Source organism: Streptomyces sp. JW3, assembly GCF_052216785.1.
Taxonomy (GTDB): Bacteria; Actinomycetota; Actinomycetes; order Streptomycetales; family Streptomycetaceae; genus Streptomyces.
On the sequence record NZ_JBQOUX010000039.1, the window covers coordinates 1 to 54015 of the forward strand.

Below are 54015 nucleotides of genomic sequence, written 5' to 3' on the forward strand. Positions count from 1 at the left end.
CACCGTTGGCCGCCGAGACGGCGCGGCGTGCTGGCGAGGCGCGAGCGCGTCCCGTGATGCCGGGTGCCGGATGGCCGACCTCGGAGGCGTTGGGCCTGGGCCCCCGGCTTTCTGGGCCGCTCGCTCGCTTCTTCCCCGTGCTGGAGCGCCCTTGAGGCGGGTCGTGGAAGCACGACACTGACAAAGAAGCGAGTGGCCCCGACGGCCACTGTGAACCGGGTCACGGACCGGAGGCGGCAGGAATGCCGTGAGCGGAGGGACCGGTTGTGCGGAAGGCGCGTGTTGTATGCGCGTGCACTTATCGCCACCGCCCGGTGCCACCCCCCAAGGAGCCCCCGTGACCGACGTCGCCGCCCGAGCCGCCGAGATCCTCGCCCGCCCCACCGTCATCAACGGCCTGACCGTGCCCAACCGCATCGCGATGGCCCCGATGACCCGGATGTTCTCGCCGGGCGGCATCCCCGGGCAGGACGTGCGGTCGTACTACGCGCGCCGCGCCGCCGCCGGCGTCGGACTGATCGTCACGGAGGGGACCTACGTCGGGCACCCCTCCGCCGGGCTGAGCGACAGCGTGCCCCGGTTCCACGGCGAGGAGCAGCTCGCCGGCTGGGCGAAGGTCGCCGACGCGGTGCACGCGGGCGGCGGTACCATCGTGCCGCAGCTCTGGCACATCGGCACGGTCCGCGAGGAGGGACAGGCGCCCTACCCCGACGCCCCCTCCCACGGCCCCTCCGGCCTGCGCATCGGCGAGGACGAGCCGACCGCCACGGCGATGACCCAGCAGGACATCGACGACGTCGTCGCCGCGTTCGCCCAGGCCGCCGCCGACGCCGAACGCATCGGCTTCGACGGCGTCGAGATCCACGGCGCCCACGGCTACCTCGTCGACCAGTTCCTGTGGTCCGGCACCAACCGCCGCACCGACGCCTACGGCGGCGACCCGGTGGCCCGGACCAAGTTCGCCGCGGAGATCGTCGCGGCGGTGCGGGCGCGGGTGTCGGCCGACTTCCCGGTCATCTTCCGGTACTCGCAGTGGAAGCAGGACGCCTACGACGCCCGGCTCGCCGAGACCCCGCAGGAGCTGGAGGCGGTCCTCGCCCCGCTCGCCGCGGCCGGCGTCGACGCCTTCCACGCCTCCACCCGCCGCTACTGGCGGCCCGAGTTCGACGGCAGCGACCTCAACCTGGCCGGCTGGACCAAGAAGCTGACCGGCAAGCCCGTCATCACGGTCGGCTCGGTCGGCCTGGACGGCGAGTTCGGCCAGGCGTTCCTCGGCAAGGGCGCCGAACTGCGCGGCCTGGACGACCTGCTGGACCGCCTGGAGCGCGACGAGTTCGACCTCGTCGCCGTCGGCCGCGCCCTGCTCCAGGACCCGCACTGGGCCGAGAAGGTCCTCGCCGGCCGCTTCGCCGAACTGGCCCCGTACGACGCCGCGTCGCTGAAGACCCTCAGCTGAGCCGGCCGCGCCCGGCCGCGTAGGGTCCGTGAGATCACCAGCCGGCAACCAGCGAGGAGTGATCGATGACGGACATCCAGACCGGCGAGGCCGTGGTGCGCACCGCCGCCGGTGCGGTGCGCGGCCGCCGCGAGGACGGCCTCACCGTCTTCCGCGGCGTCCCGTTCGCCGCCCCGCCGGTCGGCGCGGCCCGGTTCGCCGCCCCGCGCCCGCCCGCGAAGTGGGACGGCACCCGGGACGCGTACGCCTTCGGCCCGCCGCCCCCGCAGGACCTGCTCGTGCCGGGTCAGCGGGGCCCCGGCTCCGGCGACGGCGACTGGCTGACCGCCAACGTCTGGACGCCCGACGCCGACCCGGCCGCCCGCCGCCCGGTGCTGGTGTGGATCTACGGCGGCGCCTACAAGCTCGGCCACGGCGGCAGCCCCGGCTACGACGCCCGGCACATAGCCACCGACGGCGACCTGGTCGTCGTCACCTTCAACTACCGGGTCGGCATGGAGGGCTTCGCCCGCATCGAGGGGGCGCCCGCCAACCGGGGACTGCTCGACCAGGTGGCCGCGCTGGAGTGGGTCCGGGAGAACATCGCCGGCTTCGGCGGCGACCCCGAACGGGTCACCGTCTTCGGGGAGTCGGCCGGTGCCGGTTCCATCGCCGCGCTGCTGGCCATGCCGAGTGCCGCCGGACTGTTCCGGCGGGCGATCGCGCAGAGCGTGCCGGGCACGTTCTTCTCCGACGAACTGGCCCGGGACATCGGTGCCGCCCTCGCCGCCGAGGCGGGCCGCCGCCCGACCGTCGCCGACCTCGCGGCGGTCGATCCGGACCGGCTGGTCGGCGCCGGGCAGACCCTGGCCGCCAAGATGCTCGGGTACACCGACCGGTGGGGGCAGGCCGCGCCGACGGTGACGCCGTACTCGCCGGTGGTGGACGGCGAGGTACTGCCCGTGCTGCCGTGGCAGGCGCTGGCCGCCGGGGCGGCGCGCGACGTGGACCTGGTCGTCGGGCACAACCGCGACGAGTTCCGGCTGTTCATCGCCCTGGCCGGACAGCTCGGGCAGATCGGCGCGGAACGGGCGGCGGCCGCGCTGCGGATGTACGCCCCCGGCGGCGCCACCGGAGCGGCCGCCTACCGGGCCGCCTTCCCGGCCGCGAGCGCCGGGGAACTGTATGAGAAGGTGCAGACGGACTGGCTGTTCGCCGTGCCGACGATGCGGCTGGCCGAGGCGCATCTCGCGGGCGGCGGCCGGGCGCACGCCTACGAGCTGACCTGGCCGGCCCCCGGCAGCGGCGGCGGCCTCGGCGCCTGCCATGCCCTCGACCTGCCGCTGCTCTTCGGCACCTTCCGGGCGGACCTGGGCGCCCTGCTGTTCGCCGGGACCGAACCCGACGCGACGGCGCTCGCCCTGTCCGCCCGGTTCCGCGCCTCCTGGACCGGGTTCGCCCGGACCGGCGACCCGGGCTGGCCGGCGTACGACACCGAGCGCCGGCTGGTGCAGGTCCTCGACGCCGAGCCCGCCGTCGTGCCCTACCCGGAGGAGAAGACCCACCGCCTGTGGGAGGGCCACGAGATCACCGCACTGCCGCTGCTCGGCTAGGGCATCGGCTCGATGTCCAGCCGGGCCGGCGTCCCCCACACCCGCAGCACCTCGTAGTCGGTGAACTCGTGGACCAGCCGGTAGGCCGGCGCCGGGCGGGGGCCCCGGCGCTCGGCCGCGAGATACAGCTCGGCCTCGCGGCGGTCGCGGCGCGGGGTGCCGCACAGCTGCCACGCCTGGCCGTTCCACGCCTCCGGGAGCCAGCGCTGCTGGGGCTGGGGGCGCTCGTCGCGCATCCCGTACCGGGACTGGACCGGCTCGGCGGGGCGGGGCCGGCCGGGGCCGCCGCCGTACTCGGCGCGGCGGGCGGAGCGGCGCCGGGTCTCGCACAGCAGGCACAGGTCGGGGGCGGCCTCGTCCACCGGCCCGTTCGGATGCTCCGGGCAGCGGGTGCTGGGCGCGGCGCTGCCCGCGCTCTCCTCCAGCAGGTCCAGGGCGCGGCGCAGATCGCCCCGCATCTCGTGCAGCTTGGCGTCGGGGGTGTCGGTGCTCAGGGCCTCGCCGTGCTCACCGAGGAGACGCAGGGCGCGGCCCAGGGCGGTCAGCTGGGCGTGGTTCATGTCCTTCAGAATCGCACACCGCACTGACAACGCCCGTCCCGCCGAGCCCGCCGAGCCCGCCGAAGAGACAGGTGGCCGCGAAGCCGACGACGTACCCGGTCAGCAGCCCGCCGCCGTACACCGCCGCCACCACCGCCAGTCCCCGGTCGCCGGCGAGCAGCGGGAACAGCGCCCAGCCGGACGGGCCGATGGCCGTCGCCCCGACCTCGGTGCCGAGCATCGCGAACAGTCCGACGAAGGCGCCGCCCGCAGCCCCGCCCACGCAGGCGGTCAGGAAGGGGCGGCCGAGCGGCAGGGAGACGCCGTAGATCAGGGGTTCGCCGACGCCGAGCAGTCCGGCGGGCAGTGCCGACCTGATCGTCGTGCGCAGCGAGGTGTCGTGGCGCAGCCGGACGTACACCGCGAGCGCCGCGCCGACCTGGCCGGCGCCCGCCATCGCCAGCAGCGGCAGCAGCACGGTGTGGCCCCGCTGCTCGATGAGGGTGGTGTGCAGCGGGATCAGCGCCTGGTGCAGACCCAGCATGACCAGGGGGAGGAAGAGGCCGCCGAGCAGCAGGCCGGCCGCCGCGCCGGTGGTCGTCAGCAGCCAGGTCGCCGCGGTGCCGACGGCGGACGCCACCTCGCCGGCCGCGTACATGAGGACGTACAGCGTGGCCAGGCCCGCGACCAGCACGGTCAGGGTCGGGGTGAGCAGTACGTCCAGGGTGCCGGGGAGCCGGGCGCGGCACCACTTCTCCACGTACGTGCCGAGCAGCGCCGCCGCCAGCGCGCCGAGCACGCCGCCCTGCCCGGGGACCAGCGGCGCGCCGAACGCGGTCACCTGCGCCACCCCCGGATAGACCACCACGGCGGCGACCGCGCCGCCCAGCACCGGCGTGCCGCCGAACTCGCGGGCCGTGTTGTGTCCGACGAACACCGCGATCAGCGCCATGAAGGCGGCGGACAGCGCGGTGAGCGCCGGGGTGAGGCCGGGCAGCAGCCGCAGGTTGCGCAGCAGCCCGGCGGCGCCCGCGAGCAGGCCGCAGCCGATCAGGGCCGGGATGAGCGGCACGAAGACGTTCGCGATCCGCCGCAGCCCGGCCTTCAGCGGGGTGGCGTTGCGCTCCTTGTGCCGCGCCTTCAGCTCGGCCCCGCGCCGGGCCAGCTCCCCGGCCGTGTCCCGCTCGCCCGGCAGCAGCGCCTCGAACGCCGCCGCCACCCGCCCGACCACCCCCGGGCCCAGCACCACCTGGTACGACGCCCCGTCCTCGACCACCCCGAGCACCCCGGGCAGCGCCCGCAGCTCGGCGTCCCGCACCCGCTCCCGGTCGGCCAGGGTCAGCCGCAGCCGGGTCACGCAGTACGCGACGGAGACGACGTTCTCGGCGCCGCCGACCAGCGGTAGCAGGGCGGCGGCGATGGCGTGGGGGTCACGGGGACCACGGGAATCACGGGGCTCGGGGTGCACCCTCCGAGCCTGCGGCTCACCCCCGCGTCGCGCCCAGCGCGGCACGCAGCCGGCCGCTGGAGTCCTCCAGAAGGCGGGCGGCCGTCGGGCCGTCCACCCCGGCCAGCAGAATCAGCACGGCCTGCTTGACCTCCCCGCCGGCGGCATCGAGCGCCCGCTCGATCTCCGCGTCCCCGGCCCCCGTCGCCAGCGCGACGATCCGCCGCGACCGGGCCCGCAGCTTCTCGTTCGAGGCCCGTACGTCGACCATCAGATTCCCGTACGTCTTGCCCAGCCGGACCATCGTGATCGTCGACACCATGTTGAGCACCAGCTTCTGTGCCGTGCCCGCCTTCAGCCGGGTCGAGCCGGTGATCAGCTCGGGTCCGGTGACGACCTCGATGCCGTGCTCGGCGGCGGCGGCCAGCGCGCTGCCCGCGTTGCAGGCCAGCCCTACGGTCAGCGCGCCGAGCGCCCGCGCGTGCTCGACGGCACCGACGGCGTACGGCGTCCGCCCGGAGGCCGACACCCCGACCACCGTGTCGTCGGGGGTGAGGGCGAGCGCGTCGAGATCCGCGCGGGCCAGCGTGGCGGAGTCCTCGGCTCCTTCGACGGAGTTCACCATCGCCTCCGGCCCGCCCGCGATCAGCCCGACCACCTGCCCCGGCGCCGTATTGAACGTCGGCGGACACTCGGACGCGTCCAGCACGCCGAGCCGCCCGGCCGTCCCGGCCCCGGCGTACACCAGCCGCCCACCCCGCCCCATCCGCCCGGCGATGGCGTCAATGGCGGTGGCGATCTCGGGCACCCGGGCCGCCACGGCGGCGGCCACCTGGGCATCCTCCCCGTTCATGAGCCGGGCGAGGTCGAGCGTGGGCAACTCGTCGATCTCGGCGAACTCCGGCCGGAAGGCTTCGGTGGACAGACCGTCGAGCTGGGACCGCAGGTCAGGTGTGGAGGTCATGGAGACTCGGCTCTTTTCGACTCAGGCGGAGGTGACGTACGTCAGGGGCGCGGGGAACTGCGCGACCAGCCACGACGAACCCGCAGCCGCCCACGCACGCTCAACCCCTACGATCTACCGCGCCGCCCCCCATGCCGATGAGCCAACGCCTCATACGACGCCGACAACGCCGGCCCCGCCAAGTCATACCTCCGCTGCGCCACCCCCACGAACAGACAGTCCACCACCAGCAACTGCCCCGTCCGGGAGGACATCGCCGCCGGCCGCAGCTCACTCTCCCGCGCCGTGGACGTCGTCAGCACATGGTCGGCGTACTGCGCCACCGCCCCGTCCGGCCGCCCGGTGACCGCCACCGTCGTCGCCCCCCGCTCGAACGCCACCCGCAACGGCTCGATCACGTCCCCCGTCGACCCGGACTGCGTGACCGCCACGGCGACGTCCCCGGCTCGCAGCTGCACCGCGTTCGTCACCGCCAGGTGCGGATCACTGTGGGCGTGCGCTATCAGCCCGATCCGCAGCAGCTTCTGCACCAGGTCCTGGGCGACCAGCCCGGACGCCCCGATCCCGTACACGTCGGTGCGCCGCGCCCCGGCGAGCGCGGTCACGGCCGCCGCGAGCTGCCCGGTGTCCAGTCCGGCCGCCGTGTCCGCGAGGGTCTGCTGCTCGTCGTAGGCGAGTTTGGCGACGACGTCGGCGAGCGGGTCGTCGACCGCGATGTCGGTGGTCAGGGCGGGCGCCCGCCCGGACTGCTGGTGCGCGGCGAGTCCGGCCAGCGCGAGCCGCAGGTCGCGGTAGCCGGGGTAGCCGAGCAGCCGGGCGGTGCGTACGACGGTCGCCTCGCTGGTGCCGGTCAGCTCGGCGAGGCCGGTCACGGTGAGCGCGGCGCAGCCCGCCGGGTCGTGCGCGACCGCCTCGGCGACCCGCTGCATGGAACGGGTCATGGACGGCGCCAGGGTGCGCACCTTGGCGGCGAGCGCGGCGGGCGGCGGCGGCGTGAAAGTTCCCGTCACTTTGTCGGGCACGTATGAAAGGTATTTTCATTCCGGGGCCGGGTCAACAGCGCGCACAATGGGGTCATGGACCCCATCAGCCCCCTGGAACAGGCGTTGCACGCCGCACGCGCCCTGGTCCTCGCCGATCTCGTCGCGGGCGAGGTCGCCGAGGCGGACGTCGTCTCGCTGGTCGAGGAGTCCGTCGCGCAGCGGCGGTGGTGGGTGGAGCAGTGGCCGGACGGGGCCCCGTTCGTGGCGGGGCTGGTCGCGCAGGACGTGCAGGACGCGCTGCTGGAGCGGTACGGCCGCTGGCCGCTGTGCCCGGTGTGCGCCGCCGGCGACCCGCACGCCCTGGAGGTGGCGCCGGAGCTGGGCGCCGACCCGCACTGGGTGTGCTCCGAGGCGGGCGTGAAGGTCGCCGCGGTGGGCTCGCTGGGCTCGGTCATCGGCGGCCCGGCCGCCCCGTGAGCGTCTACATCGACCCGCCGGCCTGGCCCGGCCACGGACGCCTGTGGTCGCACCTGGTCAGCGACGTCTCCTACGACGAACTGCACACCTTCGCGCGCCGCCTGGACGTGCCCCGCCGGGCCTTCGACCGCGACCACTACGACCTCCCCGCGCACCGCTACGCGGACGCGGTGCGGGCCGGCGCCCGGGAGGTGAGCAGCCGCGAGGTGGTGCGGCTGCTGCACGGCGCGGGGCTGCGCCGCCGCAAGGGCCGGGGTCAGCCCCGCAGTTCGTAGGCGACGTACTCGTCGTCGCGTGCGACCCGGGTGAAACCGGCCCGGCCCAGTACCGCCCGCGAGGCGTGGTTGTCCGGTTCGACGACGGCGAAGACGCGGCTGACCTCGGGCCGGGCCAGCGCCCGCGCCGACAGCGCGCGCAGCGCCTCGGTGGCGTAGCCGTGGCCGCGGGCGCCCTCGACGAGGTCGTAGCCGACCTCGACCCGGCCGTCCTCGTCCGGTACGCCGTGGAAGCCCATCGCGCCGACCGTCAGCCCGTCCGTGCGGCGCACCAGCGCGTACATCCCCCACTCGGGCCGGTGCACGCCCCCTTCGTACGCCTTCACCACCAGGCCGGCGCCCTCGCGGGTGCCGTCGATCGGCCCGCCCTCGAGCCAGCGGAAGCCGCCGTCGCCGCCGAGGGCGAGGTCGCTGGCGGCGGCGGGGGTGATGCCCTCCAGGGTGAGCCGTTCGGCGTGCACCACGAGGTTGTTGCACCACTTCCAGCCGTCCACCGGCGGCCGGCCCGGCAGTTCGCCCCGCCCGGTGGCCCACAGCAGCGTCCGCCAGGCGTCGGCGGCGGGCCGCACATGCGGGAAGATCCGGGTCAGGACGTACCCGCACAGCTCGGCGGACGGCTCGTACGCCACCCCGAGCCCGGCGGCCATGTCGTGGGTGTGCAGCAGGACTTCGGCGACTCCCATGGCGGCGAAGCCGTCCCGGTCGGCGTCCCGGAAGGGGTACGGGTGGAAGGCGCGGACCTCGCGGGGGGTGCTGCGGACGGTGGCGGCGAGCAGCGCGCCGGTGGTCCGGACCACCTGGAGCACGCCCTCGTTGCCGGTGCCCTCGTCCAGGGCGAGCTCGAAGGGGACGTACGCCTCGGTGGCCCGCCCGGCCAACTGCCCGGCGTAGGCGAGCAGATCGCTCGCGACATGCGTCGCCGTCTCCCGGCAGCTCCACTCCAGCCGCCCGGCCCGCACCGCCGCCCAGTCCCGGTCCACCGCCGTCCGCAGCGCCGCCACGGCGCCCGCGACGGCCGCCTCCACCTGTTCCGCGCCGAGTTCGCCCGTGTTCCGCATGGCGGGCAGGCTACGGGGCCGGGGAGCCGCCCGGCGACGGCATTTCCGGATCGGTCAGCTCGGTCAGCCCGGCTGGCCCGGTCAGCTCGGCCAGTTCGCCGGTGAGGTTGTGCCGGGCGGCCGCCGCCCACTCCCGCTGCCCGTGCGGGGTGCGGAACAGCCGGGGCAGGCCGAGGAGTTGGCGCAGGACGGCGGCCCGGCCGGTGCGGAAGGCGTGGTCCGGCACGAAGTGGTACTCCCGGCGGACGGCCGCGGTGTAGGCGGCGTACCCGGCGGGCGGCGCGGCGAGGATCGCCAGGTCGGCGTCGCACAGCACCTGCCCGTCGCGGTCGTCGTCGGCCGGGTCGTGCGTGACGGTGAGCCGGACCAGCCGGGCCACCTCGGCGGTCTTCGCATCCGGCAGACCGGCCTCGCGCAGTGCCCGCTCGGCGAGCCGCGCCGACCGCTCCTCGTTCTCGGACCGCTCCGGCCGGTACACGGCGTCGTGGAACCACGCGGCGAGGCGGACGACGTCCGGGTCGGCGGCGTACTCCGCCAGTACGTCGACGTGGTCCAGGACGGCGGTCAGGTGCGCGACCGTGTGGTAGTGCCGCTGCGGTTCCTGCCAGCGGGCCAGCAGGTCGGCGGCGTACGGCGCGGCGTCGGGCCCGGCGGCGTCCGCGCCCCGGGCCCCGGACAGGGCGCGGGCGAAACGGACGCGGAGGGCACGGAGGGCACGGAGGGCATCGATATCGGCATCGGCATCGGCCATGCCGCCATTCTCCCGCGACCGGGCCCCGGCCCTCTAGCGTGGCCCGCATGACGACACCTGCCGATGTGCACGACGTACGCGACCCCGAACTGCCGGGCCGGCTGCTGGCCGCCGAGCGGGACGCGCTGGTGCCGCTGCTGCGGTCCCGCGCCGAGGCGGACTACGCGCTGCCGGTGCCGGCCTGTCCCGGCTGGACCGTCCGGGACGTGCTGGCGCACTGCTCCGCCGCGCTGGCCCGGGTGGTGGAGAACCGTTTCGAGGAGGGCGTCTTCTCGCCCGAGTCCAACGACCGGGACATCGCCGAGCGGGCCGACTGGAGCAACGAGCGGATCGTGGCCGAACTGGAGCGCGGCATGACGGAGGCCGGGCCGGTGATCGCGCGGGCGGGCGGCGCGCTGGACCGGCTCGCGCTCGGGGAGTGGGTGCACGCGGGCGATGTGCGGGTCGCGCTCGGGGTGCCGGAGGCGTACGCCGGGCGCGTACTGCCGGAGGCGCTGGCGCTGCTGGCCTCGGTCACCGCCGGGCTCGGCCATGTCCCGCTCCACGCCGACCTGGACGACGTGGACGAGCCGCTGAAGCTGGGGGAGGTGAGCGGCGCGCGTCCGCCGGGCCGGTTCATCGGCGCCGCCGCCACCCTCGTACGGCTCTACGCGGGGCGGCCGGTGGACGGCGCGGCCTATGAACTGGCCGGGGTTCAGGAGCGGGAACTGGACATCTTCGGGTGAGGTGATCGGCGTAGCCCCAGGGTGCGGAGGCGCAGGACGCTAGTCTGTGATTGGACTAGACCTGTAGCCGCCGATGAATGGGGCCCTATGAGCAAGCGTGCAGTCCTGGAGGTGATCGCGCTCGACGTCGAGGACGCGGTCGCCGCCCGGGCCGGAGGCGCGGACCGCCTCGAACTGGTCACCGACATGGCGGCCGACGGACTCACCCCGTCGGTCGCCACCGTCACCGCGATCCGCGCCGCCGTCGACATCGACGTACGGGTGATGCTGCGGCTCGCGGACGGGTTCGCGGCCGGGGACGTCCAGGGGCTGGTGCGGGTCGCGGGGGAGCTGCGGGAGGCGGGCGCCGACCAGTTCGTGCTGGGGTTCCTCGACCCGGACGGGGACGTGGACCTGGCGGCGGTGGAGCGGCTGGCGGCGGTCCTCGACGGGTGCCGGTGGACGTTCCACCGCGCCATCGACCGGGCCGCCGACCGGGGCGCGCTGCGCAAGCGGCTCGCGGACTTTCCCGGCCTGGACACGTATCTGACGGCCGGGGCGGCGGGCGGGGTCGACGCGGGTCTGGACGTGCTGGTCGCCGAGGGGCGGCGGCAGGGGGAGCCGGGGTACGAGCAGCAGTTGCTGGTCGGCGGCGGACTGCGGCTGGAGCATGTGCCGACGCTGCTGGCCGCGGGGATCGACGGGTTCCACATCGGCGGGGCGGCGCGGCCCGCCGGGTGGGGCGGGCCGGTTTCGGCGGAGGCGGTCGCGCAGTGGCGGGCGGTGTTGGGCACGTAATCCGCAGGCCGCCAGAGGCGGCACGGGTGGGCGATGGGGGTCCCCCGCTCGAGCGCAGCCAAGAGTGGGGGGAGGCACCCCGTAGGCGCCGGGCCGCGCCCCCCACCCGGCGCTACGCGCTCAACTGCTCCGGCAACGGAGCCGCGTGCGTCACGATCAACCCCGACACCGCCCGCGTCAGGCACACGTACAGCCGCCGCAGCCCGGTCCGCTCGTCCGGCTCCCCGGCCACCACCGCACCCGGCTCGTCCAGGACCACGTGGTCGTACTCCAGACCCTTGGCCAGCGAGGCGGGAACGAGGGTCAGCCGGACCCCCGCCGTGGTCTCCGCACCCGGCGCGAGATGGCCGATCCCCGCCGCCGCCAGCCCCCGCGCCAGCTCCGGCACCCGGGCGTCCGCGCAGATCAGGCCGACCGACCCCGCCCGCTCCAGCAGCTCACCGCAGGCCGCGACCGGGTCTCCGGCGTCCCGGATCTCGAAGAAGCCGGGGTTCTCCCGGATGGACGCCACCGGCGTCAGCCCCGGCGCGATGTACGGCAGCAGCCGCGACGCGTACCCGATCACGTCCGTCGGTACCCGGAAGCCGGCCGTCAGCTCCTCGACCACCGCGCCCTCCTTGCCCAGGTGGGCCAGCGCCTCCTGCCAGCTGCGGGTGGCCCACGGCGTGGTGCCCTGCGCCAGGTCGCCGAGGACGGTCGCGGAGCCGGTGGTGCAGCGCCGCCCCACCGCCCGGTACTGCATGGGGGAGAGGTCCTGCGCCTCGTCCAGCACCACATGCCCCAGCGAGTGGGTCCGCTCGATGAGGTCGACCGCCTCGTCGATCAGCACCGCGTCCGCCGCCGACCACTTGGCCGTCTTCACCGACCGGTACGGCTTCGCCCACAGCACCGCCTTCTGCTCCTCCGCGTCGAGCAGCCCCTCGGCGTGCGCGGCGAGGAACTCCGGCTCCGACAGCAGCCGCAGTACGAGCTTGGCCGGGTCGACGGCCGGCCACACCGCCTTCACGCACGCCTTGACCGCCGCGCTGCGCGCCACCGCGTTCTGCACCCGGTCGTCCGGCGCCTCACCGGCCCGTTCCATCTGCACCAGCACGGCGTGCGCGATCCGCTGCGGCAGCGCCTCGCGGGCCGCGCCGTACCGGATGTCCCGGTCCAGCAGCTCCCGTACCAGCTCCGCCACCTCGTACGCGGCCACCCGCCAGCGCCGCGAGCCGCGCACCACCATGACCGGCTCGACGGGCATCGAGACGTGCGAGTACAGCGCCCGGCGCAGCACCTGGGCCATCCGCGCGTCGCCCTTGACCACCGCCGTCGCCGCCTCGTCGGTGCCGCGCGCCTCGACGTGCGCCACCAGGTCGGCCACGGTCGCCTGCCGCACGGTCAGCTCGCCGAGCGCGGGCAGCACCTGCTCGATGTAGTGCAGGAAGGACTTGTTCGGCCCGATCACGAGGGTGCCGGTGCGGGCGAGCCGCTCGCGGTGCGCGTACAGCAGGTACGCCACCCGGTGCAGGCCGACGGCGGTCTTGCCGGTGCCGGGCCCGCCCTGCACGCACACCGAACCGGACAGTCCGGCGCGCACGATCTCGTCCTGCTCCGGCTGGATGGTGGCGACGATGTCCCGCATCGGACCGACGCGCGGCCGTTCGATCTCCCGCTGGAGCAGCTTGCTGGTGGCCTCGGTCTGAGCCGGGTCGTCCAGCCGCTCGTCCTCGTACGCGGTGATCTCCCCGCCGGTGTAACCGAACCGGCGGCGCAGTCCGACGTCCTTCGGGTCCTTCTTGGACGCCTGGTAGAACGCCTGCGACACCGGCGCCCGCCAGTCGATGACCATCGGGTCGCCGTCCGCGTCGTGCACGTGCCGCCGCCCGATGTAGAAGCGCTCCCCTTCCGCCCCCTCCGCCTGCTCGGCGCCCGGCGCGCGCAGATAGTCGAGCCGGCCGAAGAACAGCGGGGTGTCGCTGAGGTCGGCCAGGGCCTTGACGCGGTCCTCGATCTGCCGTTCCAGGACGGCGGCGTTGACCCAGTTCGCGGTGACGTCGCTGATGTCGAGGGACTCGACGTCGGCCCGCATGGCGCGCAGCGCGGCACGGGACGCGGCGAGGTGGGCGCGCTCTCGGGACAAGGGGTCGGACAGGGGGTCGTCGTCGACGGGCGTGGACAAGGGGGTGCCTCCGGCGGTGCTGTGGGTGGCGACTGCGGATGCCGTCCGGTTTCCGTCCGGACGGCGGCGCTCCACTGCGTGAGGGAGGCGGGCAAGAGCGGAGATTCTAGGGCGGCGCGGCCGACCCGCGCCAATCCTTTTCCGCGCCCCCGCGCCCCCGCGCCCCCGCGCCCCCGCGCCCCCGCGCCCCCCGCGCGACCCTTGAGGGGCCGGGTCCTCCCTGAGGCGTACGCGGCAGCCGGCGGGTGGGCCGCGAGACGGAGGCGGCCGGAGCGGGGAACGGGCCCGGAGACCGATGCCGGCCAGGGGGCCGGCGTCGCACCCTGGACACATGAGCGCAGCAACCGTCTCCCCCACGACGACCGCCCCGGCACCGGGCCGCACGTCCGCTGCCCGGCACCCGACCGCCGCCGTCCACCGCCTGACCTACGCCCTCCGCGCCGTCCGGATCTTCACGGGCGCCGCCTTCGACGTGGCGATCCTCGGCCGGTACGAGGACGAGGCGGCGGGGGTGCGGCGCAGGCGGTGAGCGTCAGGCGATGAGTGCCGGGCGGTGAGCGTCAGGCATCCCCCGCCAGCAACTCGTCCGCGTCCATGATCCGGTACGTGTACCCCTGCTCCGCCAGGAACCGCTGCCGGTGCGCGGCGAAGTCCTGGTCGAGGGTGTCGCGGGCGACCACCGAGTAGAAGTGGGCCTGGTGGCCGTCGGCCTTCGGGCGCAGTACCCGGCCCAGCCGCTGCGCCTCCTCCTGCCGCGACCCGAAGGTCCCCGACACCTGCACGGCCACCGTCGCCTCCGGCAGGTCGATGGAGAAGTTCGCGACCTTCGACACCACCAGCACGTTGATCTCGCCCTGCCGGAACGCCTCGAACAGCTTCTCCCGCTGCGCGTTGGACGTCTCGCCCTTGATGACCGGCGCGCCCAGGTGTTCGCCCAGCTCGTCGAGCTGGTCGATGTACTGACCGATGACCAGGATCTGCTGCCCGGCGAACCGCCGCACGATCGCCTCGGTCACCTTCCGCTTGGTCGCGGTCGTCGCGCAGAACCGGTACTTCTCCTCCGCCTCGGCCGTGGCGTACGCCAGCCGCTCCGACTCGGTCAGATTGACCCGCACCTCCACGCAGTCGGCGGGCGCGATGTAACCCTGCGCCTCGATCTCCTTCCACGGCGCGTCGAACCGCTTCGGGCCGATGAGCGAGAAGACGTCGGACTCCCGGCCGTCCTCCCGCACCAGGGTCGCGGTCAGCCCCAGCCGGCGCCGGGCCTGGAGGTCGGCGGTGAACTTGAAGACCGGGGCCGGCAACAGGTGCACCTCGTCGTAGACGATCAGCCCCCAGTCCCGGGAGTCGAACAGCTCCAGGTGCGGGTAGACACCCTTCCGCCGGGTGGTCAGCACCTGGTACGTGGCGATGGTGACCGGCCGGATCTCCTTGCGGGTCCCGCTGTACTCGCCGATCTCGTCCTCGGTCAGCGAGGTCCGCTTCACCAGCTCGTGCTTCCACTGCCGGGCGGACACCGTGTTCGTGACGAGGATGAGGGTCGTGGACTTCGCCTGCGCCATCGAGCCTGCCCCGACCAGCGTCTTGCCCGCGCCGCAGGGCAGCACGACGACGCCGCTGCCGCCGTGCCAGAAGTTCTCCACCGCCTGCTTCTGGTACGGGCGCAGCGCCCAGCCGTCCTCGGCCAGCTCGATCGGGTGCGCCTCGCCGTCCACGTACCCGGCGAGGTCCTCGGCCGGCCAGCCCAGCTTCAGCAGCGTCTGCTTGATCTGCCCGCGCTCGGAGGGGTGCACGGCCACCGTGTCCGGGTCGATGCGGTTGCCGACCAGCGGCGCGACCCGCTTCGACTTCAGCACCTCCTCAAGGACCGGCCGGTCGGTGGTGGTCAGCACCAGACCGTGCGCCGGGTGCTTGGACAGGGTGAGCCGGCCGTAGCGGTCCATCGTCTCGGCGATGTCCACCAGCAGCGCGTGCGGCACCGGATAGCGGCTGTACTGCACCAGCGCGTCCACCACCTGCTCGGCGTCGTGCCCGGCGGCCCGCGCGTTCCACAGGCCCAGCGGCGTCACCCGGTAGGTGTGGATGTGCTCGGGGGCCCGCTCCAGCTCGGCGAACGGGGCGATGGCACGGCGGCAGTCGCCGGCCAGCTCGTGGTCGACTTCCAGGAGCAGCGTCTTGTCGGACTGGACGATCAGCGGACCATTCACGGGCGGCACCTTTCGCGCGCGTACGGCCGATGACGACGGGACGGCTCGGCCAAACGTCCAGTGTGCCTGATCGGACAGCCTGTCCTACTGGATGTTTTTTCATTCCAACGTGTGGTGTGAATGCACCTTTCCCCGGTCGGCCCCCGAAGATGAGCCACCGTGCCCCCTGTGCAGAACGCTCCGATGCCGACGCTCGGCTACGCCCTGTTCGCCACCCGCTGGTTGCAGGCTCCGCTGTATTTCGGCCTGGTGGCCGCGCAGGGCGTGTACGTCTACAAGTTCTTCAACGAGCTGTGGGTCTTACTCCTGCGCTGCGTGAGCGGACGGGCCAGCGAGACCTACGTCATGCTCGCCGTGCTCAAACTGGTCGACGTCGTCATGATCGCCAACCTGCTGATCATGGTCATCGTCGGCGGCTACGAGACCTTCGTCTCCCGCATCGGCCTCCAGGGCCACCGTGACCAGCCCGAATGGCTGTCGCACGTCAACTCCAACGTGCTCAAGGTGAAGCTGGCCACCGCCATCGTGGGCATCTCCTCCGTCCATCTGCTCCAGATGTTCGTGGACGTCCACCACACCTCCCGGCACGCGCTGCTGTGGGGCACGGTCATCCACATGGCGTTCATCGTCTCGGCGGCGATCCTGGCGTACATGTCCGGCCCGATGACCCGGCGGGCGGAACGCGGCCACCTCCCCGACCAGCAACCGCAGCAGCCGTCGCCGCAGCAGCAGCCGCAGCAGACCCCCGCCCCCGTCCCCTTCCCGGCCCAGCGGCAGGCCACGGAGCCGGTGGCGCCGGTGGCGCCCGTGCGCGAGACCGCCGGGGCGGAGGACCGGGTCCGGGACGCCGGTTTCCCGGGGCGCAAGCTGCTGGAGGACTTCGACGAGAGCCACCCCCTCGCCTTCGACCGGGAGACCGTGGCCCGGCTCGGCAAGCTCGACTTCGTCACCGCCCGGCGCAACGTGGTGTTCACCGGCCCGCCCGGCACCGGCAAGACCCATCTGGCGGTCGGCCTCGGGGTGCGGGCCTGCCAGGCCGGGCACCGGGTGCTGTTCGCGACCGCCGCCGAGTGGGCCGCCCGGCTCGACGCGGCCCGCGCGGCCGGCCGGCTCACCGAGGAACTGACCGCCCTCGACGCCTACCCGCTGCTGATCGTCGACGAGGTCGGCTACACCCCCTTCGACCCGGCGGCCACGGCCCTCCTCTTCCGGCTCGTCGCCCACCGCTACGAACGCGGCTCGCTGATCGTCACCGGGGACCGGCCGCCCGCCCACTGGGACGAGGTCTTCGGCGGCCCGTCCGTCCCCGCGATGGTGGACCGGCTCGCCCACCACGCCGAGCTGGTCCGCATCGAGGGCGACAGCTACCGCACCCGCCGGGCTACCGGAGTCTGGGCAGACTGACGTTGTTGAGCAGCGGTCCCTCCACGGAGATCAGCTCCCCGTTGGCCCGGGTCTCCGCACCCGTGCCCGGCAGCGGACGGGGCAGCGCGGTGGACCGGGGGACGAGCGCGGCGATCACCAGCGCGGCGGCGATGACCAGGGCGCTGAGGGAGACGGCGACGACGGAACGTACGGAGACGGAGGGGTCTGAATCCAGCACGAGGAGGGGCCTTTCGCGGCGGATCGGGCCGGCCCCGGGAGGGGGACCGGCCCGAGGGAGGGACGGGCCGGATCAGAAGGTGACGCCGCCACCGAGGTCGATACCGACCGCGGCGGCCTCGGCGACGAATCCGGTGAGCAGCGCGGCGGTGGTGGTCAGGACGGCGGCGACACGACGAACGGCACGCATCGGGAACTTCCTTTCGTTCGGGTTCGGGACACCCGGTGGCTGCCCGAGCCGGGACGACCCGATGCGGTTTATGAAGAAAGCTCCCTCCGGGGTGGGAAACCCCCGGCGTGGCGGGCATGAACCGCCGCGTACACCCGAAAGTGCGGGCCTGCGCGGGCCGCGCCGGCCGGCGGCGTAACCCGGACGGTCACCCCGCGTCGTCGGCGAGCTCCGCGACCCCCGTGATCCGGTGCAGCGCGAAGGTGCGGACCTCGTCCGCGGTGTGGTCGTACGCCGTCACGAACCCGCCCTCCACCCGCACCGGGGCGATCACCCGCTGACTGGCGGCGCCCTCCGCGTTGACGTAGCCGATCCACAGCGAGTCGCCGGTCAGCACCGCCGCCTGCACGGTGGCCAGCGTCTCGGCGGAACCGGTACGCGGCGGCTCCCCGCCGGTGGGCGCGGCGTCCGCGTCCGGCCGGCGCGGCGCGGTGGCGGCCAGGTCACCGGCCCGGATCGCCCGGATCGCGGCCGTCAGCAGCGCGTCGTCCGGCACCGGCGGCCCCTCCGGGACCGGCTCCGGCGCGGTGCGCGGCGCGGTGCGGCGGGCGTCCGCGCGGGCGATCAGCACATCGCCGCCGGCCGACTCGGCGGCCGGCGCGAACCCCATGCCGCGCAGCCCCTCGAGCAGCGCCGCCGGGTCGGCCCGCGCGGCCAGCACGGTCGGCGCGAGCCGCCGCAGCCCGAGGCCGGCCGCCCGCTTGTCGGCGAGGATCTCGTCCAGCGTCGCGTCGTCGTCGCAGCGGACGTACGCGGAGGCCGCGCCGACCCGCAGCCGCCCGTGCCGCCGGGCCACGTCGTCGATCAGGTACGTCAGCGGCTGCGGCACCGGCGTCCGCGAGTAGCGGGCCAGGAAGGTGTGCAGGTCGGCGGCGGTCTGCCCGGAGTCCAGGGCCCGGCGTACGGAACCGGGCGTGAACCGGTAGACGGTGGCCCCGCCCTTGGACTCGACGTCCGCCATCAGGTCAAGGAGCTCCGCCAGCGGCCGCCGCAGCGGCCCCGGCGCCACCGCCGTCAGATCGGCCTGGAGCAGTACGTGGTCCAGCGGCTCGGGCAGCAGCGGCGCGAGCACCCGGGCGGCGGCGGCCGTCGCGGCGGCCTGCTCGGCGGGCGCCAGTGGCTCGGGCGCGGGCGGCGTGTGGTGGTGCACGGGCAGCTTGGCACCCGGACCGGACGCGTCCCTGTGCCCGGACGCCTCCCCGTGCCCGTGCCCGGACGCGTGCCCGTGCCCGTTCCCGGACGCGTCCCCGTGCCCGTCCCCGGACGCGTGCCCGTGCCCGTTCCCGGACGCGTGCCCGTGCCCGGATGCCTCCCCTTGCCCGTCCCCGGACGCGTGCCCGTCCCCGTGCCCGTGCCCCGCATCCCGCGCGGGCGCCCCGAGCAGCGCCCGCCCCGGTGCCGAAAGCGCGCCCCGGCCGGTCACCCCGAGCAGTTCCGCCTCGGCCAGCGTCCACCGGGCCAGCCGGGCCCGCAGGTCCTCGGCCGCGGGCCGCTCCTCGCGCCGCGGCCCGCGCGGCGGACGCTCCCAGCGCAGCCGGGCCAGCACCGACTCGGCCTGGGGCGCGGCCCCCTCGGGCAACTGCGCCAGCAGCGCCAGCACCCGGTGCCGTACCTCCGGCGCCGCCGACCGGTCCAGCCCGGGACCCAGCGCCGACAGCGCGCGGTCCTTCGCGTCCCGGCCGCCGACCAGCCCGCTGGTCCGGGTGCCGAGCAGCCACGCCTGGGCCAGCCGCGCCCAGCGCTCGGCCGGCGGCGACTCCCGCCACTCGTCGTACGCCGGGGTCGCCGCGTACCGCTCGTCGGCCTCTCCGTCGGAGGCCAGCAGCCCGGCCGCGTAGGCCAGTTCGACCCAGAACGCGGCGACCGGCTCGGCGACGTCCAGGGCGACCGCGGTGCGCTTCAGGTCGCGCACGCTCAGCCCGCCCGCCCGCAGCACCGCCGGACCGCCCTCGTCCCAGTCCTTCAGCAGTTCCTCGACGACGGCCAGCGCCCCCTGCGCCTGCCCGGCGGCGGCGCCGTCCACAGCCTGTGGACGGTAGGTGGCGGCGGGAGTCACCGGCGGCGGCACCGGCGCGGGCGTCCGGTGCGCCCGCCCGGCCCGCAGACGCAGCGCCACCTCGCGGGGCAGCACGACCGTGCCCGGCGCGGTCGGCAGCAGCAGCCCCCGGTCCAGCAGCCAGCGCAGATGCGCCGCCGGATCATGGGTGACCTGCCCGTACGGCGGCCCCCACACCAGCCGGTCCAGCACCTGACGGGACTCCTCGGGCGCGCCGGCGAGCAGCGCGTCCAGCGCCGCCCGGTCAGTGAACAGCGCGGTCAGCGCGTCCACCGCGGACACCGGATCGTGCGTCGAGGGCAGCCCGGCGGCGGCCAGCACCTCCTGCACCCGCCCCGGCGACATGCCCGCCGTGGCCTCCCGCACCGTCGGCCCCAGACCGGTCGGCGACGGGTGCTGCGGCGAGGGCACCAGCAGCTCGCGCGCGGTGCGCACCAGCCGCAGCCGGTCGTCCCCGCCCCACACCAGCGCCTGCTCGCGCAGCACGCCGAGCGCCCGCGGCAGCGCGGCCACCACCTCCGGGTCCCGGCCGTCCCCGGCCATCAGCCCGGACAGCTCCTCGTACGTCGCCGGATCGCCCGCCACGGCCAGCGCCTCGGCCGTCTGGAGCGCGAACCGGTCCAGCCGCTCCAGCGCCCGCACCACCGAGGCCCGGGTGCCGGCCCGGGTGGCGAGCTGGGTGAGATCGGTGGGGACCGGCGTGACGAGGTCGGGACGGCTGCGCAGGAGGGCGGCCAGGGACCCGTCGTCCCTGCCGCGCAGCGCCTCCGCGAGGGACCGGGGTGGAGCGGGCTTCTCCTCGGTGCTCATCCGCCCCACGGTAGCGGGTCGCCCCCGGCCCACCCAGCCCTTCCCGGACGGCGGCAGGCGGTACCGTCGTCCGGCGGGGTACCAACAACGAGCCACCCCGGAGGGGTTCGTGGGCATCGAGAGCGACCAGGTCGTCTACGAGTATCTGAGCCGCGTCGGTGACGTGGCCCAGCAACAGCAGCTGCCGTCGGCCACTCGCATGCGTCTCGTCGCCGATCTGCGCAACGAGATCGACAAGCGCCGGTCCAAGACGGTCGTCGACTCCCCGGCCGCCGTCCGCCGCATCCTGGAACGGCTCGGCAGCCCCGACGAGGTGGTCGAGGCGGCCGGCGGCGACCCCCGGGCCGCGACCGCGACCTGGGAACCGCCGCCCTCGGTGCCCGTCCAGCCGGACGGCGGCCCGCAGCGCAAGGAGCGGGTGAAGGGCCTGCGCCGGGTGGTGCCGCGCCCCCGCCCCACCGATCCGCCCCCCGCCCCCGCCGAGCGCCCCACCCCGCCGCACCTGGCCCAGGCGCACGAACTGGGCGACGCCACCGTCCCGCGCCCCGACTGGTGGCGCACGGAGAGCGGCCCGTTCGGCGGCGGCGACCAGGTGCCCGGCTTCGTCGGCGGCATCGAGATCCCCGACCTGCTCAAGCCCCCGCCGCCGCCCGGGAAACCAGCACCGGAACCGGAGCGGGCCGCCGTCCCGGCGCCCACCGAGGAGACGGCGAAACCCCGCCGCTCCTGGTGGCCCCGCAAGCCCCTGCTCGCCCAGGGCCGCCCCAACCCCCTGCTCCTGCTGGCCGCCGCCCTGCTGCTCGTCGGCGCGTTCCTCGGCAACCTGCTGCCGCTCGCCCTCGGCTGGGTGCTGGCCTTCCTCTCCCGCCGCCTGACCCCGGCCCAGGCCAAGTGGGCGGTCCTGGGCCTGCCCGGCCTGACGGCGGCGGCCGGCCTCGGCTGGCTCTGGGGCCGCACGGAGGGCCGCTGGGGCGACCCGATCGCGGACGGCCACATGAACGAGGCCCTGACGCAGACGTGGCCGTGGGTATTGCGGGGCGCGGCCCTGGCCTCAGCCGCGTACCTGCTCTGGAAAGCCCGCAGAGTCGGCAACTGAACGACGTCGGAAGGGGGAGATACCTAGGGGCGCGGGGCTGTGTCGACATGCGGCTCCGCCGCGCGGGCGCGCCCAGCCCCACGCACCCGCACGCGACAATGGACCCCATGCCCACCACAACCACCGTCGGCTTCGACCTCGACATGACCCTCATCGACAGCCGCCCCGGCATCCACGCCTGCTACACCGAACTCTCAGCGAGAACCGGTACCCACGTGGACGCCGACCTCGCCGTGACCCGCCTCGGCCCACCCCTGGAACAGGAACTCGCCCACTGGTTCCCGGCCGAACAGCTCACCGCCACCGCCGACCTCTACCGCTCCCTCTACCCGCAGTACGCCATCGCCGCCACCCCCGCGCTGACCGGCGCCCGGGAAGCCGTCGCCGCCGTACGGCACTCCGGCGGCCGGGCGATCGTCGTCACCGCCAAGTACCAGCCCAACGCCACACTGCACCTGGACCACCTCGGCATAGCACCGGACGCGGTCATCGGCGACCTGTGGGCCGAGCAGAAGGCCGTCGCCCTGCGCGAGCACGGCGCGGAGATCTACGTGGGCGACCACCTCGGCGACATCCGCGGCGCCCGCGCCGCCGACGCGCACTCCGTCGCCGTGGCCACCGGCCCGTACACCGCCGACGAGTTGCGCGCGGCCGGCGCGGACACCGTCCTCGCCGACCTCACCGAGTTCCCGGCGTGGCTCGACTCCTACCTGGCGGCGGCCCGCGCCTGACGCCGCCCGGCGGCGATCGACCGCAGCACCCCCGCCCCGGCGATCAGGAAGCCGACCCCCATGAGCATGCTCAGCAAGAACATGTACGTGGGGAACGGCGTCGTGCCCAGAAACAGCGGGGCCACCGTGACCACCGTGGCCACGGTGCCGAGGAAGAAGACGATGGCGCCGGCACGGATCAGCCCGTCGCCGGGCGCGGCGGAATACGTTTGGGTTTGTTCACGCACTCGACCAGGGTAGTTCCCGACCCGAGGGAACGACCGGGGGACGTCTTGTCACCAGCCTGAAGACGAGAACAGACGTGCCTACTGGCAAAGTCAAGTCGGTTATCTAGGCACACAGACTCCGCTAGCCTCCCCTCATGACACCCGGTCTGCGCTACCTCGCCTGTCTCCGTCTCTCTGCCGACTCGGACGGCTCGACGTCCATCGAGTGGCAGCGTGGCGTGATCCGACACCACGTCAGCTCTCCACTCCTGTCCGGCGTCCTGGTGGGGGAGGCAGAGGACACCGACGTGTCCGGCTCCATGAGCCCCTTCAAGCGTCCCAAGCTGGGACGCTGGCTCACGTCCCGAGCCGATGAGTTCGACGTGATCGTTGCGGCCAAGATGGACCGGCTAACCCGTCGCTCAATGCACTTCAACGAACTGTTGGAGTGGGCACAGGAAAACGGCAAGTTCATCGTCTGCGTTGAAGAGGGGTTCGACCTCTCGACTCCCCAAGGCAAGATGATGGCTCGGATGACTGCCGTCTTTGCTGAGGCTGAGTGGGACACGATCCAGGCACGCATCCTCAACGGCGTACAGAGCCGTCTGGAGAACCGTTCATGGCTCACAGGTGCTCCGCCTACCGGCTACCGCATTAAATCCGTAGAAGGAGGCAAGAGGAAGGTTCTGGAGATTGACCAGGACTTCCACCCCTACGTAGAAGAGATCTTCACTCGTGTCCGTGAGGGTCAGTCCACACACCGGATTGCACGTGACTTCAACGGCCGTGGCGTACTCACATGGGGTGACCATCTCAGGAAGTTGAAGGGGCAGGAAACCAAGGGGACTCAATGGCAGTCCACCATCATCAATAAATTCATCCGCTCCTCTTGGGTTCCCGGTATCTACACGTACAAGGGTGAGGCTGTCTTGGATGATCAGGGAGAGCCGGTAATCCTTCCTGAGAAGCCATTGGCCACCATGGGCGAGTGGACGGAATTGGTAGACAGGATCAAACCCGCTCCCAAGCCTGTAGGGGCGGAAAGCCGTACCAGCACAAAGAGCCTGCTTGCTGGAATTGCCCGGTGCGGTAACTGTGGAGCGCCGGTTACCTCTCTCCTGAATACTGGTCACACCAGGAAAGATGGAACGAAGATTCCCGGTCGCAGGTATTACCGGTGCTCCAATAAGTTCAAGGGCGGCTCATGTACGGAAGGTGTCTATATCCGTGCTGATCTGCTGGATACGTGGGTTGACCAGGAGATTCGGGGGAGTGTAGGCACGTGGGACATGTACGAGCGTGCCGGTACGGGACCCTCTCAGGCAAGGGAACTCCAGGAAACCAGGGCACGCCTGGAGAACCTGGAAGCCAAATACATTGCAGGTGAGTACGACGGAGAGGGACAGGAAGAGTCGTACATGCGAATGCATAAGGGACTCTCCGCGAAGGTCGCTCTCCTGGCTAAGCAGGAAGAGGAAAGGGTTAACCCGGCTCTCAAGGCAACGGGTAAGAAGTACGGGGAAGTCTGGGAAGCGAAAGACCAGGAAGATCGTAGGGAATTCCTGCGGACTTGCCAAGTAAAGATCTGGGCTTGGGGTAAGGGAACGGATGAGAGCGAGAAGGGAATGGTAATGGATCTGGGAGATATTCAGGCCATGGCTAATGAACTCGCACTCACACGTCCTGGAGAGAACAGGATGACTCGGCTAGTAATTAGCCATAATGCGGAAGTTCATACGTGGAAGGCTTTGCCATTGGCCAAGCAGTAAGAGGTATAAAGAATAAGGTTCCGCCTAATTGGCGGAGTCTTATTCTTTTATGGCATTGTTTATGAATTCGACCCCCTACCATTAACGGTTGAATAACAGTTGAGGGTGCCCCGGTCTTTCGAGTGCGTAGGGCTTCCTAGGGGTTGGGCAGTAGCCGGAAGAGTCACAAAGAGGCTTACAGGGACACTCAGGGGCTTTCTGGAGGAGTATCTGTCACGTAGTTACCCTGTCCGACTTCCAGGCGTAGCCATCCGTCTGCGCGGAGCGCTACGACTGCTTTCTGTGTGGTCGCCTGTGCCGTCCCGTGCTCCGCTGCCAGTGCGACCGTCCCAGGGAATCGCTCGCCGGGTGCCCACTCTCCAGCGCGCAAGCGGCGACGCAGGTCGTCGGCAATCTGCGGCCAGAGGTTCCGGGAGCGGTCAAGATCAGGCATACGGCCAGCCTGTGTGCTATTGATCAGAAACTCATGGGGTTCTCGTCCAGGGTGTAACGGACGTGTGGGCCGCCGAAGTAGCCGCGGACGATGTGCGGCTGGCGTTGGCGTCTGCGGAAGAAGCGGCGGGTCTCGGCGGCGAGTTCGGCCTGGCCGCGGGCCCGGTGCTGCCGGGGCAGGCTGTGCTTGAGGTCGGTGTTGACCAGCTCGTCGGGGTCCAGCTCGGGCGAGTACGGCGGCAGGAAGTGCAGCTCGATGTCGTCAGGGTGGGCAGCGAGCAGTCGCGGACCTTCCTGGAGCGGTGGGCGGAGTGCCCGTCGACGACGAGGTGGACCTTGGTCTCGAAGTGGCCGGCGAGCCGGTCCAGGAAGCGGCACATCACCTCGGCGTCGAAGCTCTCGGTGAAGACCATGAAGTGCATCCGGCCCTTGGTGCTGATCGCCGACATCGCGTTCACCGAGAACCGGTTCCCGCTCCGCCGCACCACGGGTGTCCTGCCCCTCTCTGCCCAGGTGCGGCCGGTGACCTGGTCGGATCGAATGCCGACCTGGTCGGCGAAGAGGACCTCACCGCCCTCGGCCTTCGCCTTCGCGCGGATCTTCGGCCAAGTCTTCTCGTGCCAGCGTCGGACGGCCTCCGGGTCCTGCTCGACGGCCCGCTTGTCCGGGCGCTGGAAGGACAGGCCCCACCGCTTCAGGTACTTGCCCACTCCCGGTTCGGTCAGCCGCACCCGGTACAGCTTCGCGATCAGGTCACCGATCAGCCGCCGCGTCCACAACTGTCCGCTCAGCCCCACGTCGCAGGGTCGGTGGTCGAGGATCGCCTGCCGCACCGCGGCCTGCTCGGCCTCCCCGAGCACCTGGTGCACCCCGACCGGCTTGCCCCGCGGCTGCATGACCAGCGCCTCTCGTCCGCCGACCTGCCACTTCGCCCACCAGTTGTCGACCGCCTTCAGCGACACCCCGAACATCACCGCCACATCCTCACGGTCCCGGCCCGCCACCAACGCGGCCACCGCCCGCAGCCGCAGGGCCTCCTGCGCCGACGGCGACAGATGCCGCGCGTCCCCCACCAGATCGCTCACACCCCACCAACGACCCAGAACCCAAACCGTTTCGGATCAATAAGGCCAAGGGGGAGAGCATTACTGCCATTGCCAAGGCTCTTGGAGTCTCCCGCGCCACCCTCTACCGGCACATCGGCTAGTCCCTCACACTTCCCTCGCCTCTCTGAGCCTCTGCCGACACAGGTAGGGGCTCAGTCGTGTTGCCGGGCGTGATTAAGCCTGTGTGTCGCTGGGGAGAGCCCCGGTAGGCTGTCATGACGGCAGTTCAAAGGTGTCCGGCCAGTCCGGCAGCTATAGAGGGAGCGTGTGCTTTGCCGACTGGCAAGGTCAAGTGGTTCAACACCGAGAAGGGCTTCGGCTTTCTCTCCCGCGACGACGGCGGTGACGTCTTCGTCCATTCCTCGGTCCTCCCCGCCGGAGTCGAGGCCCTGAAGCCGGGCCAGCGCGTCGAGTTCGGTGTGGTCGCCGGCCAGCGCGGCGACCAGGCGCTGTCCCTGACGCTGCTCGACCCGGCCCCCTCCCTCGCGGCGGCCCAGCGCAAGAAGCCGGACGAACTCGCCTCGATCGTCCAGGACCTGACGACCGTGCTGGAGAACATCACGCCGATGCTGGAGCGGGGCCGCTACCCCGACAAGGCGGCCGGCGCGAAGATCGCCGGTCTGCTGCGCGCGGTCGCCGACCAGCTCGACGTGTAGGACCCGTCGACCCGTCAGGGAAAGGCGAGCGCGTCGGGGCCGAGGGCCGGTACCAGTCCCTCGGCCGCCGCCCGGGTCAGCAGCCCGCGGATCGCCGCGTAGCCGTCCTCGCCGAGGTCGGCGGTGAACTCGTTGACGTACAGCCCGATGTGCTGGTCGGCGACGGCCGGGTCCATCTCCTGGGCGTGCTCCATGACGTACGGGCGGGAGACCTCGGGGTCGTCCCAGGCGGCCCGGACGGAGGCGCGGATCGCGGCCGCGAGCCCGGTCAGCGCCTCGGCGCCGAGCGCGCGGCGGGCGATGATCGCGCCGAGCGGGATGGGCAGGCCGGTGGTGGCCTCCCAGTGCTCGCCCATGTCGGCGAGCTTGTGCAGGCCGTAGTTCTGGTACGTGAACCGGGCCTCGTGGATCACCAGTCCCGCGTCGACCTTCCCGTCCCGCACGGCCGGCATGATCTCGTGGAACGGCATGACGACGATCTCACCGACCCCGCCGGGCACGGTGTCCGCCGCCCAGAGCCGGAACAGCAGGTACGCCGTCGACTTCTCGCTCGGCACGGCGACGGTCCTGCCGCGCAGTCCCCCACTGCCGAAAGCGTGGGAGGTGCCCCCAGCCCCGGCCTCGCGGGTCAGCACCAGCGGCCCGCAGCCCCGGCCCAGCGCGCCGCCGCAGGGCAGCAGCGCCCACTCGTCGAGAACGTACGGCAGCACGGCGTACGACACCTTCAGTACGTCCAGCTCGCCGCGCTCGGCCATGCCGTTGGTGAGGTCGATGTCGGCGAAGGTCACGTCGAGGGCGGGGGCGCCGGGGATCCGGCCGTGTGCCAGGGCGTCGAAGACGAAGGTGTCGTTCGGGCAGGGGGAGTACGCGATCTGCAACGAGTCACTCATGGGGGTTCCAACTCTTCAGGGCGGGGGTGAGCTTCCCGAAGGCGTCCGTGAGGGCCGCGAGCGCGTCGCCGATCCGCCAGGCGGCGCGGTCGCGGGGGCCGACGGGGTTGGAGACCGCGCGCAGTTCCAGCACGGGCACCCCGTGCGCGGCGGCGGCCTCCGCGACGCCGAAGCCTTCCATGGCCTCGGCGAGGGCTCGGGGGTGGCGGGCGCGCAGCGCGTCCGCGCGGGTGGCGGTGCCGGTGACGGTGGAGCCGGTCAGCACGGTGCCGGGGCGGGCGCCGGTCGCCTCGGCCACCGCGTGGACCAGGGCGGGCGGCGGGCGGTGGGTGACCGTGCCGAAGCCCAGCTCGGTGACCGGGAGGAAGCCGTCGGCGGTGTCGGCGCCCAGGTCGGCGGCGGTGATCTCGTCGGCGACGACGAGCGAGCCGACGGGGGCGGCGGGCGCGAAGCCGCCGCCGATGCCGGCCGAGACGACCAGGCCGTAGGGGCGGCTGTCGAGGGCGGCGGCGGTCAGCGCGGAGGCGGTGCAGGCGGCGGCGAGGGCGGGGCCGACACCGGCCGCGAGCAGGTCCCAGTCGTCGGCCACGCGGTGCAGGCCGGCCCCGGGCAGCGGTGTCTCCCGGACCGGTCCGGGAAACGCCCGGGCCACCGCGTCCCGTTCGGCGGGGACCGCGGTGGCCACGAGGACCCGGACGGCAGGCGTGGTCAGTCGCCCTTCTTCAGCTCGAAGGCCCACACGCCGGTGAACGACGTGCCGCCCTCCTTGCCGTTGCCGGCCACGAGGGCGACCTTGGTGGAGTCGCCCTGCGCGCCGTACTGGGCGTTGAAGAACACGCTGCCCGGGACCGTGCGGTAGGTCTTCTTGCTGTCGTCGGTCAGCGGCTGACCGTTCATCAGGATCGTCCAGCGCTTGTCGGCGATGTCCGGGTCCACACCGAAGCGGACGGTCTCGTCCGGGTCGACCGTGATCGACTCGATGTCCTTGTCCTGGAGGCACTTGGTCAGGTCGGCGGTCTTCAGGGCGGCGTCGCCCTCGCCGCCACAGGTGGCCTCGGAACTGATCGAGTCGCTGCCGACGGTGATCGTCGACAGCGGCGTCGGCTTGTCGCAGGCCGACAGGACGAGCAGTCCGGCGGATACGGCGCCGGCGGCGGCGACGGCACGGCGGCGTCGCACAGCGCGGTGTCCGAGAGCGGCTGCGCCGCGGGGCAACGTGGTCATGGGCGAAGGTTATCGGGCCCTTATCACCAGCCGCCCACCTGGGTACGGCGTGCCGTGCTCACGCCACCTTCGGCCTGCGGCGCGGGTACGGCGCTCCAGGCACCGGCGGCCCCCGGCCCGGTGGCCCGCCGGGCTCCCCGTTGGCCCGGAGTCCGAGGGTCCGTCGGACGGTGGTGCCGGGGCGTCTGCCCGGCGGTCCGTGGCGCCCGTGCCGTGCTCACCCGACCCCGGACCGGCGGCCGCCGTACCGTGCCGAGACGATCAGACCGCGTACGGTGCCCAGCCAGCCGGCCGCGACGATCACGGCGCCCACCGCCAGGCCGAGGGTGCCGTTGAGCGGCAGCGCGATGCCGACCGCGCCGCCCAGCACCCAGGCCATCTGGAGCAGCGTCTCGGAGCGGGCGAAGGCGGAGGTGCGGACCGGTTCCGGTACGTCCCGCTGGATCAGCGCGTCCAGGGACAGCTTGGCCAGCGCCTGCGCGAACCCGGCGATCGCGGCCAGGAACGCCACCAGCACCGCGCCGAAGAAGACGGCCGCCACCACCGCCGCGGCCAGCACACCGGCCAGCACCGTCACGATGATGATCTCCGGGGCGCGGGAGCGCAGCCAGGCCCCGACCGCCGTGCCGAGCGCGTTGCCGGTGCCCGCCGCCACGCCGACGATGCCGAGCGAGACCGCCGCGCTCTGCCCGGTCATCGGGTGCTCGCGCAGCAGGAACGCCAGGAAGAAGATCAGGAAGCCGGTCAGGCAGCGGACCGCCGCGTTGGCGGCCAGCGCGTGGGTGACCGCCGTACCGACCGTACGCAGTCCGGGGCGCTTGCCCTGCCGCCGGCGCGGGCCGTGCAGATGGGCCCCGTCGGCGGCGAGCAGCGCGGTGGCCTCGCCGCGGGCCGAGTCGACCTTGCGGGGCAGCGTGAAGGAGAGGAACGTTCCGGCGACGAAGATCACGAAGGCGCCGTAGAGCGGCCAGCGCGGCCCGAGCTGCTGGAGCCCGGCGCCGATCGGGGCGGCGGCGCCGGTGGCGAGCAGGCCGCCGAGGGTGACCCGGGAGTTCGCCTTCACCAGCGAGAAGGCGGGCGGCAGCAGCCGGGGCACCACCGCGCTTCTGACCACGCCGTACGCCTTGGAGGAGACCAGCACGCCGAGCGCCGCCGGATACAGCTCGATGCCGCCGCTGATCACCGCCCCCGACAGCACCAGGGCGAGCAGCGCGCGGGCCGCCATCGCGGTGGCCATCGCGGCCCGGCGGCCGTGCGGGACCCGGTCCAGGAGCGGGCCGATCACCGGGGCGAGCAGGGTGAAGGGGGCCATCGTGATGGCGAGGTAGAGGGCGACCCGGCCGCGCGCCTCGTCGGTGGGGACCGAGAAGAACACGGTGGAGGCGAGGGCGACGGTGATCATGACGTCGCCGGCGCCGTTCACCCCGTGCAGCTCGATCAGCTTGCCCAGGCCCGACTCGCCGGCCCCGTGCGCGTGCGTCACCCGGCGGATGCCCCGGGCCGGGCCGGTCACCGGCAGATGCAGCGCGCGGCCGACCGCGCGGAAACGCCGGGGACCGCGTCCCCGGACCCCGCCCTTCAGTTCCGTCCGTTCCGTCCGTGCGGCTGCCACCCCGTCATAGTGCCCCGAGAGCCGGGGGTATAGCGCGGTCATGGCACGGATGGAGCTGATCGGGTCGGGTGGGACGGCACCGGGCGCCGGACGGGAAACTCCCCCGGTGTCCCCCGTCGGTGTAGGCCCAGCGCAGCCGAGCAGGTAGCGTGCGTAGCGCGTCGTGGCGAATGTTCTCGGCCGCGCGCCTCACAGTCATCCCGCAGAATGGATGACGTAGGTGCGCCCGAGCGCGTCGGGCGCGGACGTCGACGCGGTCCCCGGGTCCGCTCCGTCCGTACCCCGCCGCAAGTGGCGCACCCGTGAGACGGCGTATGGAGAGAAGCGATACCTGTGAGCGCAGCGACAACGCGAAGCCGCACCCCTGACCGCCTGTGCGCCGAGGCCGTCGACCTCGCCAGGGCAGCGGCCCAGGAGGCGGCCGCGCCCGGTGTGGTCGGTGCACACGCCGGGCTGGTCTCGGAGGGTGACCGCGTTGTCACGCACTACTTCGAGTGCGTGGAGCTCGGGTACCGCGGCTGGCGCTGGGCGGTGACGGTGGCGCGGGCCTCCCGCGCCAAGCTGGTGACGGTCGACGAGGCGGTGCTGCTGCCCGGCCCGGACGCCGTCCTGGCCCCCGAGTGGGTGCCGTGGAGCGAGCGGCTGCGCCCCGGCGACATGGGACCCGGCGACCTGCTGCCCACCGACGCGGAGGATTTGCGGCTGGAGCCGGGCTGGTCCGGCGAGGACGAGCCGCCGCCGAACTCCGCCGTCTCCGAGCAGATGGCCGAGCTGGCGGAGGCGGAGGACGCCGAGGTCACCGCCGCCTCCCCGGCCGAGCTGGCGCTCACGCCGCCGCGCGGCACGATCGCGGCGGTCGCCGACGAGCTGGGGCTGCGCCGGGCCCGGGTGCTGTCCCGGTACGGGCTGCACACGGCCGCGGACCGCTGGGAGGAGGCGTTCGGGCCGAAGACGCCGATGGCGCAGGCGGCGCCCGCGCCCTGCGTGTCCTGCGGGTTCCTGCTGCGGATCGGCGGGTCGCTCGGGCAGGCGTTCGGGGTGTGCGCGAACGAGTTCTCGCCGGCCGACGGACGGGTGGTGTCGCTGGCGTACGGGTGCGGCGGGCACTCCGAGGCGGCGGTCATGCCGAAGCCGCCGCAGCCGGCCTCGCCGGTGATCGACGAGACGCGGGTCGATCCGTTCCCGCTGCGGCGGGCGGCTGACGCCGGGTCGGTGCCGGTGGGTGACGACGCGGCGGCGGACCTGGGGCACTCCTGAGCAGGTCCCTCTTTCGGCCTGAACGGCCTCGTCCTCAAGCGCCGGACGGGCTGACTCCGTGCGCGCGGTACCTTCGACCCCACGCCGTTGAGGTCGTCCAGGGCCGATGAGGAGAGATCAACGTGAGCAAGTTCGTGCGGCCCGCCGCCGAGGGCGCGGACCCGTTCGGTACGGCGCGGCTGCGGCGCGGGGTGCTGGACGCCTGGGCGGCCAGCGGCGCCCGGTTCCGGGAGGACGCCAACGCCGAGGAGGACCTGGTCCTCGGCGGCTACCGGGACCGGCTGGTCGTGGAGCTCGCGCAGAACGCCGCCGACGCCGCCGCCCGCGCCGGGCAGCCGGGCCGGCTGCGGCTCACCCTGCAGGGCGGCGTGCTGGTCGCCGCCAACACCGGCGCCCCGCTGGACGCGACCGGTGTCGAGTCGCTGGCCACGCTGCGCGCCTCCGCCAAACGGGACACCGCCGAGGGCGCGGTCGGCCGGTTCGGGGTCGGCTTCGCGGCCGTGCTGGCCGTCACCGACGAGCCCGCCGTCGTCGGCCGGCACGGCGGCGTGCGCTGGTCGCTGGCCGAGGCGCGGGACCTGGCCGCCGACGTCGCCCGGCACGCCCCGGGCCTCGGCGACGAGATCCGCCGCCGGGACGGACACGTACCGCTGCTGCGGCTGCCGCTGCCCGCCGAGGGCACCGCGCCCGACCCGTACGACACGGCCGTCATCCTGCCGCTGCGCGACACCGCCGCCGCCGATCTGGCCGAGCGGCTGCTGGCCGGCGTGGACGACGCGCTGCTGCTCGCCCTGCCGGGGCTGGCGGAGGTGGTGGTCGAGACGGCGGCCGGAAGCCGGACGCTGCGCCGCCGCACGGACGCCGGCGTCACCGTCGTAGAGGACTCCCGCGAGGGCGTCACCCGCTGGCGCACCGCCACCGCGCACGGCCCGCTCACCCCCGACCTGCTCGCCGACCGCCCGGTCGAGGAGCGGCTGCGCCCGCACTGGTCGGTGACGTGGGCGGTGCCGGTGGACGACGAGGGCGCCCCGGTCCGGCCCCGCACCAGCCCCGTCCTGCACGCCCCCACCCCCAGCGACGAACCGCTCGGCGTGCCCGCCCTGCTCATCGCGTCGTTCCCGCTGGACTCCACCCGCCGGCACGCCGCCCCCGGGCCGCTCACCGACTTCCTGGTGCAGCGCGCGGCGGACGCCTACGCCGGGCTGCTCGCCGACTGGTCCCCGGTCACCGACCGGATCATCGGCCTGGTGCCGGGCGCGCTGGGCCGGGGCGAGCTGGACGGCACCCTGCGGCAGGCGGTCCTGGACCGGCTGCCGCGCACCGCCTTCCTGCCGCCCGCCGCCGTGCCGGGCGGCGCGGACGACGAGGACGAGCTGCCGGTGTCGCTGCGGCCCCGGGACGCCGAGGTGGTCGAGGGGGCCGGCACCGAGACCGTACGGGTGCTGGCGGAGGTGCTGCCGACGCTGCTGCCGGCCGGCCTTGAGCGGCGCGTCGAGCTGCGCACGCTGGGCGTGGCGCGGCTGCCGCTGACCGACGTGATCGACCGGCTGGCCGGGCTGGAGAAGGCGCCCGGCTGGTGGCGGCGGCTCTACGACAGCCTGGCCGGGGTCGACCCGGACCGGCTCTCCGGGCTGCCGGTGCCATTGGCCGACCGGCGTACGGTGATCGGGCCCCGGCAGGTGCTGCTGCCGACGCCGGACGCGCCCGCCCTCGACCCCGAGGTGCTCGCCCGGCTCGGGCTGAAGGTCGCCCATCCGGACGCCGCCCATCCGCTGCTGGAGAAGCTCGGCGCGCTGCCGGCCACCCCGCGCGCCGTCCTCACCACCCCGCAGGTGCGCACCGCCGTCGCCGCCTCCCTTGACGACGAGGGCGGCGCGAACTGGGAGGACGACGCCCTCGACGCCGAGGAACTGGCCGACACGGTCCTCGGGCTGGTCCGGGACGCCGCCCTGGAGCCCGGCGAGGAGCCCTGGCTCGGCGCGCTCGCGCTGCCCGACGAGGACGGCGAGCTGTCCCCGGCCGGCGAACTGGTCCTGCCCGGCGGCCCGTTCGCCCGCGTGATGCGGGCGGACGAACTCGCCGCGGTGGACGCGGAACTCGCCGCGAAGTGGGGGCCCGAGCCGCTGGCCGCCTGCGGGGTCCTGGTCACCTTCGCCCTGGTCCGGGCCACCGACGTGGTCCTCGACCCGGACGAACTGGAGCCGCGGGACGGCGACTTCGCCGAACCCGACGACGCCGGGCTGCTGGACGCGGTGGACGTCTGGTGCGAGGACATCCTCGACCGATACCCCGACACCCCCGTCCCACCGGTCGCCACCGAACTCGTCGCCGTCCGCGACCTGGACCTGGTGGCCGACGACCAGTGGCCCGAGGCGCTCGCCCTGCTGTCCCGGCCGCCGCTGCGCGACGCGCTGGTCCAGCCGGTGCGGATGCTGCTGCCCGACGGCACCCACGAGACCGTACGGCCGTACACCGCGTGGTGGCTGCGCGGGCACCCGGTGCTTGGCGGGCGCCGCCCGGCCGGACTGCGCGCGGCCGGCGGCGACCCGCTGCTGCGCGGCCTGTACGACGAGGCGGACGCCACCGGCTTCGACGACGAACAGGTCCTGCGGGCGCTCGGGGTACGGACCTCCGTCGCCGCGCTGCTCGACGAACCGGGCGGCGCGGCCGAACTCCTGGACCGCCTCGCCGACCCGGACCGCCCGGTCACCGCCGCCCAACTGCACGGCCTGTACGGGGCGCTGGCCGACCTCGACCCGGACCAGGTGACCCTGCCGGACGAACTGCGCGCGGTCGTGGACGGCGAGGTGCGGGTGGTGGACGCCGCCGACGCGGTGGTCGTCGACTCACCCGACCTGCTGCCGTTCACCGGCGGCGTCCCGCTGCTGCCGGTGCGGCCGGCCCGCGCCGCCGAACTGGCCGAACTGCTCCAGGTACGGCGGCTGAGCGAGTCCGTCACCGGCCGCGTCGACTCGGCCGGCACCGAGCACGACGTACCGGAGCCGGTGCGGGCGCTGCTGGGCGCCCGGACCCCGTCCTGCTACGTCGAGCACGAGGAACTCGTCGTGGACGGCGTGCAGCTCGACTGGCGGCTCGGCGCCGACGGGGTGCCGCACGCCGCGACCCTGGAGGGCGTCGCCGCCGGCCTCGCCTGGGCGGCGGGCCAGTGGCCGCGCCGCTTCGAGGTGGCGGCACTCCTGGAGGACCCGTCCCGGACGGCGGAACTGGCGCGGGACCGCTGGTTCGACTGACGGCGGCGGGAAGGTCCGGAGCGATCTCGGTCACATTTTCTTCACCTCCGTACAACCATTCGTTTCCCTTGTTGATCTGATCACGCGAGTCAACAGACTCCCTGATCACTTGGGCCCCGGTGTGACACGAGCCGCTGGGGGGCGACGACCGCCGGGGCCCCCTTTCCCACTTGGGGATCGCATGCGTATGCGCGCCACCGTGGCCGCCGTTTCCGGCGCCCTGGCCCTGTCCGCTTTCGCCGTACCGGCCGCGCAGGCCGACTCGACGGCCGACCCGCTCCAGCAGCGGCCGACCGCCGCCGACGTCTTCGGCGTCGACGGGCACCGTTCCACCGCCCGTTCGGCCACCGCCCTGCCCACCATCACCAGCGTGTCGGTGAACGGCGGCAAGGACGTGGTCGTCGGCACCACCAACGCCAAGACCTTCACCGTGTCGGTGACCGCCACGCACGCGAGCGGCATCGCCGACGCCTTCGTCGAGCTGTGGCACGGCACCGACTTCGACACCTACGTCGACGGAGCCCTGTCGCAGAACCAGGACTACGCCACCTGCACGGCCGCCAGCGCCACCAAGTCCACCTGCAAGCTCACCGTCACGGCCCGTCCCGGCTACGACGACGAGCTGGTCGGGTACCTCTACGACAACGCCCTGGCCGGTTCCTGGAAGGTGAACGTGGCCGTGCTGGCGAACGACGGCAACGTCTACCAGGACACCGCCTACAAGACCGCCAAGGTCAAGCGCCTGTCCAAGCTGACCGTCAACGCCGCCCCGGAGCCGGTCAAGAAGGGCGCCACCCTCACCGTCACCGGCAAGCTGACCCGCGCCGACTGGGAGACCGAGAAGTACGTCGGCATCCCCAGCGGCCAGTCGGTGGCGCTCCAGTTCCGCAAGGCGAGCAGCTCCACCTACAGCAACGTCAAGGGCATCAAGACCACCTCGGGCGGCGCTCTGAAGACGACCGTCAAGGCGTCGTCCGACGGTTACCACCGCTTCAACTACCAGGGCATCACCAGCACCGCGGCGTCCGTGGCCGCCGGCGACTACGTCGACGTCAAGTAAGCACCGACCGCTTTTCCACTGGGGGAACACCCATGCGCATACGCACCGTCGCGACCGCCGTCACCGGCGCCGTGGCCCTGTCCGCCCTCGTCGTGCCGGCCGCGCAGGCCGCGTCCACGCCGAAGGACGTCGTCCTCGGCGACACCACCATCACCAAGGTCGTCGTCGACGGCGACAACAAGGTGTCCGTCGGCACCTCGGCCGCCAAGACCATCAAGGTCAGCGTGACCGCCAAGGACGACTCCGGCATCGCGAGCGCCGAGACGTTCTCGCTGTCCGGTCCCGGTTACGGCTACCTGACCACCGGCAAGCCGACCTGCGCCAAGGTCAGCTCCACCACCGCCACGTGCAGCGCCACGGTCAAGGTGGCCCCGAAGGTGGACTACCTCAGCAACGCCGAAGCGGGCACCTGGTACGTGGACGCGATGATCAACGCCAAGGACGACGACTTCGTCTGGGAGGAGAAGGCCGGCTCCTTCAAGTTCCAGCGGGCCTCCCAGCTCACCGTCAACGCCTCGCCCGAGCCGGTGAAGAAGGGCAAGACCGTCACCGTCACCGGCAAGCTGTCCCGGGCCAACTGGGAGACGCTCAAGTACGCGGGCTACAGCGGCCAGTCCGTGAAGCTCCAGTACCGCAAGAAGAGCGCCACCTCGTACACCACCGTAAAGACCGTCAAGTCCAGCTCGACGGGCGCGCTGAAGACCACCGTCAAGGCCACCGCGGACGGCTACTACCGCTTCGCCTTCGCGGGCACCTCGACCACCCCGGCGGTCAACGCCACGGGTGACTACCTCGACGTGAGGTAACTCGCCCGACAGCATCGGCAGTTCACCTCCAGGACACCCGGGTGAACTGCCGGTGTCGGGTACACCAAGGCTTCCCAAGGCGTACAACCAGCCCCACCCGTCACGGATCTGACCAGGCGAGTCAGCAGACTCCACTGTCACCCTGTGGGGGGAACGAACACATGCGTACCCGTGCCACCGTGGCCGCCGTCACCGGCGCCCTGGCCCTCTCCGCCCTCGTCGTGCCGGCCGTCGCGCAGGCCGCCGACGACACCCGGCCGTCCTTCGCGCGGGCCGTCGCCGACACCGCCGCCGATCTCCAGGCCGGCCTGAAGGGCGAGGCGTCCGCGCCCGCCGCCCGCAGCGGCGCCACCGTGAAGGCCGCCGCCTCGGCCGGCTTCTCCGTGACCGGCGTGTCCGTCAACAACAACAAGGACGTCGTCGTCGGCACGACCGGCAGCTACACCGTCCCGCTCACCTACACCCTGAACCACACCGGTGAACTGGGCGCCTACGGCACCGCCGCGATGATCTACCACGGCACCTCGATCGACGACGCGACCTGGGGCTTCAGCTCCGACGACGCGGCCACCTGCACCGAGGTCTCCACGACCGCCCTGAAGTGCTCCACCACCGTCACCTTCCTGCCGGCCGAGCTGCTCAACCTCGACGCCGGCACCTGGCGGGTCGGCGTCGTCGCGGTCACCGAGGACGAGGAGGTGACCCTGGAGAACGTGGGCACCCGCAAGGTCCTGCGCACCTCCAAGGTGACCGTCAACGCCGCCCCGGAGCCGGTCAAGAAGGGCGCCACCCTCACCATCACCGGCAAGCTCACCCGCGCCGACTGGGACACCAACAAGTACGTCGGCTACGGCACCCAGTCCGTGGTCCTCCAGTACCGCCCGGCGTCCTCCACCGCCTACAGCAACGTCAAGGGCATCAAGTCGACCTCGACCGGCGCCCTGAAGACGACCGTCAAGGCCTCGGCCGACGGCTACTACCGCTTCGTCTTCAACGGTTCCCCGACCGGCGGCAAGGCCACCGCCGCCGGTGACTACATCGACGTGCAGTAACCCCTACACGGGAAAGCGGCGGTCGACCAGTCTCCACAGGAGTTCCAGGGCGGCCGCCGCCACCGCCGCGATGCCGACCGCGGTCCACGGCATCGTGGTGCCGACCAGCTTCAGGGCGAAGAAGTCCTGCAACCACGGCACCGCCAGCACCACCAGGAACCCGGCGCCCATCGCCGCCACCAGCGCGATCCGCCACCAGGTGTAGGGGCGGGCGATGATCGCCAGCACCCACAGCGAGATCAGGAACAGCGTCAGCGTCGCGGCGCTGGTCTCCGCGTCCAGCGCGCCGGGCCCGCGGTAGTGGTGCCGGGCCACCAGATACGTCACGAAGGTCGCCGCGCCGGCCAGCACCCCGCCCGGGATCGCGTACCGCATCACCCGCCGCACGAAGTGCGGCCGGGCCCGCTCCCGGTTGGGGGCCAGGGCGAGGAAGAACGCCGGGACGCCGATGGTGAGCGTGGACAGCAGGGTCAGATGGCGGGGCAGGAACGGGTACTCCACCCGCCAGCACACCACCAGCACCGCCAGCAGCACCGAGTAGACCGTCTTGACCAGGAACAGCGTCGCGACCCGGGTGATGTTGCCGATCACCCGGCGGCCCTCGGCGACCACCGACGGCAGGGTGGCGAAGCTGTTGTCCATCAGCACGATCTGCGCCACCGCCCGGGTCGCCTCCGACCCCGAGCCCATCGCCACGCCGATGTCGGCGTCCTTCAGGGCGAGCACGTCGTTGACGCCGTCGCCGGTCATCGCGACGGTGTGCCCCCGGGACTGGAGGGCGCCCACCATGTCCCGCTTCTGCTGCGGGCTGACCCGGCCGAACACCGTGTGCGCGTCGATCTCCGCGGCCAGGTCCGCCCGCTCGGCGGGCAGCCGGCGCGCGTCCACCGCCGTACCGCTCAGCCCGAGCTTGGCGGCCACCGCGCCGACCGAGACCGCGTTGTCCCCGGAGATCACCTTGGCCTGCACCCGCTGCTGGTCGAAGTAGCGCAGCGTGTCGGCGGCGTCGGCGCGCAGCCGCTGCTCCAGCACCACCAGGGCGACCGGCTCGGCGCCCTCGGCCGCCTTCGGGTGGTCCGGGCCGCGCCCGGCGGTCCGGGCCAGCAGCAGCACCCGCAGACCCCGCTCGTTGAGCCGGCCGGTCTCCGCCAGCGCCGGGTCGTCCTCGGCCAGCAGCACGTCGGGCGCGCCCAGCAGCCAGGTGCCCTCCCCGGCGAACGTGGCGCCGCTGTACTTGCGGGCGGAGGAGAAGGGGAGCGTGGCGGTCGGCCGCCACTTCCCGGTGTCCGGGTAGGCGTCGACGATCGCCCGGAGGGAGGCGTTCGGGCGCGAGTCGGCGGCGCCGAGCGCGCCGAGCACCCGCCGTACGTACGTCTCCTCCGCGTCGGACAGGACCCGCAGCTCGGTGACGTCCATGCCGCCCTCGGTCAGCGTGCCGGTCTTGTCCAGGCAGACCGTGTCCACCCGGGCCAGGCCCTCGATCGCGGGCAGCTCCTGCACCAGGCACTGCTTGCGGCCCAGCCGGATCACGCCGATCGCGAAGGCCACCGAGGTGAGCAGCACCAGGCCCTCCGGGACCATCGGCACGATGCCGCCGACGGTGCGGGCGACGGCGTCCTTCAGGTCGTTGTCCTCGCCGACGAGCTGGCTGATGATCAGGCCGATCGCGGTCGGCACCATCATCCAGGTGACGTACTTCAGGATCGTGGAGATCCCGGACCGCAGCTCGGAGTGGACCAGCGTGAAGCGGGACGCCTCCTCGGCGAGCTGGGCGGCGTACGCCTGCCGCCCCACCCTGGTGGCCCGGTACGCCCCGCCGCCCGCGACCACGAAACTGCCGGACATCACCTGGTCGCCGGGGCGTTTGACCACCGGGTCGGCCTCACCCGTGAGCAGCGACTCGTCGATCTCCAGACCGTCGGTCTCCACACACACCCCGTCGACGACCACCTTGTCGCCGGGCCCGAACTCGATCACGTCGTCCAGCACGATCCCGGAAGTGCCGATCGGGGTGGCCCGCCCGTCCCGCCGCACGGCCGGCCGGGCCTCACCGATCAGGGCCAGCGAGTCCAGCGTCTGCTTCGCCCGCCACTCCTGCACGATGCCGATGCCGGTGTTGGCGAGGATGACGAACCCGAACAGGCTGTCCTGGATCGGCGCCACCACCAGCATGATCACCCAGAGCACGCCGATGATCGCGTTGAACCGGGTGAAGACGTTGGCCCGGACGATGTCCAGGGTCGACCGGCTGCTGCGCACCGGCACGTCGTTGACCTGCCCGCGCGCCACCCGGTCGGCGACCTCCGCGCCGCTCAGCCCGGCGGCCGACAGGGGCAGCGGCACCGGGTGCACGGGATCGAGCTCGGCACCCGCGTCGATGTGCGTCATGCGTTCGACGGTACGGGTGGATTCGTGGCTTCACACGGTGGAAGTCCGGAAGATCCGACCTGGGGAGGACAAGGGCCGGTCGGGATGCTGCGGTGGTACTACGCGCTGCCCCCGTCGGCGCTCCGGGCCCGCCTGAGGGCGGCGTCGCGCCCGCGGACGTACCAGATGCCGATCAGGCCGAGTCCGGCGCCTGCCAGGCAGGTCCACACCCACCACAGGTGCCCGTGGTCGTCGAACCAGCCGTAGAAGGGCAGCTGGACCAGGAAGAGGACGAACCAGATGACCGTGCCGCCGGTGATGGTGGCGACCACGGGGCCCTCCAGGGGCTCCGGCGCCTCGTGCTTCGGTGTCCACTTCGCCATGCGCACAGCTTACGAGGCACGGCCCCGGACCCGTCCGGCGCGCGGGTCTACGCGCGGAGATGGCTTTATCTCCGTCATACGTTCATACTGAATCCGTTTGTAGTTGACCACTTTTATTCGTAGAAAACACCAAACGGCGGTCGGGTGGGGGGCCGCTCGGTGATGAGGTCTCGCATGTCCACCCCGGCCCAGCCCCCGTACGGGGCTCTCGACCGCTACTTCAAGATCTCCGAGCGCGGTTCCACGCTCGCCCGCGAGGTCCGGGGCGGCTTCGCCACCTTCTTCGCGATGGCCTACATCGTCGTGCTGAACCCGATCATCCTGGGCAGCGCGAAGGACATGTACGGCCACCAGCTGGACAACGGCCAGCTGGTCACCGCGACCGCCCTCACCGCGGCGTTCACCACGCTGCTGATGGGTGTCATCGGCAACGTGCCGATCGCGCTCGCCGCCGGGCTCGGCGTGAACTCCGTCGTCGCCCTCCAGCTCGCCCCCCGGATGTCCTGGCCGGACGCGATGGGCATGGTCGTGCTGGCCGGTTTCGTCGTCATGCTGCTGGTCGCCACCGGGCTGCGCGAGCGCGTGATGTCGGCCGTGCCGTACGGGCTGCGCAAGGCCATCTCGATCGGTATCGGCCTGTTCGTGATGATCGTCGGCCTGGTCGACTCCGGGTTCGTCACCCGGATGCCGGACGCCGCGCAGACCACCGTGCCGCTCCAGCTCGGCACCGGCGGGCACCTCAACGGCTGGCCGGTACTGATCTTCGTCCTCGGTGTGCTGATCACGCTGGCGCTGATCGTGCGCAAGACGCCCGGCGCCATCCTGATCTCCATCGTCGTGATGACGGTCGTCGCGGTGATCGTCAACCTCGTCGCCGACATCCCCTCCTGGGGCCTGACCACCCCCGAGTGGCCCGGCAACCCGGTCTCCACGCCCGACTTCGGGCTGGTCGGCGAGGTCAGCCTGTTCGGCGGGTTCGACAAGGTCGGCGTGCTGACCGGCGTGCTGTTCGTCTTCACCGTACTGCTGTCGTGCTTCTTCGACGCGATGGGCACGATCATGGGCGTCAGCGACGAGGCCAAGCTGACCGACGCGCAGGGCCAGATGCCGGGCATCAACAAGGTCCTGATGATCGACGGTCTGTCGGTCGCGGCGGGCGGCGCCAGCTCCTCCTCGGCCACCACCGCGTTCGTCGAGTCCACGGCGGGTGTCGGCGAGGGCGCCCGGACCGGCTTCGCCAACGTCGTCACCGGCCTGCTGTTCGCCGTCGGCCTGTTCCTCACCCCGATCGCCACGATGGTGCCGTCCCAGGCGGCCACGCCCGCGCTGATCGCGGTCGGCTTCCTGATCCTGGCCGGCTCGATCAAGCAGATCGACTGGGCGGACCACACCATCGCCATCCCGGCCTTCGTGACGATGCTGCTGATGCCGTTCACCTACTCGATCACCAACGGCATCGGCATGGGCTTCATCACCTTCACGGTGCTGCGGCTCGCGGCCGGCCGGGCCCGTGAGGTGCCGGCGGCGATGTACGTGGTGTCGACGGTGTTCGCCTTCTACTACCTGATGCCGGCGCTGGGCCTGACGTGACCGGGCCTGACGTGACCGGGCCTGACGTGACCGGGCCTGACGTGATCGGACCTGGCGTGACCGGGCCTCACGTGACCGGCCCGTAGAACCTCTCGGTCTCTTCGACGGCGGACTGGAACCGCTCGTCGAAGTCCTCGCGGACGAGCGTCCGGACGACATAGTCCTGGACGCTCATTCCGCTTCTGGCGGCCCGCTCGCGGAGCCGGTCGAGCAGCTCCCCGTCCATCCGCAGGCTGAGTACACCGGTCTCCGCGGTCCCCGTGGTCGTCATGCCGACGAGGGTCGCCCCGGGGACCGGGTGACGCACGGCTTTCCCGCACTTGCTCACTCGTACGAGTGATGTGACGGTCGAGTGGCCGGGATCACGGGCGTGATCGTGCCGCCCCGTGCCCCTCCCGGTTTTCCTTCGCGTATCTAATGAGTTAGGCTAAGGACATGCCGGACCTCACCCATGGCGACGACGCCGCCGCCGTGAACTCCCTGCGATCCGCCGTGATGCGGCTGTCCCGTCGGCTCAAGCACCAGCGCGTCGACGAGTCACTCAGCCCCACCGAGATGTCGGTGCTCGGCACGCTGTCCACCTGCGGCCGTGCCACCCCGGGCGAACTCGCCCGCAAGGAGCACGTCCAGCCGCCCTCGATGACCCGCATCGTGGCGCTGCTGGAGGCCAAGGGACTGGTCAGCCTGGAACCGCACCCCGAGGACCGGCGCCAGAAGGTCGTGACGCCGACCGAGCAGGCCGTGGTGATGCTCGACGAGAGCCGCCGCAAGCGGAACGCGTTCCTGGCCACGCTGGTCGAGACGCTCGACGAGGACGAGTGGGCGAAGCTGCGCGCGGCCGCCCCCGTGCTGGAGAAGCTCGCGCACCAGTAACTGTTTCCGTTGTCTGCACGAGGAGGCGAACCCTTTTGAGTACGGGATCCGGAGCAGACTCCGCCCCCGCACCTGGCCCCTACGACGACCCGCCCGCCGACCCGCCCGCCCCCAAGACCTCGATGTTCGCCTCCCTGCGGAACCGGAACTACCGCCTGTTCTTCATGGGCCAGGTCGTCTCCAACATCGGCACCTGGATGCAGCGCATCGCCCAGGACTGGCTGGTCCTGAGCCTCACCGGCTCCTCGGCCGCGGTCGGCATCACCACCGCCCTCCAGTTCCTCCCGATGCTCCTCTTCGGCCTCTACGGCGGTGTCCTCGTCGACCGCCTGCGCAAGCGCCCCACGCTGCTGGTCACCCAGTCCGCGATGGCCCTGACCGCGCTGTTCCTGGCCGCCCTCACCCTCACCGGCCATGTGCAGGTCTGGCACGTCTACGTCGCCGCCTTCGTCATGGGCCTGGCGACCGTCGTCGACAACCCGGCCCGGCAGTCCTTCGTCTCCGAGCTGGTCGGCCGCGACCAGCTGCAGAACGCGGTCAGCCTGAACTCCGCCAACTTCCAGTCCGCCCGCCTGGTCGGCCCCGCCGTCGCGGGCCTGCTGATCACCGGCATGGGCACCGGCTGGGCGTTCTTCCTCAACGGCGTCTCGTTCGTCGCCCCGCTCACCGGGCTGCTGCTGATGCGGGCCCGCGAACTGCACGTGGTCGAGCGCGCCCCGCGCGGCAAGGGCCAGCTGCGGGAGGGCCTGCACTACGTCGCCGGCCGCCCGGACCTGATCTGGACCATCGTGCTGGTCGGGTTCATCGGCACCTTCGGCTTCAACTTCCCGGTGTTCCTGTCCGCCTTCGCCGACGACATCTTCGACTCCGGCGCGGGCACCTACAGCCTCTTCAACACCCTGATGGCGGTCGGCTCACTGGCCGGCGCGCTGCTCGCCGCCCGGCGCGGCACCGCCCGGCTGCGGGTGCTGATCGCGGCGGCGCTGGGCTTCGGCGCCCTGGAGGTGGTGGCCGCCGTCGCCCCCGACCTGTGGCTGTTCGCCCTGCTCATGGTCCCCATCGGCGTGTTCAGCATGACCGTCAACGTCACCGCCAACACCAGCATCCAGATGTCCACCGACCCGGCCATGCGGGGCCGGGTGATGTCCCTGTACATGATGGTGTTCCTGGGCGGCTCGCCGGTCGGCGCGCCGATCGTCGGCTGGGTCACCGACACCTACGGCGCCCGGGTCGGCTTCGCGGCCGGCGGCACGGTGGCCTTCCTGGCCGCGGCGGTGACCGGCGTCGTCCTGGGCCGGCTCGGCAACCTGCGCCTGTCGGTGGGCTGGCACCACGGCCACCCGCAGGTGCGGTTCGTACCACGCGGCGGGCGGGAGGAGCTGGCCGCGGCGGCGTAGCTCAGTCCTCGGGGAAGCCGTCGGTCTTCAGGACCAGGCCGACGGGGGTGTCGGTGAGGTCGATGTCCTCCCCGAACCCGAAGCTGACACTGCCGTGGTAGGTGCCGTCCTTGGGCAGCGTGTGCAGATGCCACTCGCCGGTGTACGGGTCGACGATCAGGTAGACCGGTACGCCGGCGGTGGCGTAGGTGTCCTTCTTGGGGCCGTAGTCGTTGGCGGCGGTCTTCTTGGAGATGACCTCGGCGACGAACTCGACGTCCTCGTTGCGCCAGTGCCCCTTGGCGTCCTTCTCCGCGCCCTCCGCGAGGGCCACCACGTCGGAGGCGAACCCGTTGAGGTATCCCGGGTAGTCCATACGGACATCGGACTTGACGCGCTTGCGCGGGTACTTGGCGCGCAACTGTTCGACGACGTCCAGAATGATGTCCCAGTGGGTGTCCCGCTGCGGCGTCATGAAGATGTGACCCCCGACGATCTCGGTCTTGTAACCCTCGGGGACGGGCAACTTCTCAAGCCACTCGAACAGGACGTCCAACGTCAGCTCGACGCTCTCCTCGGCCATCTCGATCCTGTCTGCAAGGACGGTCATCGTGGCGCTCCTCCCCGGCCGCCGCTCGACAACGGGCAGCCGCGCGGTACAACGATACGCACGGTGACCAGGACACGCCGGGCAGACTGAGGGGCATGAGACTGTTCGCCGCCGTGCTGCCGCCCGAGGACGTGCTCGGGGAGCTGGCCGTCGTGGTGGACCGGCTGCGGCGGCTGCCCGGTGCCGGCCGGCTGCGCTGGACCGGCCGCCCCGGCCGGCACTTCACGCTCGCCTTCTACGGGGAGGTCGGCGACGACCTCGTACCGGAACTGTCGGAGCGGCTGGCGCGGGCGGCCCGCCGTACCGTCCCGTTCCCGCTGGCGCTGCGCGGCGGCGGGCAGTTCGGGCGGGGGCGGGCGCTGTGGACGGGGGCGGACGGTGAGCTGGACACCCTGCGGCAGCTGGCCGGGCGGGCCGAGGCGGCCGGGCGGAAGGCGGGGGTCGCGCGGGGCGAGCACCGCCGGTACACCCCGCATCTGACGGTGGCCCGGAGCCGTGAGCCGTTCGACGTACGGCCGTACCTGGCCGCGCTGGACGGCTTCACCGGCCGTACCTGGCAGGTGACCGAGCTGGTCCTGGTCCGCAGTAACCTGCCGGTCTCCGGGGTGCCGGGGGAGCGGCCCCGGTACCAGGCGGTGGTGCGGCTGCCGCTGGGGTGAGGGAGGTCAGGGCCAGACGGTCGCGTTCGCCCGGAAGTCCTCGGCGTCGGTCTCCACCGGCAGGACGCACACCAGGTGCCCGCCGGGGGCCCGCAGCACCTGGCACTCCTGCCAGCGCGACACCCGCTCCGCGCCCAGCCCGGTCAGCCGCGCCACCTCCGCCTCCAGATCGTCCGTCTCGATGTCCAGATGCATCCGGGGCGCGTCGTCGACGGCCTGGACGGCGGTGACCAGCCCCGGCAGCGCCTGGTGCAGGCTGGTGAACTGGGGCGCCGGCGCGAACGGCCGGGCCTCGGCCCCCAGCGCCGCCGACCAGAAGTCCGCCGCCCGGGCGGCCTCGGCCCGAGGCGCGTCGATGATGACGGCGTACACCCGGCTTCGGTGCATGGCGGAACCCTCCTGGACGGGGCACCCGGGGTCACCGCGGTGCCCGGCGAAGAATTAGGCTCGGGCCCGTGGACCCGAAAACCCGGAACCGGATCATGGCCGGTGTGCTTGTGCTGATGCTCGTGGTGGTCGCGGTGGCGGCGGCGCTCGGCAGCTAGCGCGGCCGTGCGCCGCCGTCCCGTTGTTCCCGCTACCAGGCGAAGGCCTCCGGGGCGGGCCCCGGACCCGGAAAGATCTCGTCCAGGCCGGACAGCAGCTCCGCGGACAGTTCCAGTTCGACGGCGCGCAGCGCGGACGCGAGCTGGTCGGCGGTGCGCGGGCCGACGATCGGGCCGGTCACGCCGGGCCGGGTGAGCAGCCAGGCCAGCGCGGCCTCGCCGGGTTCGAGGCCGTGCTTGTCGAGCAGGTCCTCGTACGCCTGGATCTGCGCCCGCGAGGCCGGGTCGGCGAGGGCGTCGGCGGCGCGGCCGCTCGCCCGGCGCCCGCCGGTGGCCTCCTTCTTCAGGACGCCGCCCAGCAGACCGCCGTTCAGCGGCGACCAGGGGATGACGCCGAGCCCGTACTCCTGCGCGGCCGGGATCACCTCCATCTCGGCGCGGCGCTCGGCCAGGTTGTACAGGCACTGCTCGCTGACCAGGCCGATGGTGCCGGCGCGGCGCGCGGCCAGCTCGTTGGCCTGGGCGATCTTGTAGCCGGGGAAGTTGGAGGAGCCGACGTAGAGGATCTTGCCCTGCTGGATCAGGACGTCGATCGCCTGCCAGATCTCCTCGAACGGGGTGTTCCGGTCGACGTGGTGGAACTGGTACAGGTCGATGTGGTCGGTCCGCAGCCGCTTGAGGCTGGCGTCGACGGCCCGCCGGATGTTCACGGCGGACAGCTTGTCGCTGTTGGGCCAGGGCGTCTCGCCGTCCGCGCCCATGTTGCCGTAGACCTTGGTGGCCAGGACGGTCCGCTCGCGCCGGTCGCCGCCCTTGGCGAACCAGTTGCCGATGATCTCCTCGGTGCGGCCCTTGTTCGCGCCCCAGCCGTAGACGTTGGCGGTGTCGAAGAAGTTGACGCCCGCGTCGAGCGCGGCGTCCATGATCGTGTGGCTGTCGGCCTCGTCGGTCTGCGGGCCGAAGTTCATGGTCCCGAGGACGAGGCGGCTGACCTTGAGTCCGGTGCGTCCCAGCTGCGTGTACTTCATGGTCCCCAAGCCAACGACTTGGAGTGCGCTCCAGGCAAGCGGGGGCGCGCGGTCAGTCGCGGGGGAAGCCGGCGGTGGAGAGGGTGAGGCCGAGGACGGTGTCGGTGAGGTCCAGGTCATGGCCGAAGCCGACCGTGGTCTCCGTGATGTACTCGCCGTCCTTGGGGTGCGTGAAGAAGTGGCAACGGCCCTGGTAGGGGTCGGCGACGAGGTAGAGGGGGACCTCGGCGACGGCGTACGCGGTCTTCTTCGGGCCGTAGTCGTTGGCGGCGGTGCCCCGGGAGATGACCTCGGCGACGAACTCGACGTCTTCGTGACGCCAGTGCCCGGTCTCGTCCTGCTCGGCGCCGTCGCGGAGCTTGGCGACGTCGGGGCAGAAGCCGTTCTCGTGGCCGGGGAAGTCGATGCGGACGTCGGAGAAGACCTCGACGTCCATACCGAACCGGTCTTCGACGGCCCGGACGATCCGGCGGATGATGTGCCAGTGCGTGTCCCGCTGCGGCGTCATGTAGATGCTGCCCTCGACGATCTCGACCCGGAATCCTTCGGGGACGGGCATCTTTTCGAGCTGCTCGAACCACGCGTCGAGGCTCTCGGTGCTGACGTCGGCCATGGCGATCCTGTCGTCTACGACGGTCATCGTGGCGCTCCTCCCCGGTGGCCCCGGACGGGAACCACCGCGCGGTACAACGATACGCACGGCGACCGGGACACGGGCGGGTCCCTGGACGACTACGGCCCGTACGGGCTGCCCAGCCCCCACCCCTGGAACATCGCGTCCGCGAAGGCGCCGGCGATCTTCCGTTCGCCACTCGCGCCGGGGTGGGTCCCGTCGTACGTGTCCGTGTGGATGTCGTAGGTGGGCGGGACGGAGGCCAGGAGCAGCGGGGAGCGGGGTTCGTCCAGGTCGGCGGCGGCCTTGGCGAGCAGGTCGTTGAAGAGGGTGACCTGGGCGCCGAAGTCCGGGTCCTGCTGGGCCCGGATGTTGGGGATCACCGGGAGGAGGACCATGCGGACGCGGGGGCGGGCCGCGCGGGCCCCGGCGACGAAACGGTGCACGTTCTCCGCCGTCTGCTCGGCGTTGGTGTAGAAGCCGAGGTCGATCAGGCCGAGGGCGACGAGCAGCACGTCGGCCCGGTGCGCCCGGACCGCCGCGCCGATCAGCGGGGCCATGTGCAGCCAGCCCTCGCCCCAGCCGGCCAGGTGGGAGCGGGGGAAGCCGGGGTCGGCGTAGCCGAGGGAGACCGGCGCGTCGGCGGCCTTGTCGTAGAGCGTCTCGCGCGGCCCGACGAACGTGAACGGACCGCCGTACCCCGTGCACAGGTGCTGCCAGAGCCGGTAGCGCCACGTGTGGTCGCCCGCGCTCCCGATCGTCTGGGAGTCACCGACGGGCATGAACCTGAGCATCCGTACATGATGAACGATCGCGGGGAGTTCGATGGTGTGAGCCGGGCCACCGCCGGGCCGCTCGTCACGAACACCCGTCCAAGATGGCAGGCTTGGCCCCATGCGCCGATCCCTCGCCTTCCTCGCCGCGGTCCTCCTCACGGGGGCGTGCGCCGTGCCCGCCTTCGCCGTCGACGGGGACGAGGGGTTCACCATCACGGACCCGCGGATCACCGAGTCCAGCGGCCTGGCCGCCTCCCGCCTGCACCCCGGCGTCTACTGGACCCACAACGACCAGGACACCGGCCCGTACATCTACGCGGTGGACGGTTCGACGGGCAAGACGGTCGCCCGGGTCTCGCTGGCCGGCATCGGCACCCCGCGCGACGTCGAGGCGATCTCCATCGGCCCGGACAACCGGATCTACGTCGGTGACATCGGCGACAACCTCGGCGGCACCTGGCCGTACGTGTGGATCTACGAGCTGCCCGAGCCGACGGAACTGAAGGACCAGACGGTCGAGGCGAAGCAGTACGTGGTGAAGTACGACGACGGCGCGCGGGACGCGGAGTCGATGGTGGTCCACCCGAAGACCGGCCGGGTGTACATCATCGACAAGCAGGAGGACGGCGGGCACCTGTACGAGGGCCCGGCCCAGCTGTCCACGTCCGGCACGAACGTGTTCACGCGCTCGGCGGCCGTCGACCTGTGGGCCACCGACGCGGCGTTCTCGCCGGACGGGAAGCAGCTCACGGTACGCGGATATCTCGGCGGGCTGTACTACGACTGGAACGACGGGAAGATCAAGCGCAAGGGACGGATCAGCGTGCCGCTCGGGCAGGGCGAGTCCGTCACCTACACGGTCGACGGCAAGAAGCTGCTGCTCGGCATGGAGGGCGAGAACAGCGGGGTGAAGGCGCAGGACGCGCCCGGCGGGAGCGCCGGGTCGTCGTCGGGGACGGACGGGAGTGCGACGGCCTCCGCCTCGGGCGGGGGCTCGGGCGACGACGGCAAGACGCTGAAGATCGGCGGGGCGGTCGGGCTGCTGGCGGTGCTGGTGCTGGTGTTCGGGGGGCGGCGGCTGTTCCGGCGGTCATGACGACAGGGGGCAGGGCAGTTCCGGGCGGGTGCGGTGCGGGGAGCAGGTGACGAGGCTGAGGGAGAGGTAGGCGGGGCTTTCGAGGTAGAAGCCGAGTGTGATGTCACCGCCGGTGGTGAGCCGGGCGGTGGCGGCGGTGACGTGGGCGGTCAGGCGGCGGGGGTGGCGGTGCGCCTGGGCGGCGAAGCGGGGCGCGTACTCGGTGAGCCGGTCGTGCAGCCAGGCCGCCGCGCCGGTGGCCTCGTCCCAGGTGCCGTGGTTCAGGGCGGGCGGTTTGAGCAGCCAGTACGCCGGTTCCAGCGGGGGGAGGTCGCAGGCGGGGAACGCCGTGGCCACCTCGCGGTAGCGCTGGATCAGTTCCGGGCGGCTGTCGGGCGGGGGCGGGTCGGGGTGCGGCGGGCGGCGCAGGGCCTCTTGGTCGAAGCGGGCCTTGGGGCCGGTCCAGAGGTAGGCGTGGTGGTGCACCGGAGTGGCTGAGGGTCAGAGGGGCAGCCCGAAGCGGGCGGGGTCGACGCCGGCGACGGCCAGCTCCTCCGAGGTGAACCGCAGTGGCGGCAGGTCGGGCCGCTTGCTGTCCCCGAGGGCCCAGGCGTCCGCGCCGATGCGGGCGAGAGTGAGACAGCCGTCGCTGCACGGGCCGCCGCAGGCCTGGACGAAGGTGGCGGAGGTGATGTCGAGGGCGTAGAGGTCGGGGGTGTGGGGCATGGCGGGTCCTTCCCGGTGAGCTGACCAGGGTTGATGGGTCTGGGGAGGACGCTAGGAGGGGAGGAGGCAGCGGCGGGTCGAATATTCGCGATTATTCTCGCGCGGTCACTCTGGATGTATGGACTTTCACTCAGAGTCCCCGGGAAGCTGTGGGCGCACGAACTTCATCGACACCCAGGGGGTGGTCGCGCATGGCGGGCAGGCTTCGCTTCAACGGCACCGGCAGCGGCGTCACAGGCTGTCCGTCCGTACACGAGGATCTGGACAGCGGGGAGGTGATCGTGCGCGGCCCTCCGCTCACCGACTCGGAAGACGTCGCGCAGCTACAGCACCTCTCGGAGGGCGAGGTGGCCGTCGTGGTTCCCCGGGACCTGCTGGTCGACTGGTCTCCGAAGGAGCAGACGCGGCAGGTGCGCACGATCGACCTCGATGAATTCCACACTCTGTTCGAAAGGTTCGAGCACACGGCGTGGCGATTGGAGACCCGCCAGCGGTACGCGAGCGACGAATTTACCGAGCGGTGGTCGCAGTTCATCAAGGCCGGCCGACTCGACGAGGACTGGGTGGAGGGATCGGTGGTCACCTGGTTCGCCGAGACGGTCCGCGCGCAGACTGCCAAGGGCAAGCGGATCGAGCGGGTGCGCCTCGTGGACGAACCCGCGACCCTTGGGCAGCGTTACCTCTTCGAGAGCGCCAAATGGAACATCGCGCAGGGCGAGGACATCCGGCACTTGAAGCGCGGACAGGCGGACCTGCTGCGCCTCCCCGCTGAGGACTTCTGGCTGTTCGACAGCCGCCTCATCGCGCTGCTCCGCTTCGACGACGACGACCAGCTCACGCACGTCGACTTGATCACGGAGCCCGCCGAGGTGGTGCGCTGCTCGATGATTCGAGATGCTGCCCGGCATCACGCCGTACCGTGGCGGGATTTCATGGTCGAGATGTAGGCGGCGGATCGGACACCGGTGGGTACGGATTACCAGAGGGCGCGTGAGGAACTAGGACGCAGGTTGAGAGAACTGCGTGTCGAGTGCCCTGATGGACGGCTCACCGGTGTGCAGCTCGCGCAGCGGCTGGGATGGCAGCAGTCCAAGGTCAGCAAGCTGGAGAACGGCCGCCAGACGCCCACGGACGCCGATCTGCGCGCCTGGGCGGGAGCCACTGGGCAGCCAGCCGTCTCGGCTGAACTGTGCGCTCGGCTCAAAGGCTTCGAGAGTCAGATCCGGTCGTGGCAACGCCAACTCGCCGCCGGGCACCGCCCGGTCCAGGACACGTGGAACACCCTGGTCGCGGAGTCCCGAACGCTGCACATGTGGGAGAGCTCCACGGTGAGTGGCATGTTGCAGACGGCCGACTACGCCAGGAACATCTTCGAGCGCTACGCCGAGATGCACCGTTCTCCGCGCGATACGGAGGAGGCGGTGCGAGCCCGTATGAAGCGGCAGGAATGGTTGTACCGGCCCGGCAGGCAGCTGAGGCTGCTGATGTGGGAAGGCGTCCTATGGGCGCGGGTCTGCCCTCGGGACGTACTGGCAGCTCAGCTGGACCGTTTGCTGGGCGTTGTGGGCATGGGCACCGTGCACCTCGGGATCGTCCCCCTGGATGCGGCGCTGCGTCTTCCGCCGGCGAACGCGTTCTGCGTCCTCGACGACCGGCTGGCCGTCGTCGAGGACTGGCACGCCGAACTCTGGCTCGACGACGCGGAGACGATCGCTCTCTACCGACGGGTCTGGGACACGTTCGCGGAGGCGGCCGTCTTCGGGGCGGAGGCGCAGCAGGTGATCGCTCGGGTGCGGCGGAGCATCAAGGTGTGAGCGGTGCCGTCAGTCGAGGCAGAACTCGTTGCCCTCGACGTCCTGCATCAGCAGGCAGGACTCGTTGAACTCGTCGGCGCGCAGCAGGTGCAGGCGGGTCGCGCCGAGGGGGATCAGCCGGGCGCACTCGGCCTCCAGCGCGGCGACGCGTTCCTCGCCGACGAGCCCGGTGCCGACGCGTACGTCGAGGTGGACGCGGTTCTTGACGACCTTGCCCTCGGGGACGCGCTGGAAGAACAGGCGCGGGCCGACGCCCCCGGGGTCCATGCAGGCGAACGCCGAGCCCTGGCGCTCGGGCGGCAGGGACTGGTCGAACTCGTCCCAGGACGCGAAGCCCTGCGGGGGCGGCGGGACAACGTATCCGAGCACCTCGCACCAGAAGCGGGCGACGCGCTCGGGATCGGCGCAGTCGAAGGTGACCTGGACCTGTCTGATCGTCGTCATCGGGTCAGCGTAGCCGGGGGTCTGCTGGAAATGGATGACACTTTGGCTTCGAGTGTTCACGGTTTGAGGACGTAGGGGCGGAACACGTCGTCGTCCGGTGGCCAGGAAGGATGCGGTGCGGGGGCCGGCGCGCGTGTCTCCCCCTGCGGGAACGGCAGGTAGCGGCCGACCGCGCGGGAGCGTTTGTGCCAGCGGCGCCAGCGGGCGTCGTAGGGCGTGGGCAGTCGCCAGACGTACGGGTCAGGCTGGCGGACCTCCCGTCCGGGATCGTCCTCGACGTGCCGGGCCCGCTCACACAGCAGGCGACGGAACACGGGTCTCCCACCTCGCCCACACACACTTCGTGTACCGCTCCTGACGGCATCCCCAGGAGTCCGCGAGCGCCGCGACGAGGGCGAGTCCGCGTCCGCCCTCCTCGTCGGGAGACGAGTCGTGGAGGCGGGGGAGCCGGTCGCGGTCGGGGTCGGAGACCTCCAGGAGCAGTTGCGTGCCGTCGAGCGCCAGTATCACCCGCACCTGGGCGTGGGAGACGCGGCAGTGGGCCACGGCGTTGGTGACGAGTTCATTGGCCAGCAGGGTGACCAACTCGGCCTGCTCACCGCTGACTCCCCAGTCAGCGAGCGCCTTGCGCAGACGGTGGCGGGCCGTTGGCACGTGTCGCCTGTGTTTGGGGATGCGGAAGGTTTCGGTTGTCGGCATGAGTCGTATTCGACACCGAGAAAAGTGCCATCGAGGAATGTATGCAGACGTCTCACTCGATCGTGTGATCCGGGACCAGGACGAGCCGCGTGCGTGGGAAGGTGGCGGACGGAGAAGGGGAGGGCCACATGCCCGCAGGTGGACGGCCGACGGTGCGTAGCAGGCGTCTGGGTACGGCGTTGAGGCGGTACCGGCAGGCCGCCAAGCTCGACCAGCCGCAGGCCGCCGAGGTCATCGCTTCGAGTCAGGCGAGGATCAGCCGCGTGGAGAGCGGGCACGCTACGCCTCGCGTCATCGAGGTACGGCTGTTGCTCGATGCCTACGGCGTTACCGACCCCGACGTCTGCGTGAGGCTTGAGGACCTGGCCAAGTATTCGAAGAAACGGGGTTGGTGGCTGGAGTACACGGGTCGGCTACGGCCGGACTACCTCGACCACATCGCCCTTGAGGACGACGCGAGTCACATCAGGCAATGGCAGCCGGTTCTGGTACCAGGGCTTTTGCAGACACCGGGGTACGCGGAACTGATCATTACCGAGGGGCCCAGTGACCTGCCTTCCGAGCAGATCGCAGAGTTGGTGAAGGTACGGAGTCGCAGGCAGGCGCGGGTCGCGGAGGGCGGGATCGAGTACACCGTCGTTCTGTGGGAGGCGGTCATCACCTACCCACTGGCGAGCGCGGCGGTCCACCGGGAGCAGTTGGCGGCGCTCCTTCAGGCGGCGCAGCGCGGGAACGTCACCCTTCAGGTCCTGCCTTTCAGTTCTGGCACACTGGCGGCCGGTACCTCCGCCTTCGCCGCCTTCAGCTTCGACTCCGCGTCGGCCGTCGAGGTCGTGACGATGGACGACTTGATGTGTACGACAATCCTTGAAGACCCGGCCGACTTGGCTGTGCATGCCAAGACATTCGAACTCTTGCAGTCGGCAGCGCTGTCACCGGGGGAGAGCACAGAACTCATTCAGCGCAAGTTGCGATAGATCGAGGAAGGCACCTCATGGCCGACATAACAGGTCCCTTTGCGAAGTCCTCTTACTCCACTCAAGAGGGCGAGTGCGTCGAAGTGGCCCCCACAGCCGCCCGAGGCCGAGCCGTCCGCGACAGCAAGCAGCATGAGGGCGGCCCCCTCCTCACCGTCTCCCGCGAGACCTGGCGGGCCTTCCTTCGGCAGTTCGCGTAACGC

At 72.3% G+C, this 54015-nt stretch carries 56 protein-coding genes and 1 pseudogene; 27 read left to right on the top strand and 30 right to left on the bottom strand.

Going from position 1 to position 54015, the window contains the following annotated elements; translation table 11 throughout:
* Window positions 1-286 precede the first annotated feature (286 nt).
* Window positions 287-1456, top strand: a complete 1170-nt coding sequence (locus tag ACTT8P_RS17680) for an NADH:flavin oxidoreductase (RefSeq protein WP_442832613.1) — start codon at window positions 287-289, stop codon at window positions 1454-1456.
* Between the two features lie 65 nt (window positions 1457-1521).
* Window positions 1522-3048, top strand: coding sequence for a carboxylesterase/lipase family protein (locus ACTT8P_RS17685; protein ID WP_442832614.1), 1527 nt, complete (start codon window positions 1522-1524; stop codon window positions 3046-3048).
* Here the strand turns inward: ACTT8P_RS17685 and ACTT8P_RS17690 are convergent.
* The 4 genes from ACTT8P_RS17690 to ACTT8P_RS17705 all read right to left on the bottom strand — a co-directional run bounded on the left by ACTT8P_RS17690 (window position 3045) and on the right by ACTT8P_RS17705 (window position 7008).
* Complete coding sequence (locus ACTT8P_RS17690) at window positions 3045-3608, bottom strand: hypothetical protein (protein WP_442832615.1); 564 nt, start codon at window positions 3606-3608, stop codon at window positions 3045-3047. The two genes, ACTT8P_RS17685 and ACTT8P_RS17690, sit on opposite strands and share 4 nt — an antisense overlap.
* Window positions 3556-5055, bottom strand: a complete 1500-nt coding sequence (locus ACTT8P_RS17695; RefSeq protein ID WP_442832616.1) for a PTS transporter subunit EIIC — start codon at window positions 5053-5055, stop codon at window positions 3556-3558. The genes ACTT8P_RS17690 and ACTT8P_RS17695 overlap by 53 nt, the downstream gene beginning before the upstream one ends.
* Window positions 5056-5071: 16 nt before the next feature.
* Entirely contained in the window at window positions 5072-5998 is a 927-nt protein-coding gene (murQ, locus tag ACTT8P_RS17700; protein ID WP_442832617.1) for an N-acetylmuramic acid 6-phosphate etherase, read from the bottom strand.
* Between the two features lie 107 nt (window positions 5999-6105).
* Window positions 6106-7008, bottom strand: coding sequence for a MurR/RpiR family transcriptional regulator (locus tag ACTT8P_RS17705; protein WP_442832618.1), 903 nt, complete (start codon window positions 7006-7008; stop codon window positions 6106-6108).
* 66 nt (window positions 7009-7074) lie between these two features.
* Here ACTT8P_RS17705 and ACTT8P_RS17710 point away from each other — a divergent pair, with 66 nt between their 5' ends.
* Together ACTT8P_RS17710 and ACTT8P_RS17715 are read left to right on the top strand one after the other, a co-directional pair.
* Window positions 7075-7458: a hypothetical protein gene (locus tag ACTT8P_RS17710; protein WP_442832619.1), complete on the top strand. Its 384-nt coding sequence runs from the start codon at window positions 7075-7077 to the stop codon at window positions 7456-7458.
* The gene (locus tag ACTT8P_RS17715; protein ID WP_361156307.1) at window positions 7455-7733 is read left to right on the top strand and encodes a DUF4031 domain-containing protein; all 279 of its coding nucleotides are present in this window, start codon (window positions 7455-7457) and stop codon (window positions 7731-7733) included. Before ACTT8P_RS17710 ends, ACTT8P_RS17715 begins: the two co-directional genes overlap by 4 nt.
* Here ACTT8P_RS17715 and ACTT8P_RS17720 read toward each other — a convergent pair.
* Both ACTT8P_RS17720 and ACTT8P_RS17725 read right to left on the bottom strand, forming a co-directional pair.
* Window positions 7715-8791, bottom strand: a complete 1077-nt coding sequence (locus ACTT8P_RS17720) for a GNAT family N-acetyltransferase (protein WP_442832620.1) — start codon at window positions 8789-8791, stop codon at window positions 7715-7717. The two genes, ACTT8P_RS17715 and ACTT8P_RS17720, sit on opposite strands and share 19 nt — an antisense overlap.
* Before the next feature lie 10 nt (window positions 8792-8801).
* Window positions 8802-9542: an HD domain-containing protein gene (locus ACTT8P_RS17725; protein ID WP_442832621.1), complete on the bottom strand. Its 741-nt coding sequence runs from the start codon at window positions 9540-9542 to the stop codon at window positions 8802-8804.
* 47 nt (window positions 9543-9589) lie between these two features.
* Here ACTT8P_RS17725 and ACTT8P_RS17730 point away from each other — a divergent pair, with 47 nt between their 5' ends.
* Both ACTT8P_RS17730 and ACTT8P_RS17735 read left to right on the top strand, forming a co-directional pair.
* Window positions 9590-10267 (top strand): maleylpyruvate isomerase family mycothiol-dependent enzyme, encoded by a 678-nt coding sequence (locus ACTT8P_RS17730; RefSeq protein ID WP_442832622.1) that lies wholly within the window; start codon window positions 9590-9592, stop codon window positions 10265-10267.
* 87 nt (window positions 10268-10354) lie between these two features.
* Complete coding sequence (locus tag ACTT8P_RS17735; protein ID WP_442832623.1) at window positions 10355-11044, top strand: copper homeostasis protein CutC; 690 nt, start codon at window positions 10355-10357, stop codon at window positions 11042-11044.
* 112 nt (window positions 11045-11156) lie between these two features.
* Here ACTT8P_RS17735 and ACTT8P_RS17740 read toward each other — a convergent pair whose 3' ends face one another.
* Window positions 11157-13205 carry a HelD family protein gene (locus tag ACTT8P_RS17740; protein ID WP_442832624.1) on the bottom strand — a complete coding sequence of 683 codons (2049 nt, stop codon included), beginning with the start codon at window positions 13203-13205 and terminating at the stop codon, window positions 11157-11159.
* A 331-nt stretch (window positions 13206-13536) separates the two neighbouring features.
* On the opposite strand from ACTT8P_RS17740, the gene ACTT8P_RS17745 reads away from it, so the two are divergent.
* Window positions 13537-13734 (top strand): hypothetical protein, encoded by a 198-nt coding sequence (locus tag ACTT8P_RS17745; RefSeq protein ID WP_442832625.1) that lies wholly within the window; start codon window positions 13537-13539, stop codon window positions 13732-13734.
* Between the two features lie 31 nt (window positions 13735-13765).
* Here ACTT8P_RS17745 and ACTT8P_RS17750 read toward each other — a convergent pair whose 3' ends face one another.
* Window positions 13766-15412 (bottom strand): DNA repair helicase XPB, encoded by a 1647-nt coding sequence (locus ACTT8P_RS17750; RefSeq protein WP_442832626.1) that lies wholly within the window; start codon window positions 15410-15412, stop codon window positions 13766-13768.
* 183 nt (window positions 15413-15595) lie between these two features.
* Here ACTT8P_RS17750 and istB point away from each other — a divergent pair, with 183 nt between their 5' ends.
* Window positions 15596-16816 (top strand): IS21-like element helper ATPase IstB, encoded by a 1221-nt coding sequence (gene istB, locus ACTT8P_RS17755; RefSeq protein ID WP_442832674.1) that lies wholly within the window; start codon window positions 15596-15598, stop codon window positions 16814-16816.
* Here istB and ACTT8P_RS17760 read toward each other — a convergent pair.
* The gene (locus tag ACTT8P_RS17760) at window positions 16794-17015 is read right to left on the bottom strand and encodes a hypothetical protein (protein WP_442832627.1); all 222 of its coding nucleotides are present in this window, start codon (window positions 17013-17015) and stop codon (window positions 16794-16796) included. The two genes, istB and ACTT8P_RS17760, sit on opposite strands and share 23 nt — an antisense overlap.
* A gap of 376 nt (window positions 17016-17391) precedes the next feature.
* Complete coding sequence (locus ACTT8P_RS17765) at window positions 17392-20109, bottom strand: helicase-associated domain-containing protein (protein WP_442832628.1); 2718 nt, start codon at window positions 20107-20109, stop codon at window positions 17392-17394.
* A gap of 109 nt (window positions 20110-20218) precedes the next feature.
* Between ACTT8P_RS17765 and ACTT8P_RS17770 the strand changes: the two genes are divergently transcribed.
* Both ACTT8P_RS17770 and ACTT8P_RS17775 read left to right on the top strand, forming a co-directional pair.
* A complete protein-coding gene (locus ACTT8P_RS17770; RefSeq protein WP_442832629.1) occupies window positions 20219-21205 on the top strand; it encodes a hypothetical protein in 987 nt (328 codons plus the stop codon).
* 107 nt (window positions 21206-21312) lie between these two features.
* Entirely contained in the window at window positions 21313-21936 is a 624-nt protein-coding gene (locus tag ACTT8P_RS17775; RefSeq protein ID WP_442832630.1) for an HAD family hydrolase, read from the top strand.
* Here ACTT8P_RS17775 and ACTT8P_RS17780 read toward each other — a convergent pair.
* The gene (locus tag ACTT8P_RS17780; protein ID WP_442832631.1) at window positions 21912-22163 is read right to left on the bottom strand and encodes a hypothetical protein; all 252 of its coding nucleotides are present in this window, start codon (window positions 22161-22163) and stop codon (window positions 21912-21914) included. The genes ACTT8P_RS17775 and ACTT8P_RS17780 overlap by 25 nt on opposite strands.
* Before the next feature lie 134 nt (window positions 22164-22297).
* On the opposite strand from ACTT8P_RS17780, the gene ACTT8P_RS17785 reads away from it, so the two are divergent.
* The gene (locus tag ACTT8P_RS17785) at window positions 22298-23911 is read left to right on the top strand and encodes a recombinase family protein (protein WP_442832632.1); all 1614 of its coding nucleotides are present in this window, start codon (window positions 22298-22300) and stop codon (window positions 23909-23911) included.
* A 187-nt stretch (window positions 23912-24098) separates the two neighbouring features.
* On the opposite strand, the gene ACTT8P_RS17790 is transcribed toward ACTT8P_RS17785, so the two are convergent.
* Together ACTT8P_RS17790 and ACTT8P_RS17795 are read right to left on the bottom strand one after the other, a co-directional pair.
* Window positions 24099-24344 (bottom strand): GntR family transcriptional regulator, encoded by a 246-nt coding sequence (locus ACTT8P_RS17790; RefSeq protein ID WP_442832633.1) that lies wholly within the window; start codon window positions 24342-24344, stop codon window positions 24099-24101.
* Window positions 24345-24367: 23 nt separating this feature from the next.
* Window positions 24368-25314 (bottom strand): annotated as a pseudogene (locus tag ACTT8P_RS17795) (IS630 family transposase).
* 149 nt (window positions 25315-25463) lie between these two features.
* Between ACTT8P_RS17795 and ACTT8P_RS17800 the strand changes: the two are divergent.
* Window positions 25464-25550, top strand: coding sequence for a helix-turn-helix domain-containing protein (locus ACTT8P_RS17800; RefSeq protein ID WP_442832675.1), 87 nt, complete (start codon window positions 25464-25466; stop codon window positions 25548-25550).
* A 171-nt stretch (window positions 25551-25721) separates the two neighbouring features.
* Window positions 25722-26105 carry a cold-shock protein gene (locus tag ACTT8P_RS17805; protein WP_361156342.1) on the top strand — a complete coding sequence of 128 codons (384 nt, stop codon included), beginning with the start codon at window positions 25722-25724 and terminating at the stop codon, window positions 26103-26105.
* A gap of 14 nt (window positions 26106-26119) precedes the next feature.
* On the opposite strand, the gene ACTT8P_RS17810 is transcribed toward ACTT8P_RS17805, so the two are convergent.
* From ACTT8P_RS17810 to ACTT8P_RS17825, 4 genes are all read right to left on the bottom strand, one after another.
* Window positions 26120-26995 (bottom strand): 1,4-dihydroxy-6-naphthoate synthase, encoded by an 876-nt coding sequence (locus ACTT8P_RS17810; protein ID WP_442832634.1) that lies wholly within the window; start codon window positions 26993-26995, stop codon window positions 26120-26122.
* Window positions 26988-27680, bottom strand: coding sequence for a futalosine hydrolase (locus ACTT8P_RS17815; RefSeq protein WP_442832635.1), 693 nt, complete (start codon window positions 27678-27680; stop codon window positions 26988-26990). The genes ACTT8P_RS17810 and ACTT8P_RS17815 overlap by 8 nt, the downstream gene beginning before the upstream one ends.
* Before the next feature lie 23 nt (window positions 27681-27703).
* A complete protein-coding gene (locus tag ACTT8P_RS17820; RefSeq protein WP_442832636.1) occupies window positions 27704-28219 on the bottom strand; it encodes a DUF2771 domain-containing protein in 516 nt (171 codons plus the stop codon).
* 217 nt (window positions 28220-28436) lie between these two features.
* The gene (locus tag ACTT8P_RS17825) at window positions 28437-29831 is read right to left on the bottom strand and encodes an MFS transporter (RefSeq protein ID WP_442832637.1); all 1395 of its coding nucleotides are present in this window, start codon (window positions 29829-29831) and stop codon (window positions 28437-28439) included.
* A 333-nt stretch (window positions 29832-30164) separates the two neighbouring features.
* Between ACTT8P_RS17825 and ACTT8P_RS17830 the strand changes: the two genes are divergently transcribed.
* The 5 genes from ACTT8P_RS17830 (at window position 30165) to ACTT8P_RS17850 (ending at window position 37257) form a co-directional block, all read left to right on the top strand.
* The gene (locus ACTT8P_RS17830) at window positions 30165-31088 is read left to right on the top strand and encodes a DUF3027 domain-containing protein (RefSeq protein ID WP_442832638.1); all 924 of its coding nucleotides are present in this window, start codon (window positions 30165-30167) and stop codon (window positions 31086-31088) included.
* 122 nt (window positions 31089-31210) lie between these two features.
* Window positions 31211-34339, top strand: a complete 3129-nt coding sequence (locus tag ACTT8P_RS17835) for a sacsin N-terminal ATP-binding-like domain-containing protein (RefSeq protein WP_442832639.1) — start codon at window positions 31211-31213, stop codon at window positions 34337-34339.
* Window positions 34340-34520: 181 nt separating this feature from the next.
* A complete protein-coding gene (locus ACTT8P_RS17840) occupies window positions 34521-35399 on the top strand; it encodes a calcium-binding protein (protein WP_442832640.1) in 879 nt (292 codons plus the stop codon).
* Between the two features lie 32 nt (window positions 35400-35431).
* On the top strand, window positions 35432-36205 hold the full coding sequence (locus ACTT8P_RS17845; protein WP_442832641.1) for a calcium-binding protein: 774 nt from the start codon (window positions 35432-35434) through the stop codon (window positions 36203-36205).
* Window positions 36206-36366: 161 nt separating this feature from the next.
* Window positions 36367-37257: a hypothetical protein gene (locus ACTT8P_RS17850; protein WP_442832642.1), complete on the top strand. Its 891-nt coding sequence runs from the start codon at window positions 36367-36369 to the stop codon at window positions 37255-37257.
* A gap of 3 nt (window positions 37258-37260) precedes the next feature.
* On the opposite strand, the gene ACTT8P_RS17855 is transcribed toward ACTT8P_RS17850, so the two are convergent.
* Complete coding sequence (locus ACTT8P_RS17855) at window positions 37261-39645, bottom strand: HAD-IC family P-type ATPase (RefSeq protein ID WP_442832643.1); 2385 nt, start codon at window positions 39643-39645, stop codon at window positions 37261-37263.
* A 98-nt stretch (window positions 39646-39743) separates the two neighbouring features.
* Entirely contained in the window at window positions 39744-40007 is a 264-nt protein-coding gene (locus ACTT8P_RS17860; protein WP_442832644.1) for a DUF2530 domain-containing protein, read from the bottom strand.
* 174 nt (window positions 40008-40181) lie between these two features.
* Between ACTT8P_RS17860 and ACTT8P_RS17865 the strand changes: the two genes are divergently transcribed.
* On the top strand, window positions 40182-41597 hold the full coding sequence (locus ACTT8P_RS17865) for an NCS2 family permease (RefSeq protein ID WP_442832645.1): 1416 nt from the start codon (window positions 40182-40184) through the stop codon (window positions 41595-41597).
* A 67-nt stretch (window positions 41598-41664) separates the two neighbouring features.
* Here the strand turns inward: ACTT8P_RS17865 and ACTT8P_RS17870 are convergent, their stop codons facing one another.
* Window positions 41665-41868, bottom strand: a complete 204-nt coding sequence (locus ACTT8P_RS17870; protein ID WP_442832646.1) for a ribbon-helix-helix protein, CopG family — start codon at window positions 41866-41868, stop codon at window positions 41665-41667.
* 164 nt (window positions 41869-42032) lie between these two features.
* Here ACTT8P_RS17870 and ACTT8P_RS17875 point away from each other — a divergent pair, with 164 nt between their 5' ends.
* Both ACTT8P_RS17875 and ACTT8P_RS17880 read left to right on the top strand, forming a co-directional pair.
* Window positions 42033-42470 carry a MarR family winged helix-turn-helix transcriptional regulator gene (locus tag ACTT8P_RS17875; RefSeq protein WP_442832647.1) on the top strand — a complete coding sequence of 146 codons (438 nt, stop codon included), beginning with the start codon at window positions 42033-42035 and terminating at the stop codon, window positions 42468-42470.
* A gap of 35 nt (window positions 42471-42505) precedes the next feature.
* A complete protein-coding gene (locus ACTT8P_RS17880) occupies window positions 42506-43867 on the top strand; it encodes an MFS transporter (protein WP_442832648.1) in 1362 nt (453 codons plus the stop codon).
* 1 nt (window position 43868) lies between these two features.
* Here the strand turns inward: ACTT8P_RS17880 and ACTT8P_RS17885 are convergent, their stop codons facing one another.
* Entirely contained in the window at window positions 43869-44456 is a 588-nt protein-coding gene (locus tag ACTT8P_RS17885; protein WP_442832649.1) for a Uma2 family endonuclease, read from the bottom strand.
* A gap of 95 nt (window positions 44457-44551) precedes the next feature.
* Here ACTT8P_RS17885 and thpR point away from each other — a divergent pair, with 95 nt between their 5' ends.
* Entirely contained in the window at window positions 44552-45115 is a 564-nt protein-coding gene (gene thpR / locus ACTT8P_RS17890) for an RNA 2',3'-cyclic phosphodiesterase (RefSeq protein WP_442832650.1), read from the top strand.
* A gap of 6 nt (window positions 45116-45121) precedes the next feature.
* Here thpR and ACTT8P_RS17895 read toward each other — a convergent pair whose 3' ends face one another.
* The 4 genes from ACTT8P_RS17895 to ACTT8P_RS17910 form a co-directional block, all read right to left on the bottom strand.
* The gene (locus tag ACTT8P_RS17895) at window positions 45122-45502 is read right to left on the bottom strand and encodes a VOC family protein (RefSeq protein ID WP_442832651.1); all 381 of its coding nucleotides are present in this window, start codon (window positions 45500-45502) and stop codon (window positions 45122-45124) included.
* Window positions 45503-45692: 190 nt separating this feature from the next.
* Entirely contained in the window at window positions 45693-46688 is a 996-nt protein-coding gene (locus ACTT8P_RS17900) for an aldo/keto reductase (protein ID WP_442832652.1), read from the bottom strand.
* A gap of 52 nt (window positions 46689-46740) precedes the next feature.
* Complete coding sequence (locus ACTT8P_RS17905; protein WP_442832653.1) at window positions 46741-47328, bottom strand: Uma2 family endonuclease; 588 nt, start codon at window positions 47326-47328, stop codon at window positions 46741-46743.
* Window positions 47329-47420: 92 nt separating this feature from the next.
* Window positions 47421-48095: a GDSL-type esterase/lipase family protein gene (locus tag ACTT8P_RS17910; protein WP_442832654.1), complete on the bottom strand. Its 675-nt coding sequence runs from the start codon at window positions 48093-48095 to the stop codon at window positions 47421-47423.
* A 100-nt stretch (window positions 48096-48195) separates the two neighbouring features.
* On the opposite strand from ACTT8P_RS17910, the gene ACTT8P_RS17915 reads away from it, so the two are divergent.
* Window positions 48196-49173: a WD40 repeat domain-containing protein gene (locus ACTT8P_RS17915; RefSeq protein WP_442832655.1), complete on the top strand. Its 978-nt coding sequence runs from the start codon at window positions 48196-48198 to the stop codon at window positions 49171-49173.
* Here ACTT8P_RS17915 and ACTT8P_RS17920 read toward each other — a convergent pair.
* Window positions 49168-49638: a hypothetical protein gene (locus ACTT8P_RS17920; protein ID WP_442832656.1), complete on the bottom strand. Its 471-nt coding sequence runs from the start codon at window positions 49636-49638 to the stop codon at window positions 49168-49170. The two genes, ACTT8P_RS17915 and ACTT8P_RS17920, sit on opposite strands and share 6 nt — an antisense overlap.
* Before the next feature lie 15 nt (window positions 49639-49653).
* A complete protein-coding gene (locus ACTT8P_RS17925) occupies window positions 49654-49878 on the bottom strand; it encodes a DUF397 domain-containing protein (RefSeq protein WP_442832657.1) in 225 nt (74 codons plus the stop codon).
* 191 nt (window positions 49879-50069) lie between these two features.
* On the opposite strand from ACTT8P_RS17925, the gene ACTT8P_RS17930 reads away from it, so the two are divergent.
* A complete protein-coding gene (locus ACTT8P_RS17930) occupies window positions 50070-50825 on the top strand; it encodes a DUF6879 family protein (RefSeq protein ID WP_442832658.1) in 756 nt (251 codons plus the stop codon).
* Window positions 50826-50843: 18 nt separating this feature from the next.
* The gene (locus tag ACTT8P_RS17935) at window positions 50844-51692 is read left to right on the top strand and encodes a helix-turn-helix domain-containing protein (protein ID WP_442832659.1); all 849 of its coding nucleotides are present in this window, start codon (window positions 50844-50846) and stop codon (window positions 51690-51692) included.
* A 9-nt stretch (window positions 51693-51701) separates the two neighbouring features.
* Here the strand turns inward: ACTT8P_RS17935 and ACTT8P_RS17940 are convergent, their stop codons facing one another.
* Genes ACTT8P_RS17940 through ACTT8P_RS17950 form a run of 3 tightly spaced genes read right to left on the bottom strand, consistent with a single transcriptional unit; the run spans window position 51702 to window position 52835 of the window.
* On the bottom strand, window positions 51702-52136 hold the full coding sequence (locus ACTT8P_RS17940; protein WP_442832660.1) for a VOC family protein: 435 nt from the start codon (window positions 52134-52136) through the stop codon (window positions 51702-51704).
* Between the two features lie 56 nt (window positions 52137-52192).
* Window positions 52193-52450, bottom strand: coding sequence for a hypothetical protein (locus ACTT8P_RS17945; protein ID WP_442832661.1), 258 nt, complete (start codon window positions 52448-52450; stop codon window positions 52193-52195).
* Window positions 52428-52835, bottom strand: a complete 408-nt coding sequence (locus ACTT8P_RS17950; protein ID WP_442832662.1) for an ATP-binding protein — start codon at window positions 52833-52835, stop codon at window positions 52428-52430. The genes ACTT8P_RS17945 and ACTT8P_RS17950 overlap by 23 nt, the downstream gene beginning before the upstream one ends.
* A gap of 89 nt (window positions 52836-52924) precedes the next feature.
* Here ACTT8P_RS17950 and ACTT8P_RS17955 point away from each other — a divergent pair, with 89 nt between their 5' ends.
* Together ACTT8P_RS17955 and ACTT8P_RS17960 are read left to right on the top strand one after the other, a co-directional pair.
* Window positions 52925-53812 carry a helix-turn-helix domain-containing protein gene (locus ACTT8P_RS17955; RefSeq protein WP_442832663.1) on the top strand — a complete coding sequence of 296 codons (888 nt, stop codon included), beginning with the start codon at window positions 52925-52927 and terminating at the stop codon, window positions 53810-53812.
* Between the two features lie 17 nt (window positions 53813-53829).
* On the top strand, window positions 53830-54012 hold the full coding sequence (locus ACTT8P_RS17960) for a DUF397 domain-containing protein (protein ID WP_442832664.1): 183 nt from the start codon (window positions 53830-53832) through the stop codon (window positions 54010-54012).
* Window positions 54013-54015: the final 3 nt, after the last annotated feature.

Bases quoted from the DNA above. Each gene is read 5' to 3' on its own strand.
- istB (WP_442832674.1), top strand. From the start codon at position 15,596: ATGCCGACGCTCGGCTACGCCCTGTTCGCCACCCGCTGGTTGCAGGCT.
- ACTT8P_RS17765 (WP_442832628.1), bottom strand. From the start codon at position 20,109: ATGAGCACCGAGGAGAAGCCCGCTCCACCCCGGTCCCTCGCGGAGGCG.
- ACTT8P_RS17885 (WP_442832649.1), bottom strand. From the start codon at position 44,456: ATGACCGTCCTTGCAGACAGGATCGAGATGGCCGAGGAGAGCGTCGAG.
- ACTT8P_RS17895 (WP_442832651.1), bottom strand. From the start codon at position 45,502: ATGCACCGAAGCCGGGTGTACGCCGTCATCATCGACGCGCCTCGGGCC.
- ACTT8P_RS17850 (WP_442832642.1), top strand. From the start codon at position 36,367: ATGCGTACCCGTGCCACCGTGGCCGCCGTCACCGGCGCCCTGGCCCTC.
- ACTT8P_RS17915 (WP_442832655.1), top strand. From the start codon at position 48,196: ATGCGCCGATCCCTCGCCTTCCTCGCCGCGGTCCTCCTCACGGGGGCG.
- ACTT8P_RS17900 (WP_442832652.1), bottom strand. From the start codon at position 46,688: ATGAAGTACACGCAGCTGGGACGCACCGGACTCAAGGTCAGCCGCCTC.
- ACTT8P_RS17775 (WP_442832630.1), top strand. From the start codon at position 21,313: ATGCCCACCACAACCACCGTCGGCTTCGACCTCGACATGACCCTCATC.
- ACTT8P_RS17710 (WP_442832619.1), top strand. From the start codon at position 7,075: ATGGACCCCATCAGCCCCCTGGAACAGGCGTTGCACGCCGCACGCGCC.
- ACTT8P_RS17910 (WP_442832654.1), bottom strand. From the start codon at position 48,095: ATGCTCAGGTTCATGCCCGTCGGTGACTCCCAGACGATCGGGAGCGCG.
- ACTT8P_RS17875 (WP_442832647.1), top strand. From the start codon at position 42,033: ATGCCGGACCTCACCCATGGCGACGACGCCGCCGCCGTGAACTCCCTG.
- ACTT8P_RS17785 (WP_442832632.1), top strand. From the start codon at position 22,298: ATGACACCCGGTCTGCGCTACCTCGCCTGTCTCCGTCTCTCTGCCGAC.
- ACTT8P_RS17905 (WP_442832653.1), bottom strand. From the start codon at position 47,328: ATGACCGTCGTAGACGACAGGATCGCCATGGCCGACGTCAGCACCGAG.
- ACTT8P_RS17960 (WP_442832664.1), top strand. From the start codon at position 53,830: ATGGCCGACATAACAGGTCCCTTTGCGAAGTCCTCTTACTCCACTCAA.
- ACTT8P_RS17865 (WP_442832645.1), top strand. From the start codon at position 40,182: ATGTCCACCCCGGCCCAGCCCCCGTACGGGGCTCTCGACCGCTACTTC.
- ACTT8P_RS17840 (WP_442832640.1), top strand. From the start codon at position 34,521: ATGCGTATGCGCGCCACCGTGGCCGCCGTTTCCGGCGCCCTGGCCCTG.
- murQ (WP_442832617.1), bottom strand. From the start codon at position 5,998: ATGACCTCCACACCTGACCTGCGGTCCCAGCTCGACGGTCTGTCCACC.
- ACTT8P_RS17720 (WP_442832620.1), bottom strand. From the start codon at position 8,791: ATGCGGAACACGGGCGAACTCGGCGCGGAACAGGTGGAGGCGGCCGTC.
- ACTT8P_RS17950 (WP_442832662.1), bottom strand. From the start codon at position 52,835: ATGCCGACAACCGAAACCTTCCGCATCCCCAAACACAGGCGACACGTG.
- ACTT8P_RS17870 (WP_442832646.1), bottom strand. From the start codon at position 41,868: ATGACGACCACGGGGACCGCGGAGACCGGTGTACTCAGCCTGCGGATG.
- ACTT8P_RS17940 (WP_442832660.1), bottom strand. From the start codon at position 52,136: ATGACGACGATCAGACAGGTCCAGGTCACCTTCGACTGCGCCGATCCC.
- thpR (WP_442832650.1), top strand. From the start codon at position 44,552: ATGAGACTGTTCGCCGCCGTGCTGCCGCCCGAGGACGTGCTCGGGGAG.
- ACTT8P_RS17845 (WP_442832641.1), top strand. From the start codon at position 35,432: ATGCGCATACGCACCGTCGCGACCGCCGTCACCGGCGCCGTGGCCCTG.
- ACTT8P_RS17680 (WP_442832613.1), top strand. From the start codon at position 287: ATGCGCGTGCACTTATCGCCACCGCCCGGTGCCACCCCCCAAGGAGCC.
- ACTT8P_RS17790 (WP_442832633.1), bottom strand. From the start codon at position 24,344: ATGCCTGATCTTGACCGCTCCCGGAACCTCTGGCCGCAGATTGCCGAC.
- ACTT8P_RS17820 (WP_442832636.1), bottom strand. From the start codon at position 28,219: ATGACCACGTTGCCCCGCGGCGCAGCCGCTCTCGGACACCGCGCTGTG.
- ACTT8P_RS17690 (WP_442832615.1), bottom strand. From the start codon at position 3,608: ATGAACCACGCCCAGCTGACCGCCCTGGGCCGCGCCCTGCGTCTCCTC.
- ACTT8P_RS17745 (WP_442832625.1), top strand. From the start codon at position 13,537: ATGAGCGCAGCAACCGTCTCCCCCACGACGACCGCCCCGGCACCGGGC.
- ACTT8P_RS17925 (WP_442832657.1), bottom strand. From the start codon at position 49,878: ATGCCCCACACCCCCGACCTCTACGCCCTCGACATCACCTCCGCCACC.
- ACTT8P_RS17730 (WP_442832622.1), top strand. From the start codon at position 9,590: ATGACGACACCTGCCGATGTGCACGACGTACGCGACCCCGAACTGCCG.
- ACTT8P_RS17685 (WP_442832614.1), top strand. From the start codon at position 1,522: ATGACGGACATCCAGACCGGCGAGGCCGTGGTGCGCACCGCCGCCGGT.
- ACTT8P_RS17725 (WP_442832621.1), bottom strand. From the start codon at position 9,542: ATGGCCGATGCCGATGCCGATATCGATGCCCTCCGTGCCCTCCGTGCC.
- ACTT8P_RS17735 (WP_442832623.1), top strand. From the start codon at position 10,355: ATGAGCAAGCGTGCAGTCCTGGAGGTGATCGCGCTCGACGTCGAGGAC.
- ACTT8P_RS17810 (WP_442832634.1), bottom strand. From the start codon at position 26,995: ATGAGTGACTCGTTGCAGATCGCGTACTCCCCCTGCCCGAACGACACC.
- ACTT8P_RS17930 (WP_442832658.1), top strand. From the start codon at position 50,070: ATGGCGGGCAGGCTTCGCTTCAACGGCACCGGCAGCGGCGTCACAGGC.
- ACTT8P_RS17860 (WP_442832644.1), bottom strand. From the start codon at position 40,007: ATGGCGAAGTGGACACCGAAGCACGAGGCGCCGGAGCCCCTGGAGGGC.
- ACTT8P_RS17855 (WP_442832643.1), bottom strand. From the start codon at position 39,645: ATGACGCACATCGACGCGGGTGCCGAGCTCGATCCCGTGCACCCGGTG.